This is a genomic window from Ruminococcus sp., from assembly GCF_016283395.1.
Map to the genome: position 1 here is coordinate 1 of NZ_JAEEMU010000037.1, position 57,671 is coordinate 57,671.

Here is a 57,671-nt window from a genome sequence, read left to right on the forward strand (position 1 = left end):
ACATTATTCGCAACAGTAAGCGGTAAGGTTAAGTTTGAGCGTTACGGCCGTGACCGTAAGAAGGTTTCTGTTTACGAGATTGAGCAGTAACAGCCATAACGTGACAATAAATCCCGAGCTTATGCTTGGGATTTTTCATTAGAAACGGAGGTCAGAAATGTTCGTTGATCAGGCGAGGATAAAAATCAAAGCAGGAGACGGCGGCGACGGTGCGGTATCATTCCACCGTGAAAAGTATGTAGCGGCAGGCGGACCCGACGGCGGCGACGGCGGACGAGGTGGAGATGTGGTCTTTCAGGTCGATGATAATTTCTCGACCCTTATTGACTTCAGATATAAAAGAAAATACGTGGCTCAGCGCGGCGAAAACGGCAGCGGAAGAAACTGTACAGGCAAGAGTGCTCCGCCGCTTGTAATCAAAGTGCCGAGAGGAACTGTTATCCGTGAAGCCAAAAGCGGCAGAATAATGGCAGATATGTCAAGCGATGAGCCAAAGGTCATCGCAAGAGGCGGTCAGGGCGGCAAGGGCAATGTTCACTTTGCTACTTCTACCCGTCAGATACCTAAATTTGCGAAGCCCGGATATCCCGGAGAAGAGTTTGAAGTAACTCTCGAACTGAAGCTTCTTGCAGATGTAGGACTTGTGGGCTATCCGAATGTGGGCAAATCAACACTTATCTCAGTAGTAAGTGCTGCCAAGCCGAAGATAGCAAATTACCATTTTACAACATTAACGCCCGTTCTGGGAGTTGTCAGAGTTGACGAGGAAAGATCATTCGTCATGGCTGATATCCCAGGACTTATCGAAGGTGCAGGAGACGGCGTAGGACTCGGTCACGAGTTCCTCAGACACGTTGAAAGATGCCGCCTTATCGTCCATGTAGTCGATGTTTCGGGGATTGAAGGGCGCGATCCCTGTGAGGACTTTGAGGTCATAAATGCCGAGCTCGCTAAATTCAATGAAGAGCTTGCAGAGCGTCCTCAGATAGTAGCTGCCAATAAATCGGATATGGCTACAGAGGAGCAGATCGAGAAGTTTCGCAAATATATCGAGGATAAGAATATACCATTTTTCTGTATTTCAGCTGCAACTACTCAGGGAACAGCTGCTCTTATGGACAAGGTTTCAGAGGTGCTCGATACACTTCCGCCTATAAGAGAATTTGAGGCAGAGCCTATCCCGCAGGCAGAGCTTGACGAGATGCTCGGCGTTGATAAGAAGTTTGAGGTAACAGTTGAGGACGGTATCTACTTTGTAGATGCTCCGTGGATACAGCCTATCATGCGTACTGTTGATCCTGACGACTATTCGTCTCTACAGTATTTCCAGCGCGTACTTATCAACAGCGGTATCATTGCTAAGCTTGAAGAGATGGGGATTCAGGAGGGCGACACAGTAAACCTTGAAGGTTTCGAGTTCGACTTTATCAACTGATATGAGTACAGAAAAATTAACTGAGCGTGAAGCTAATACATATAGTCCGCTGACACTTGCATTTTTAGGTGACAGCGTTTACGATACACTTGTGAGAGAGTATCTGCTCCGACAGGCGAATATGCCTGTTGCGAAGCTCCATTCGGCAAAGATAAAGCTTGTATGCGCAGAGTTCCAGTCAAAGGCGTATGACCTTGTGGCTGAGCAGCTCAGTGACCATGAGCTTGCGGTGCTGAAAAGGGGAAGGAATGCCACGGGAAATACCGTGCCCAAACACGCAGATGCTGCGGAATACCGCAGGGCAACTGCTCTGGAATGTCTTTTCGGATATCTTTACCTCACAGGCGGAAACCAGCGTATAAGGGAACTTTTTGAACTTATAATAAATTCTGATATCAATGAACAGATAGGAGTGTAAAAACAATGTCAGGTCATTCAAAATGGAATAACATCAAGCGTAAGAAGGAAGCGACCGATGCTGCAAAGGGTAAGATCTTTACAAAGATCGGACGTGAGATCACAGTTGTTGTAAAGGAAGGCGGTTCTGATCCTAATAACAATGCAAAGCTTCGTGATCTTATTGCTAAGGCAAAGGCAAACAACGTGCCTAACGACAATATCGACCGTATCATCAAGAAGGCAGCAGGCGACGGCGACAAGAACAACTATGAGAATATCACTTACGAGGGATATGGTCCTAACGGTGTAGCTGTTATCGTTGAGTGTCTTACAGACAACAGAAACAGAACAGCAGGTGAAGTTCGTCACTATTTCGATAAGTTCGGCGGCAATCTCGGTACTATCGGCTGTGTATCATTTATGTTCACTAACAAGGGTGTAGTTATCCTTGAGAATACAGGACTCGATGAGGACAAGGTAATGGAAGATGTATTCGAGTTCGGCGGTGAGGACTTTGATATCAACGATGAGACAGTTGAGATCGAGTGCGCTCCCGAGAGTGTTCACGCTCTTCGTGAAGGACTTACAGAAAAGGGCTACAATGTAATTTCTGCTGAGTCTGAGATGATCCCTTCAACTTATACAACTCTTACAGACGAGGATCACATCAAGAAGATGAATCTTCTCCTTGAGCATCTCGAAGAGAACGATGACGTTCAGAACGTTTATCATAACTGGGAAATGCCAGACGAAGAATAATGACATACAATGGAGAATAGAGAGGATATCTTTATTCTCCATTTTTTATAAGGAGAAGATATATGGCTGTAACAATAAACAAGGTGAGCAGCGATACAGAACTGAAAGAAGTAGCTGTACTGGCTGACAGCATATGGCATGAGTGCTTTGTTGATATAATAAGCACAGGACAGATAGATTATATGGTGGAAAAATTCCAGTCGTATGAGGCTATGACAAAGCAGATAAGCGAACAGGATTACAGGTATTATGCAGTTCGTGATGAGGGGGAGCTTTGCGGCTACATAGGCATGAAGCCCGAAAAAGATGAACGCTTTTTCCTTAGCAAGCTTTACCTCAGAAGTGATAAGCGCGGAAAGGGAATAGCTTCCCAAATGCTTGAAAAGGTATTTGAAGAGGCGAGAGCCTGTGGAAAAAAACAGGTCTATCTTACAGTAAACAAGCATAACGATCACGCCATAGCTGTGTATAAAAAAACAGGCTTCAAGGTCATAGATGAAGTCGTTACCGATATCGGAAACGGTTATGTTATGGACGATTATATCTTTGGATATGATTTTTGATGTTTTTATGTGCTAACATTCATATGTTGACTTAATGCTCGGTATAATGTATAATAAAGTTCGTTATATGAGGGAGTAGTTAACATACGACGTATGCGGCAAGCCGACATACTGACCGAAATCGGTCCGGTTTTGCCTTAAATAATGAGACTCATGTACGGCTTTATTGCTGTACCTGAGTATATGTTCGGGTACGCAGGTATCCGAATTTTTTTATGAGAGGACGTTTCTATGACATTAACTGAACTTTTATTGATATCCGTCGGACTTGCAATGGACGCATTTGCTGTATCGGTCTGTAAGGGGCTGAGCATGAAAAAAATAGACCTGAAAGGCGGAGTTATAACAGCTTTATTTTTTGGTGTATTTCAGGGAGTAATGCCTGCGATCGGTTATTTTCTCGGAAGTCGTTTTGCCAATGTGATAAGCTCCTTCAGCCACTGGGTATCATTCGGACTTCTCGCAATTATCGGCGGCAAAATGGTATTTGAAGCTATAAAAGGTGATGACGAGGACGAAGGCAGCAAGGAGTACAGACTTGATATAAAAGAGCTTCTGCTGCTTGCAATTGCTACAAGCATTGATGCTCTTGCTGTAGGAATAGTATTTGCTGCGGAAAAGACCGACTTGTTCTTCTCTGTGACAATGATAGGCGTTATAACATTTGCACTTTCACTGGCAGGAGTATTTATCGGACACAAGTTCGGAAGCAGATACGAAAAAGGTGCAGAGATAGCAGGCGGCTTTATACTTATAGGTATAGGCGTAAAGCTTCTGCTTGAAGGCTTTGGCGTTATATAAAGAAAAGGACTGCAAGGAGAGCCTCCCTCTGGCGAAATCGTTGCAAAAAATTACCGAGCCCATACTTTCAGGCTCGGTAATATTTTTTCGCTAAGGGAAGCTAACTTAAAGCAGTCCTTTTTATCATTATTCGGGTGAAGCAGTCACTTCAACTTTTGCTGTTATCTCACAAAGACCGAGGAGATACTTCTGTATATGGAGTGCGTCCTGTGTTGTAACACCATCGCCAGTATTCCATACATCTGCATTGGATCTTCCTATAGAAGTGATGTGATTTGCGTCAGTACCGTTTACATCATACTTGTTTGGATTAGCAAGAGCCTGCATAATGAGAACTACGTCTGACATATCAATAGTTCCGTCGCAGTTTGCGTCACCGTATGCGACTTTGGCAGGAGTTACCTTGATAGTGTATGAAGTGATCTCTGTTTCCTTGTCTTTTTCAGCAGTAACATCGTTTTCGGTAAAAGTATATCTGCCGTCCTTTGAAGTGAAATTGCCGAATGTATAAGACTTGGCACTCTTTGGTATCGTGGGGATATATACATAAGGATCGTATTTTGATGTATCAATATCCACATTTCCTGTGAATTCTCTTCCATCTTCGAGTATGATAGTTTCTTTTCCGACGATAGCGGCATCGTGTACAGCCTTGCCTGTTTCCTTGTCTACTACAGTTACGGTATATGAACCGTTAGGCATCTCGGGCTTAGCTCTTTTAGTAAGCTTTACAGTATAATAATGGATATTATTTGTGTCATCGTTTTCATAAGAAATATCATTTTCATCAAATGTATAGTATACATGCTGACTCATGCTTCTTACAGCGAGTGATACTACCTTAGCGTCTTTATACTTTTCAAAGCTTATTACAGCAGGGTTTGCATCTGCGGTGTTGAGTGCCTCTAAAGGACCTGAGGATATTTCCTCACCGTTTAGTTCGTATCTGATATCCCATGAAAGAATGAAGTTTGCATCGTTTACAAGATCGCCTGTTTCCTTATCGACAGCTTTTACAACGTATGAATAAGGCAGTATCACAGTTGTGGTTACAGAAGGGGAAGAAGTGGTAGTTGTTGATGTAGTAGTAGTAGTAGTAGTAGTAGTAGTAGTAGTAGTAGTTGTTGTTGTTGTTGTTGTGCTTGTGGTAGTAGTAGTGGTTTCTCCGCCAATATCCGTACTCCATACAGCAGTGAATGCGATACCCATACCAGGCTCTGCACCGAGGATGACGTACTCTTCACCCGGCTGTATAATAACATCACCGTACTGCCAGCCGCTGAACTTTGAATTTTCCTTTACTACAGTACACTCGGGAGCAACAATAGCAGTATCTGTATAACCAGGTACTTTGATATTATCGGAAGAATTTGAGTTCTGCTTGAATACAACCACATATCTGATAGGCTCCCATATAGGCATCATAATAACATCGTTTCCTGGCATTTCAAAATAAGAATTAGGATCGTAATCCTTGCCGTCAGTCTCACAGTGCCATTTTGACATTTTGAAACCGTTTCTTGAAAAACGTGTATTGCTCTGGATATTGGTTGAATCGCCCTCAGCGATCTCGAATTCGAGTTTTGTTACACCGTTTATTCTGTCAGCGTCACCGACAGTATAGATAAGATTATACATCTTTTTGTAGTTTGGATAAAGAGTTATATCCTTATCGTTGACAACGAGTTTGGTTTCGGGCAGAAACTCGTTAACACCGTCTGTCCAGCCTCTTTGTTTGTATCCCGGATTATTGAAAACGTCCAGCGGCACTTTGATTATACGGCCTGTGAGTAATTTTTTATCAGGAACTCTCAGTTTTGCGTCCTCATCTTCTACGCCGTTGATTATGACTTTATAAGAGATAGTGTGGAATTCCTTGTCGTTTTTATCTACCCATACAGGGTGTAGAGTTACGTCTTTATCACTTATGCGGAATACGTCCGATGATTCATAGCCTCGTATGAAGTCCTCGGTCCAGCCTGAGAAAGAATAACCTTCCTTTTCAGGGATGATATCCGTTAAGAAGACGCTTGAGTTAGGTGATACACTGATGTCTTTAAGTTCCTGAACATTTCCGTCCTCGTCTTCAGGAATAGTAACTCCTTCTTCACTAAGATCATAGTGGAGCGTGCAGGATGTTTTTTCTTCCGTTTCAGCTATGCAAGTCAGACCTGATGTCATCGAGCACACAGCTATTGATGCAGAAGCTGTAAATGCTGATAATGATTTCAATAATTGTTTCATATTGCCCTCCCAACTGATGCAGAAGCATCATTATGTATCCGATATCGACGGATACTACCTGAATGAATTGGTTTTCGGATCATAGACATAACCGATTCGGCTCAATTTTGAACGGATATCCTCCTCGGGTGTGCAGAGACTCTTGCAGAGTTCCTCAAATGTCGGGTACTCGTCACGAAGAAGAGTATTGATATAACTAAGTAAGATCACGGGGTCGTTAGGTAAACTCATAAATGCTCCTTTGCCGTAATGGCGGTGATATCGTTTGGAATGCAGTGCAGGACATTCCTTGAACTGTGCGGAAACAGCGTTGTTCCGCTGATTATGTATATGCTATAAAAATAATATACAATAATAAAGTCGGTTTGTCAATAAATATTCTAAAAAGTAAAGCGTGAATTTTACGTAAATATGTTTTATGAAATAATGTAAATTCGACTGCATATAATAGCGCAAAAATTGCACAGGCCATAACGGCAAAAGGGCAAAAATCACGTTTTGACAACAATAAATAATTAGAAAAGTATTAAACAAATTAAAAAATAATCAAAAACTTGACGAAGCGTAAGTTATTACCGCTGCATTACTATGCCTATGCGTATGGTCAGAGCGTTGACAGTTGTAAATGTTTGCAAAGTCTAAACACAGATGATTATGCAGTATTGTGCAAAATGTACAGTAAAAAAGAATTGAATTAGGCTAAAATGGAGATAGAAATTTGTCTTTATATATGATATAATATTAAGGATATGTGAGATGTGGTATGTCATCTCATATTATTTATGTGTGACATTGTTACATTTTTCACAGCTAAATTTAAGGAGGTCCATTTAATGAATTCAGCTAAATCAACTGTTCCCTTTAAGGGTACTCCCGAGCAGGAGGCTGAGCTCCTCAAGGTCATCGAAGAAAAGAAGAACGATAAGGGTTCTCTTATGCCGATCCTTCAGAAGGCTCAGGAGATTTACGGCTACCTTCCGATCGAGGTTCAGGCAATTATTTCCGACAATACAGGTATCCCTCTCGAGAAGATATACGGTGTTGTTACCTTCTACGCTCAGTTCTCTCTTTATCCAAAGGGCGAATACACAATTTCAGTCTGTCTTGGTACAGCTTGCTATGTAAAGGGTTCCGGAGATATTTACAATAAGCTCCAGGAAAAGCTTGGAATAGGCGGAGGCGAATGTACTCCCGATGGTAAGTTCTCACTTGACGCTTGCCGCTGCATCGGTGCTTGCGGACTTGCACCAGTACTTACTGTCAACGAGGACGTTTACGGAAGACTCACTGTTGATGACGTTGACAAGATCATCGAAAAATACGCTTAATTCCAAACATTACCATTTAGGAGGTTAACTTATGAAAACTCTTGAAGAACTCAAGGTTGTCAGAGACAGCATGAAGGGCGAGGTTGCTCTCAGAACTAAGGATGGCAATGCTTCTTCAAAATATGAAAGACACGTTCTTGTCTGCGGCGGTACAGGCTGTACATCTTCAGGCTCACCAAAGATCATTGAAGAGCTCGAAAAGGAGTTCGCAGCAAAAGGACTTACAGATAAAGTACAGATCGTTAAGACAGGCTGCTTCGGTCTTTGTGAGCGCGGTCCTATTATGATCGTATATCCCGAGGGTTCATTCTACTCACGCGTTAAGGTAGAAGAGATCCCACGTATCGTTGATGAGCACCTCATCGGCGGCAACCCTGTTAAGGAATTCCTATATGAGGAAACAGTTTCTGGCGACGAGATCAAGTCACTTGACGATACATCATTCTACAAAAAGCAGCAACGTGTAGCTCTCAGAAACTGCGGTGTTATCAATCCTGAGAATATCAACGAATACATAGGTCGTGACGGTTATGAGGCTCTCGGTAAGGTCCTCACAAGCATGACTCCTGAGGACGTTATACAGACTATCCTCGATTCAGGTCTCCGTGGACGTGGAGGCGGCGGATTCCCAACAGGTATGAAGTGGAAGCTCGCAAGAAACATCGTTCCTAACGCTGATCAGAAGTACGTTTGCTGTAACGCTGACGAGGGCGACCCGGGTGCATTCATGGACCGTTCAGTTCTCGAAGGTGACCCACACGTTGTACTCGAAGCTATGACTATCGCTGGTTATGCTATCGGTGCTTCACAGGGTTACATCTACGTTCGTGCAGAGTATCCTATCGCTGTTGAGAGACTTAACATTGCTATCAAGCAGGCTCGTGAAGCAGGTATGCTCGGTAAGAACATCTTCGGTACAGATTTCTGCTTCGACATCGACCTCCGTCTCGGCGCAGGTGCGTTCGTTTGCGGTGAGGAAACTGCTCTTATGACTTCTATCGAAGGTAACCGCGGTGAGCCTCGTCCAAGACCTCCTTTCCCTGCAGAAAAAGGTCTTTTCCAGAAGCCTACTATCCTCAACAATGTTGAGACATATGCTAATATCCCACAGATCATCCTCAATGGTGCACAGTGGTTCGCATCAATGGGTACTGAGAAGTCAAAGGGTACTAAGGTATTCGCTCTCGGCGGTAAGATCAAGAACACAGGTCTCGTTGAAGTTCCTATGGGAACAACTCTCCGTGAAGTTATCGAAGAGATCGGCGGCGGTATCCCGAACGGCAAGAAGTTCAAGGCTGCTCAGACAGGTGGTCCTTCAGGCGGATGTATCGATCCTTCAAACTTCGATATCCCGATCGACTATGATAACCTCATCGGTATCGGTTCAATGATGGGTTCAGGCGGACTTATCGTTATGGACGAAGATAACTGTATGGTTGATATTGCTAAGTTCTTCCTCGAATTCACTGTTGACGAGTCATGCGGTAAGTGTACACCATGCCGTATCGGTACAAAGAGAATGTGGGAGATCCTTGACAAGATCACAAAGGGTAAGGGAACTCTCGAGGACCTCGACAAGCTCGAAGAACTTGCTTACCACATCAAGGCTAACTCACTCTGCGGACTTGGACAGACAGCTCCTAACCCTGTTCTCTCTACACTCAGATGCTTCCGTGACGAGTATATCGCTCACGTTGTTGATAAGAAGTGTCCTGCAGGCGTATGTAAGGACCTCCTCAGCTTCGAGATTGAAAAGGATAAGTGTATCGGCTGCGGTATGTGTGCTAAGCAGTGTCCTGCTTCCGCTATCACAAGAACAGATTACATCGCTCCAGGCAAGAAGCTTGCTGCAATGGAGATCGACAAGACTAAGTGCGTGAAGTGCGGTGCTTGTATCGCTACATGTAAGTTCAAGGCAATCATCAAGAAGTAAGCGGAGGATTAGTAATGGAAAATATTACAGTAAAAATCAACGGTGTTGAATTAGAAGTCCCCAAGGGCACTACTGTTCTTGAAGCTGCTCACATGGCTGGATTTGAAATTCCTACACTTTGCTATATGAAGGAGATCAACGAGATCGGTGCCTGCCGTATCTGCGTTACAGAAGTCAACGAGGGCAGAGGCTTCCGTCTTGTAGCAGGCTGCGTATATCCATGTTCAAACAATATGGAGATACTCACAAGCTCACCAAAGGTTATCGCTGCAAGAAAGAAGACACTTGAGCTTATCCTTTCAACACATGACAGAAAGTGTCTCTCATGTGTAAGAAGCGGTAACTGTGAGCTTCAGAAGCTTGCTAAGGACTACGGCGTTGAAGACGCTACAGTATTTGACGGTGTTAAGAACGAGTATGAGGTAGACAATTCTGCTGCTCATATGTATCGTGACAACAATAAGTGTATCCTTTGCCGCCGTTGCGTAGCTGTATGTGCTAAGACACAGGGCATCGGCGTTATCGGCGCTAACGAGAGAGGCTTCAAGACATATATCGGTTCTGCATTTGACATGGGACTCGGCGAAACAAGCTGTGTATCTTGCGGTCAGTGTATCGCAGTATGTCCTGTTGGTGCACTTTCTGAAAAGGATTACACTAATGAAGTTCTTGCAGCTATCGCTGATCCTGAGAAGACAGTTCTCGTTCAGACAGCTCCTGCTGTACGTGCTGGTCTTGGTGAATGCTTCGGCAATCCGATCGGTACAAACGTAGAAGGTAAAATGGCTGCTGCTCTTCGCAGACTCGGATTCGATAAGGTATTTGATACAGACTTTGCTGCTGACCTTACAATCATGGAAGAAGCTACTGAGTTCCTTGATCGTTTCAAGAACGGCGGAACACTTCCTCTTATCACATCATGTTCACCAGGATGGATCAAGTTCTGTGAGCACTACTATCCTGATCTTCTTCCACATCTTTCAAGCTGTAAGTCACCACAGCAGATGTTCGGTGCAACTGCTAAGACATACTATGCTCAGAAGATGGGTATTGATCCTAAGAATATCGTTATGGTATCTATCATGCCATGTACAGCTAAGAAGTTCGAGATCGGCAGACCTGATCAGAGCGCTGCAGGCGTACCTGATGTTGATTATGCTCTCACAACTCGTGAGCTCGGCAGAATGATCGAGCGTGCAGGTATCCTCTTCAACTCACTTCCTGAGGAGAAGTTTGATGATCCGCTCGGACTTTCAACAGGTGCTGCTGTTATCTTTGGTGCTACAGGTGGTGTTATGGAAGCTGCTCTCAGAACAGCTGTATACACACTCACAGGCGAAAACGTAACAGATCTTCCTGAGGTTCGTGGTACAAAGGATATCAAGGAAGCTACATACAATGTTGCAGGCACAGATGTTAAGGTAATCGTTACAAGCGGTCTTGCTAACGCAAGAAAAGTTCTTGACGATATCAGAGCAGGCAAGTGTGATGCACAGTTCATCGAAGTTATGGCTTGTCCTGGCGGCTGTGTAAACGGTGGCGGTCAGCCACAGGTTCCAATGGGCGTTAGAAACTTTGTTGACATCAGAGAAGAGAGAGCTAAGGTTCTCTATAATCTTGACAAGTCAATGCCTCTCAGACAGTCTCATGAAAACCCTGCTGTTAAGAAGGTTTATGAAGAATTCTTCGAGAAGCCGGGCAGCCACAAGGCACATGAGGTTCTCCATACAACATATGTAAAGAGAAAAGTTAACGAAATATAATGAATAGCTGAATTCATTAAGAGCGGACTTTATGTCCGCTCTTTTTTATGACGGTTTATTGACATAAACAGAATAAAGTGTTATAATTAATATGAGCTTAATAATCGTTTTATGGCGGTTAGTGCCTCGAATGAAATTCGGGGAGCGCAAATTAATTAATATAAAATAAATTTGCGCATCACATTAATTAGGAATAATAAAAAATGGGGGGAAGTAAATGGATAAGGTGTGTGAATTCTGTGCCGCAAAAGTGGTAACAGGTATACTGACAACTCCATATGCTGTTCAGTTTTATCCTGAGGGCGAGGAAAAAAAATTAAAGCCCAAAAGAAGTCAGGTCATCTGTGATGCTTGTCCGCAGTGCGGACATATTCAGAATCTTCGTCTGAAGGATCCTGAAAACATTATGAAGTATCGTTATACTATTCTTGATGACTGATCAAGTTGGTTTTACGTTCAAAGCGGAAATAAAGTTTATGTGATGAATAAAATAAATCTGCATGAGCAATAATACTTCCAAAAGGAGGTAATCATCATGCAGACTAATTTTAACGACAGTCAGACAAAAGTAAATCTTATGAGAGCCTTTGCAGGTGAATGTCAGTCCCGTCAGCGTTACTATCAGGCAGCGTTGAAAGCGCAGCAGCAGAATCTTGTGGGACTTGAGAGAATGTTCCGCTTTACTGCTGAGCAGGAGGAACGTCATGCTTTGGTATTCTGGAAACTGATGAAGGAAGCAGCAGGGCAGAGCATTGATATAAGTGCAGGATTTCCTGCGGACGTATTCGATGAGGTTCAGCAGCTTCTTGATGCATCAGGAAAGGAAGAGGAGAAGGAGTATTCTGTGGTTTATCCTGATTTTGCACGTATTGCTGCAAATGAAGGATTTCAAGATACAGCCTCTAAATTCAGAATGATCGCAGAGATCGAAGACAGTCACCGTAAACGTTTTGCTTACTATGCAAAGCTTTACCGTGAGGACAAGCTTTTCCGCAGTGACGATACTGAGCAAAGATGGATATGTCTTAATTGCGGACATATCCACACAGGTACGGAACCTCCGAGGGATTGCCCTGTGTGCAATGCTCAGCAAGGATATTTTATACGTGAAACGGAAGCGGCTTTTACGTCATGTGATATCATAGGCAAATAGTTTATACCCTTAGTGTATAAGAATAAGCCCGAAAGCAGTTCAGAGACATTGCTTTCGGGCTGTTTATTTGTATTACAGTTTAAGACGCTGTTTTTTTATTTTTTTCATAATAACAAAGAATACGATTATTTCGACGGTGAATGTCATTGCCCATGATATAAGATATGAAAGATACAGGCTTTTGAGAGTGTGATACTGCGGTATCCTGAAAACTATATATATCCAGCCAAGTCTCATTCCCACAACACCTGCTACAGTGATAAGCATAGGCAGTACAGAGCGTCCCAGACCTCTTATAAGACCTGTTGCAACGTCCATAAGACCGCACAGGAAATATGGTATCATAATATATGTCATACGAACGATACCGTAATCAATAGCTTTTTCCGAGTCTGTTATATATATGGAAAGAAGAGGTCTGCCGAAGAAAAGTGCTGTTAGACCTAATACAAGTCCTGTACAGAATACGGATATGAGACACACCCATGTTATCTTGCGTATCCTGTCGATTTTTCCTGCACCGTAGTTCTGACCTGTGAAGTTAAGCGCAGTCTGACTGTAGGAGTTCATTGAAGTATAGACAAAGCCCTCTATATTCTGTGCAGCTGCATTTCCTGAATTTGCAATAGCTCCGAAGGAATTTATTGACGACTGTATTATTACGTTGGATATTGCAAACAGAGAGGACTGTATGCCTGCGGGGAAACCTATCTGTAGAATTCTTTTCAGCTGCCTACCGTATATGTGCATCTTTTTCAGTTCAAGCTTGCAGGCATCGTCTCTTCTCATCAGTGCTCGTATTATCAGTGCAGCCGAGAGAGCCTGAGATATAACTGTTGCAAGTGCAACTCCCGAAACATTCATTTTGAAACCGATAACAAATATCAGGTTCAATACAACGTTCAGTATTCCTGCGGCGGTAAGATAATAAAGCGGACTTTTTGTGTCTCCTGCGGCTCTTAAAATAGCTGAGCCGAAATTATAAAGCATACTTGCGATCGTTCCGCAGAAGTATATCCTCATATACGAAACAGCAAGGTCGAGCTGGTCGGGGTGAGTATGCATAAGGCGGAGAAAAGTCTCGGAAAAGACAACGCCCACGACGGTCAGTACAGAACCGCATATCAGAGCTGTAGGTATGGCTGTATGAACTGTCCTGCGGACATCTTCACTTCTTCCCGAGCCTATACCGTGCGCAACTGTTACGCCTGCACCGACAGAAAGACCTATAAAAAGGTTGACCATGAGATTAATGAGAGCACCTGTAGCTCCAACCGCTCCAACAGAATTGCTGCCGTTGCACTGTCCTACAACAACAAGGTCGGCGGCATTGAATAAGAGCTGGAGGATACCTGTCAGGATAATAGGTATGGTATAGAGTATGACTCTGCTTACCAGAGGTCCCTCGCACATATCATAGGATTTGCTTTGCATAAAAACTCCTAACTGCCGCACGAATGGCGGCGATATAAAAAACGGCGCAAAAAAGCCCCCGAAGGGACTTTTTTAATCATTGGTGTTTTTTCTTATTCTTGCGATCTCCTGATCTTTTTTCCACAGGAAGCTTATATGTGCTTCTGTACCGTTCTGGATACGTTTGAAGTTTTCAATGTGCTTGAATAGTATTACAAGTGATATTACTGAAAGGATAGAAGTACCTATTGGATCGCCCGTCATAAGAGCATAGGCAAGGGTGAATATGACCGAGCCGGTTATGGGGACTACACATACATAGTCCAGTGAGAAGCCGAGAAAGATCTCGAACATGAGCATAGTAATAAAGAGTATGGGATTAAAAGCAAGAATAGTACCGCCAAGTGAAGCAAGGCCTTTTCCGCCGTGGAACTTCATGAGCACAGGGAAAATGTGACCGAGTATGCAGCAGGCTCCCGACAGTATCTTTGCGAACTTTATCTGCGGAAACAGATAATAGGCGATAAGCGAAGCTGCCACAGCCTTTGCGATATCGAAAAGTGCCACAAAAAGACCTGCTTTTTTTCCTATTGTAATAACAGCATTTGAAGCACCCGCATTACCTGATCCTCTTTGCCTTATGTCAAAGCCTTTAAATTTCGAGAGAATGAATGCGGGATTGATGTTACCAAAGAAGTAACCGAGCAAGGCGCAGAGCATGATCTGCATAGATGATCCCCCCTATAAGTGCCGTAGTATATAAATCCCTTGTTAAAAAAATATCTAATGACCTTTATTCAATATTATATTACCATATTTTCACGAAAAAGTAAATACCCTGAAAGAAATCTGAGTTCTGCATAAAAAATATTTGAAAAAGTTGTTTCGGTTTGAAAGAAATATACGATTAGAGTATATGAAGGGACAAAAAACAATGCGCATTGAAAAGAAATATCCTGAAAAATCCGAGTTCAGCTAAAAATTTGAAAAAATTGTTTCGGTTTGAAGTAAATTTACGATTAGAGTATATGAAAGGGAAAAACGATGCGCATTGAAAAGTAATACCCTTAAAAAAATCCGAGTTCAGCAAAAAAATTGAAAAAGTTGTTTCGGTTTGAAGTAAATTTACGATTAGAGTATATGAAAGGGAAAAACAATGCGCATTGAAAAGTAATACCCTGAAAGAAATCCGAGTTCAGCAAAAATATTTGAAAAAGTTGTTTCGGTTTGAAGTGAATTTACGATTAGAGTATATGAAGGGTGGAAAAACGATGCGCATTGAAAAGTAATACCCTTAAAGAAATCCGAGTTCAGCAAAAAAATGAAAAAGTTGTTTCGGTTTGAAAGAAATATACGATTAGAATATATGAAAGGGAAACAATGTGCATTAAAAAGAAATAGGAGAATTAATTATGAATGATAATGAATTACGGCAGTTGATTAAGTCGTATCCCGAAAAGGGACAGAGAGCATTTTATGACAAATACTTCAACTATGTTTATACGATCGTCTTTTCGTATTTGAAAAACTGTGGAAGAACAGAGGACGTAGATGAATGTGTGGGAGATGTATTTGCACAGTGTTTTCTGTATTTTGACAAGCAGGAAACAATTGAAGGAGATATGAAAGCTCTTGCAGCATCAATAGCGCGTCGCAGGGCAGTGGACACATACAGAAAGCTTGTTAAGCACAGCGGAAATATTTCCATAGAAGAATGCGAAGAGGAGCTTCGTTCGTCCGAAGATGTTGTTGAAACATCGGAAACGTCTGAACTCAGACAGATATTATACAGCAAAGTCAAAGAGCTTGGTGAACCTGAAAGTACTATAATCATACATAAGTACTATTACGGCAGAACATCTACTGAAATAGGTGAGATAGTATCAATGTCGGGAGATGTTGTGCGTGTAAGGTGCAGCAGGGCAATAAAGAAATTACGCGAATTGCTTGTAAAAGTAGGCATAAATGGATAAGGAGGAAAATACTATGAAAGATGAGTTTGATATTATGTTCAGCAGAAAAGAAAGTGATATTGAGAAAATAGCCAATAACTATCCTGCGGCAGGACAGAGAGAAAAAGAAAAGATATATGAAATATGCAGAAGAAAGTATAATATACAGAAATCAGAGGAGAAAGCGTCAGATAGTGACGGTTTTATAAAGCAGGCAGAGGGCGTTGAGGTGTATAAGCGACCTAAGTTATACCGTTTCATCAGTGTGGCAGCAGCAGTTGCTATCGTTGCAGGCGGAGTCGGCGGTTATGCATTTTTGAAGAACAGAAATTGGAACAATTTCGGAGCAGGCTCTAATGACCCTGTGCAGACAGAGCCTGGAGTGCCGCAGGAGCTTATCGACGAGCTGAACGCTGTAACAGATGAAATGCTCAGCAAGCTTGAAAGGTATGAAGCTTTCCATTATGGCGTTGGAGTAGATACAGAGGATTGTTTTAGCGGTTCCGTTGCATTGACAGATGATCCTTCCGTTGATGCTGAAAAGTTACAGCTGAGATATTGCAAGGTCACAGATGAAGAACTGAACAGTATAGAGAAAATGGAAGCTTTCAGCAAGTCTTTCCTTACAGCAGATCTGCGTTCTAATGATTTTGTCTCAGTAAAAGATGATGGAAACGATGAAGAAAACATTTCTTTGATATATCCTGACACATTTTTAGAAAATCACACTTGTTTTGATTTCGTAAGCTATAATGATTCATTATACAGCCTTGACAAAACATCAGATGAGATCAGCGTTTGCCTTACAGAGTTCAGCAAGTATGAACTTGTAAGCTCTGAATTCTATGATGAGAACGATGCAGGCGAAAGAACGTCCTTGCTCGGTTACGGCTCTGATGTTATCAAGTGCGAGCGTGTATATAAAATGAGCGATGACAGGTTCGTTACAATCGTTCTGGATATTGTTAAGGAAGACGATGAGAACGGTGCAGCATGGAAAATAGATAAATGGGACATCTTCGAGAAAGACAGCGAAGGTGAAGTGCTGACACGTAAGAAATCAAAGAACAGCTTTAATCCCGAGAATATTGAGAATGTTACAAACGCTGATGCTGAAGGTGAGTTTGCAGAGTTACAGCTCCATGAAATGAAGATATATCATTCAAAAGATGAAGCAGAGCAGGCTTTTGTAGAGTATCAGGATGCATGGAAAAATCATACATACGAATTCAAGAAAGTCGATGTTGAAAAGTATGCAGACCAGTTGCTTTCAGCAGCAAATGCAGAGAAACTCAACACACTTGAAAACAAGAGCTATCTGTATCATATTTGTGCAAATGTGTTCCATTATTATGATACAGCAGAGGTGAAATTCGTCATTGACGGAGAACAGCTGGCACTTAATTACCACGAAGAGTATGAACGTGTTTTAGATAATAAACAGCTCTATTTTTACAATAAGATCACAAGCAGAAGTGATAACGAATACGAAAAAGTAAGCGTGTATGTTCGTGACGGAAATGAGGGTGTAAATTACTACCCGACAGATAAGACATATAGTAAACAAACATTTTCTGAAGATGATATAAAAATGGCAGGAGCATATATCCCTGATAATTACAGAGTAGCTTACTGTGATGATTATGAGAAGCCTGGAGTACAAGAAGCTTGGGAATTCGGCAATACATTCGGAGAATTTAGTAATTTGGATAGCTTTGTATTACTTAGTGATTTTGATCAGTGGCATATTGAGGGCGTAGAAAATATCCTCGGAAGAGACTGTGCTCATGTAAATCTCATTTATAATGACGGTTTTAATGAAAATACCGTCGATAGATGGATAGACATCAGGACAGGTCTGGTATTGAAGTCTTCAACGAAAAGTGATGTTTTATCACAAACTACTGAGGTCACTGAATTAAAGCTCAACGAACCTGTTGAGAAAGTAGATTATGATCTTACAGGATATACATTCGTAGAGAATGAAAGAGGAGGCTTCTGATACTCAAAAATATCCCCTTTGCGTTATGCAAAGGGGATTTCTTATTCTTTGAATAAAAGAGATAAACTCTCTGATCTTATTAATATATATGCCATATTTTGTATAAAGAAAAAAATAAATAGAAATTCTTTAAAAATAGTAGCTTTTTATTTTGAAGTGTGATATAATAAATCTGATTTGGGATTTTTTACAGAAAAGCATTTGACTATAAAAAATTCATATAAATCACTATGTATATTATATCTGCTTTGCAGATTTATTTTTGAGGAGGCTTGTACATGAAAAAAGTGCAACTGACAGAAACCGTTTTACGTGATGCTAATCAGTCACTGATGGCTACACGTCTTCCTTATTCAGATTATGAGGGTATTCTCTCAGATATGGATAAGGCTGGATACTATTCTATCGAGTGCTGGGGCGGAGCAACATTTGACTCATGTCTTCGTTATCTCGGCGAGGATCCGTGGGAGAGACTCAGAAATCTGAGAAAAAATCTTCCTAACAGCAGACTTCAGATGCTTCTGAGAGGTCAGAACCTTCTTGGATATAAGCATTACCATGATGACGTTGTTGAGAAGTTCATCGAACTCTCAATAAAGAATGGTATCGACGTAATTCGTATTTTTGACGCTCTTAACGATTTCAGAAATATCGGAACAGCTCTTGAAGCTACAAAGAAGTACGCAACAGAGAAAACTATCGCTTCAGGCTGTATCTCATATACACAGAGCCCTGTACATACAGTTGATAAGTACATCGAAATGTGTAAAGAGCTCAAGACTATGGGCTTTGATACTATCTGCCTCAAGGATATGGCAGGTACTATGTCTCCATATGAGGCTGAGCACCTTATCAAGGGCATCAAGGACGCTATCGGCGATATGACACTTATCCTCCATACACACTGCACAACAGGTATGGCTTATATGACTCTTACAAAGGCTATCGAGTCAGGCATTGACGTTATCGACACAGCTACATCATGCTTCTCTGGCGGTACATCACAGCCTGCAACCGAAACAATGTTCTATGCTCTACAGCAGTATGGCATTGAGTCAGGTCTTAATGAGGATATCATCAATAAGGTAAACGATTACTTCAAGCCGATCAAGCAGAAGTATATCGACAACGGTCAGCTCAATCCAAAGAGCCTTGGAACTGATGCTCAGGCACTTGTATATAAAGTTCCCGGCGGTATGCTTTCAAATATGATCGCTAACCTTACAGATATGCACGCTATGGACAGATTTGACGAGGCACTCGCTGAGATCCCGAAGGTAAGAGCTGATATGGGTTATCCTCCGCTTGTTACTCCTCTCTCTCAGATGGTAGGTAATCAGGCTGTAACAAATGTGCTCGTTGGTGAAAGATATAAGAACATTTCCAAGGAGATCAAGAACTATATCAAGGGCGAGTACGGTAATCCTCCTGCACCTATCGCACAGGAGCTGGTTGACAAGGTACTCGGTGACAGCGAAGCAGTAGATTGCCGTATCGAGGATCAGAAGCGCACAGGCGAAGAATTCGCAGCTGCAAGAGAAGCACTCGGCGATCTTTGCAGAAGTGAAGAAGACGCTATGAGCTATATCTGCTATCCTGATCAGACTATCAAGTTCCTCAATGACCGTAAAGCTAAGGAAGAGAACGAAGCTGTTTACACTATCGAGGAAATGTAAGGGGGCAGAGCTATGTTTGATAATATCTTAGTTTCTGCTGCTGTTGAAAAGGCTGATGATATGTCTATAGCTGAAGCAGGTATAACAGCTGTTTTTGGTTATGCTGTCGTATTTACAGGTCTTGTAATTCTTATGATCGTACTTTACTGTACAGGTGCATATTTCAAATCCAAGGACGCTAAGGCTAAGGCTGCTGCTGATGCAGAAGCTGCTAAAAAGAAAGCAGCTGCACCTGTTGTTGCTGAAACAAAGCCTGAACTCCCACTTGCACCCGGTTCAGCCGGTCATGTCAAGCTCTTTGACGTTCCTGACAAGGAAGCTGCTATGATAATGGCAATAGTTGCCGATAAAATGCAGAAGCCGCTCAATGAGCTGCACTTTATTTCCATTAAGGAGGTCAAATAATCATGAAGTATAAAGTTACACTTAACGGTAAGACTTATGAGGTCGAAGTAGAGCAGGGAAAAGCTGTTCTTCTTGATGAATATGAGGCACTTGCTCCTGCACCGGCAGCCGCTGCTGCACCTGTTGCTGTTGCTCCTGCCGCTGCTCCCGCAGCTGCACCTGCTGCTCCTGTAAACCTTGCAGCAGGCGAAACTGTTACAGCTCCTATGCCGGGTAATATCATCAGAGTTGATGTTGCTCAGGGCGATACAGTAAAGGCTGGACAGATACTTGTAATTCTCGAAGCTATGAAAATGGAAAATGAAATAGTAGCTCCTAAGGACGGTACAGTTGCTCAGGTAGTTACAAGCAAGGGTTCTGTAGTTGACACAGGTGCTCCTCTTGTTGTTATAGCATAAGGAGGGCACGTAAATGGATATTCTTGAGACCCTGAAAACTTTGTGGAACGATTCGGGTTTCCAAAGCTTTTTCGTAAACGGGGGCTGGAAGAATCTTATCATGATATTCGTATCGTGCGTTCTTCTCTACCTCGGAATCAAAAAGAAATTTGAACCGCTCCTCCTTGTTGGTATCGCATTCGGTTGTCTGCTTGTAAACCTTTCTTACTTTGGCAGCGGATCAACAGATGCTCTTTATCATCTTGATCTTTGGGATAACTTCCTTAATCCCGAACATGAAGATTATCACAGCTACGGAGCTATAATGGCTCATGGTGGACTTCTTGATATACTTTACATCGGTGTAAAGGCAGGTATCTATCCTTCACTCATCTTTATGGGTGTAGGTGCTATGACCGACTTCGGTCCGCTTATTTCCAACCCTAAGAGCCTCCTCCTCGGAGCTGCTGCTCAGATGGGTGTATTCCTTGCATTCTTCGGAGCTATTTGTCTTGGATTTAGTGGAACTGAAGCTGCTTCTATCGGTATCATCGGCGGTGCTGACGGCCCTACAGCTATCTTCCTTACAACAAGACTTGCTCCTCATCTCCTCGGACCTATTGCGATCGCAGCTTACTCATATATGGCTCTTATCCCTATGATACAGCCGCCTCTCATGAGACTCCTTACAACAAAGAAGGAGAGAGAGGTAAAAATGGAGCAGACTCGTGTAGTTTCAAAGACAGAGAAGATAATCTTCCCGATCATTGTTGCAATGTTCGTTATCCTTCTTCTTCCTTCAACAGCTCCACTCGTAGGTTGCCTTATGCTTGGTAACCTCTGGAGAGAGTGCGGAGTTACAGAGAGACTTTCAGATACAGTTCAGAATGCTCTTATGAACATCGTAACTGTATTCCTCGGTATTTCTGTTGGTGCTACAACAGTTGCTGAGCGTTTCCTTTCACTGGAGACTATCAAGATCATCGTTCTTGGTCTTACAGCATTCTGCTTCTCAACAGTCGGCGGACTCCTTGTAGGAAAGATCATGTATAAGCTCTCAGGCGGCAAGATCAATCCGCTTATTGGTTCAGCTGGTGTATCAGCTGTTCCTATGGCTGCCCGTGTATCTCAGATGGAAGGTCAGAAGGCTAATCCTTCAAACTTCCTGCTCATGCACGCTATGGGACCGAACGTTGCAGGCGTTATCGGTTCTGCTATCGCAGCAGGCTTCCTTCTTGCAGTATTCAAGTGATAAAAGTATGAAAATACCCGAAAGCTGTCATAACGACTTGCTTTCGGGTTTATTTTTATATGTATTTGCTTGCTTCCTTTATGCTCAGATCAGAAAGTTCATCTTTGTACTTGCTGATAAAGTTTCCGACCCATTCGGGAGCTGCTTTGGAATACTCTCTTAAAGCCCAGCCGATAGCCTTATTGATAAAGAATTCATCAGTTCCGAGACAGTTACAGATTATTTTTTTCAATAATTCCGTATCTGTTTTGCCTTTGTAAGCTAATTGGTGCAGGATAGCTGTTCGTTTGAGCCAGATACTATCACTTACTGACCATTTTATCATAAGCTCACTAACTCTTTCATCTCTCAAGCCTATATCACCGATGACCTTGCAGAGAAAATCTATAGTGTCCCACCATGACTTTGTAATTATAAACCGCTTTATTTTGTCAATATCTTCAAAAGAAAGATATTTCTTCATGGCGAGCAGATAATCGTAAACAAGATACTGCATTTCTCTGTGGTCATCTTCATGGCATTTATCAAGGAAGTCCCAGTCAATGTCTTTTGAAGCTTTTTCGCTTTTCAGCAAGTCTTTATACAGTTCTTTGCGTTCGGGCGAGGGAATACCGTAAAAATCAAACTTATTTTTCATATATTCGGACATTGCAGCAGCGTTTTCGGGATTTTGTGCATTTTCAAACACTTCTTTTACTAAATTGAATTTACTCATTTTTATTACCTCATATTCTCGTATTTAAGAATTTGATTTATAAAGATTATACTTGACAAAAACTGCTTTGTCAATAGAGAAATTGTTGCTTTTAAGATCGAAATACCAAACTGATATGGCATTTTTTCTATATAATAGCCTGTCACAAATATTTTTCATGTTTAACATGAAAAATATTACGGAAACGCTTGCAAAATTTCTCAGAATAGTGTAAAATAGAAATGTACGTTGTTAATATTATAACAACAGCTTAGAATGTATTTTATTACGAAAGGATGTCATACCCATGGCAGGATTAAACAAGGTTACTGTAGAAGACATTAACGTTAAGGGCAGAAAGGTACTCGTAAGAGTTGACTTCAACGTTCCTATGAAGGACGGCGTTATCACAAACGATAACAGAATCCAGGCTGCTCTTCCAACTATCAATAAGCTCGTTGAGAATGGTGCAAAGGTAGTTCTTTGCTCACACCTCGGCAAGCCGAAGAATGGTCCGGAGGCTAAGTTCTCACTTGCTCCTGCAGCAAAGAGACTCGGCGAACTCGTTAAGACAAACGTTATCTTTGCAGCTGATGATACTGTTGTAGGCGACAACGCAAAGAAGGCAGTTGCTGCAATGAAGGACGGCGAGATCGTAGTTCTTGAAAATACACGTTTCCGCGGCGACGAAGAGACAAAGAACGGCGAGCAGTTCTCTAAGGAGCTTGCTGATCTTATCGATGGCGAAGTATTCGTTATGGACGCTTTCGGTTCAGCACACAGAGCTCATGCTTCAACAGCAGGCGTTACAAAGTTCGTTAAGGAAACTGCTGTTGGTTACCTCATGCAGAAGGAGATCCAGTATCTCGGTAATGCAGTAGAGGTTCCTGAGAGACCTTTCGTTGCTATCCTTGGCGGTGCTAAGGTTGCTGACAAGCTCAACGTTATCTCTAACCTCCTTGAAAAGTGTGACACACTTATCATCGGCGGCGGTATGGCATATACATTTATAAAGGCACAGGGCGGTTCTATCGGAAAGTCACTGGTTGACGAAGAGAAGCTCGACTACTGTAAGGAAATGCTCGCTAAGGCTGAGAAGCTCGGCAAGAAGATCCTTCTCCCTGTAGATACAGCAGTTGCTGATTCATTCCCTGATCCAATCGACGCAGAGATCAGCGTAGATTATGTTGATGCTGACAAGATCCCTGCTGACAAAATGGGTCTTGATATCGGACCTAAGACAGCTGCTATCTTTGCTGAGGCTGCTAAGAACGCTAAGACAGTTGTTTGGAACGGACCTATGGGCGTATTCGAGAACCCAACTCTCAAGAAGGGTACTGTAGCTGTTTGTGAGGCTCTTGCACAGGCTGATGCTACAACAATCATCGGCGGCGGTGACTCTGCTACAGCTGCTATCCAGCTTGGCTTTGCTGACAAGATGAGCCACATCTCAACAGGCGGCGGTGCTTCACTTGAATACCTCGAGGGTAAGGTACTCCCTGGCGTTGCAGCTATCGCTGAAAAGTAATTGAACTTATAAACAGGGCGGGTAGAGATATTCGCCCTTGTTTCGGTATCAAGTAAAGGGGCTGACAGTAATGGATTCGATCGAACAGTTCAAAGAGGAAAAGGGCGAAAAGGCTTTCCTCTATATGCTTATAGGTTTCCTTGCAGGAATAGTTGTAGGATTTATAGCATCTCCTGTAAAAAACGGCATTGCCATTGGAAGCTATAATGGTGCGAACAATAAGTTCAAGAACTCAAATAATGGCGGAAACAGAGCTTAAACAGCTAAAAAATATATAAGGAGTAATCAGTAATGAATAAGTCTTTAAGAAAGGCAATTATTGCCGGAAACTGGAAAATGAATAAAACTCGCCCTGAGGCTAAGGCACTTCTCGAGGCTATCAAGCCTCTCGTAGCTAACGCTGAGGGCAAGATCGAGGTAATCGCTTGTGTTCCTTTCACAAACCTCGAAACAGCTATAAATACAACAGCAGGCAGCAATGTTAAGATCGGTGCTGAGAATGTACACTTTGAGAAGAGCGGTGCATTCACAGGTGAGATCTCAGCTGATATGCTCACAGAGCTTGGCGTTGAGTATGTTGTTATCGGTCACAGCGAAAGAAGACAGTACTTCGGTGAGACAGATGAGACAGTAAACAAGAGAACTATTGCTGCTCTTGAAGCTGGTCTCAAGCCTATCGTTTGCGTTGGTGAGCTCAAGTGGGAGCGTGAGTGCAACATCACTGAGGAAGTTATCGCTCGTCAGATCAAGCTTGATCTCTGGTCACTTACAGCTGAGCAGGTAAAGAACGTTGTTATCGCTTATGAGCCTGTATGGGCTATCGGTACAGGTCTTACAGCTACACCTGATCAGGCTGAGGAAGTTTGCGGATTTATCCGTGCTCAGCTTGCTAAGCTTTTCGACAAGGCAACAGCTGATGCTGTAACTATCCAGTACGGCGGTTCAATGAATGCAAAGAATGCTGCTGAGCTCCTTGCTAAGCCAAACATCGACGGTGGTCTTATCGGCGGTGCTTCACTCAAGGCTGAGGACTTCAACGTTATCGTTCAGGCAGCTGTAGAAGGCTAATAAAACTAAAGGGGCGGATATTATCCGCCCTTACCCATGAAAGGAAATAGATATGTCAAAGAAACCTGTAGCACTTATAATCATGGACGGCTTCGGTTATAACCCTGATACATACGGCAACGCTATCGCTGCTGCAAAGAAGCCTAATCTTGATAAATATATGGCTGAGTGCCCTAATACTATCATCGGCGCAAGCGGACTTGATGTAGGTCTGCCTGACGGACAAATGGGCAACTCAGAGGTAGGACATACAAATATCGGTGCAGGACGCATTGTTTATCAGATGCTTGTTAAGATATCAAAGGATATCAAGGACGGTACATTCGAGAGCAACAAGGCTATCCTCGGAGCTATGAACAACTGCAAGGAAAAAGGAAGTGCTCTTCACCTTATGGGACTTCTTTCTCCCGGCGGCGTTCACAGCCACATGGAGCATCTTTTCGGTATAGTTGAAATGGCTAAGAAGAACGGTCTCGACAAGGTATATATCCATGCATTCCTTGACGGAAGAGACGTTCCTCCTTCATCAGCTGCCGAGTATATGGAAGAAACTGTAGCCGAACTCAAAAAGATAGGTCTTGGCAAGATAGCTACTATCTCAGGACGTTTCTATGCAATGGACAGAGACAATGCTTGGGACAGAGTTGAAAAGGCTTATTCTGCACTTGTTTATGGTGAGGGCGTTAAGGAGACAGATCCTGTACAGGCTATAAAGAACTCTTATGCTAACGAAGTAACAGATGAGTTCATGCTTCCTACAGTAATTGAGGGCGGCGCACAGATAAAGGCTGATGACAGCGTTATCTTCTTTAACTTCCGTCCTGACAGAGCAAGACAGATCACACGCTCATTCGTTGATCCTGACTTTGCAGGATTTGAGAGAAAGAACGGATTTTTCCCTGTTAATTTCGTATGTATGGCTCAGTATGACGCAACTATGCCTAATGTATCTGTTGCATATCCGCCTGAGCAGCTTACAATGACAATGGGCGAATACCTTGCAAAGCTTGGAAAGACTCAGCTCCGTATCGCTGAAACACAGAAGTATGCACACGTTACATTCTTCTTCAACGGCGGTGAGGAGAAGCAGTTTGAGGGTGAGGACAGAATACTTATAAAGTCTCCTGATGTTCCAACATTTGACCTCAAGCCTGAAATGAGCGCGTATGAAGTATGTGATGCAGTATGTGAAGCGATCGACTCTGACAAGTATGATGTTATCATACTCAACTATGCTAACTGCGATATGGTTGGTCATACAGGCATATTTGATGCTGCTGTAAAGGCTGTTGAGGCTACAGATACCTGCGTTGGTCGTATGGTAGATAAGATACTTGCTAAAGGCGGTGCTGCTCTTATCACAGCAGATCACGGTAATGCTGACAAGATGATGGAACCTGACGGAAGTCCGTTTACTGCACATACAACAAATCCTGTTCCGCTTATTGCTGTTGGTGTTGAGGGTACACTTACAGAGGGCGGCGTACTTGCTGACCTTGCTCCTACAATGCTTGATATTATGGGAGTTCCACAGCCTGCTGAAATGACAGGAAAGAGCTTGCTTAAAAAGTAAAATAAAGCGGATCTTTGATCCGCTTTTCTCTTGAAATTATGTTTGCTTGTGATAACAACTTTGCGTTTACGTTCTGATACCTATATAAAAGGCTTTATATTGGCGATAGAGAAAAAACAGGACAGTTTTATCGGCAGGGTGTTGCTGTTTCCTTGAAAATATGTTATAATATTTTTAGTTTGTTTTAGGAGATTATATATGTCTGGTAAATTCAAAAGTCTGACATTGATACTTTTTTCGTGCTTCTTATTATATGGCTGTAGTGAAAACAGCAGCACAAAAATAAATGAAAATATAACAGAATCTGCTGTACGCGATGTATTTGCAATGGATACATTTATGAGTTTGAAAGCTTATGGAAATGATGCGGAAAAAGCGGTCGATGATGCTGAAGAACGCATTTATGAGCTGGAAAAAGAGCTGTCCGCAACGTTGGAAGACAGCGACATTTGGAAGCTTGATAACTCTGGCGGAAAAGCTGTTGAGGTATGTGATGATACGATCGCTCTTATAAAAAAAGCTAAGGAAATTGGCGATAAGACCGGCGGAGCACTTGATATTACGGTTTATCCCGTACTGAGAGAGTGGGGCTTTACAACAGGTGAGTATAAAATACCCGAACAAAGCAGGATAGATGAACTGCTTGCAAATGTGGATTACCGTAAGATATCCATTCAAGAAAACAGCGTGGCTCTTCCCGAAAATTCGCAGATAGACCTTGGAGCACTAGCAAAAGGCTATACAGGCGACGAAATAATGAAGATTATGGAGTCTCATGGTGTTACATCTGCTATAGTAAGCCTTGGCGGAAATGTTCAGTCACTCGGAAGCAAGACTGACGGCTCTCCGTGGAAAGTAGCAGTAAGAGACCCGTTTTTAGAAGATAAAGATATGTGCGTAGTTGATATAATCGACAAGGCAGTTATAACATCGGGAAACTATGAGCGCTTTTTTTATGGTGAGGACGGTAATAAATACTGGCACATAATTGACCCAAGTGACGGATATCCTGCTGATAACGGACTTGTATCCGTAACGGTGATAGGTGATAACGGTCTTGAATGTGATTCGCTGTCTACAGCTTTATTTGTACTCGGATATGACAAAACAGTTGAGTACTTACGTTCAAATCCTCAGTATGACGTTATAATGGTGACTGATGATAAGAAGATATACTATACAAGCGGTATTGGAGACTCTTTTCAGAATATAAGTGATATGCCTGCGGAGGTGATATCCGTTGACTAAAGGCGTAAAAATACTTATTATTATTGTAGCAGCTTTGTTTATCGGTTCTGTAATATGGGTAATACTGAGCTACAGGACGCCTGATAGCACATATGTGGAGATAGTACAGAACAATAAAGTATTATATACTATTGATCTTTCAAAGGAAAAGGACAGAACTTTTCGTATAGAGAGCAATGACGGCGGCTGGAACGAAATAAAAATAGAAAATGGAAAGATAAGTATTTCCGATGCGGATTGCCCCGACCATACCTGCGTTAAGACAGGTGTTTTAAGATCAGAGACTATGCCCATAGTTTGTCTGCCTCACAAGCTTGTTATACGATATGCAGAGAAGGAGCAGAGTTGATATGAAAACAAAAAGACTCACCGAACTTGCTCTGCTGACTGCTATTGCGCTTATTATATTTATAATAGAACTGCGTATACCTAACCTTGTTGCTATTCCCGGAGTCAAGCTCGGACTCGCAAATATCGTAACAGTTTATGCTGTGTATAAATACAGCGCGAAAGAAGTAGCAATGGTAGTATTTGCGCGTGTTATGCTTGGTTCGATATTCGGAGGAAATGTTTCAGCTATAATTTACAGTATGGCAGGTGCTGTATTCTGTCTTATAGGTATGCTTGGTGTAAAGAGGAGAGTACCTGTAAACTTCATATGGCTGAGCAGTATTATTGGCGCAATATTGCATAATACAGGACAAATTACTGTAGCGATCATCATTATGAGATCATTTGCGGTGCTTTATCATTATCCCTATCTTATAATATCAGGCTGTATAGCAGGTGCATTTACAGGAATATGCGCACAGTTACTGATCAAAAGAGGGTTTATGGGCAAAAAAGTTGAGAAAAATAAGTAAATATGGTATAATACTTATTGAGGTGAAAAAAATGAATCCAATGAATGTATTTAAGCTGAAATCGCTTTTTGAAAGATTTAAAGGAAATCATCCTAAAGTACCACTTTTTTTCAAAGCGGCAGTTGGCAGTGTTCAGGAGGGGAGTATAATTGAAATAAAAGTCATAACTCCTGAAAACAAGTCGATCGTTACCAATATGAAGATAAATCAGGAAGATCTTGCTTTGATAGAGGAATTAAAGAATATGCTGTAAAAAAGGCTGCCGTATTATATGCGGCAGCCTAATATTCTATCCCCTTGCGGGCATTGATACCTTTTTCATATGGGTGCTTAACAGCTGTCATCTCAGTAAGATAGTCAGCTTGTTTTTTCAGCCATTCACTGGGCAATCTTCCTGTAATAATGATCTCGCATTTATCGGAACAGTTTTTAATAAAGTCGTCAGCAAGCTCTGTATCAAGGAGCTTTTTATTATATGCATCGAGAAATTCATCAAGCACTATGAGCTGCACAGCTCCGTTATTCAGCATAGAATAAGCTTTTTTCAGCATTTCGTTATGGCAGTATTCCACATTTTGCTTTTCAGTATCGTTCATCTGAAATGTGAATTTATTACATTCTTCGCAGCATATAACATTTATATTCTCCAGTGTTCTAAGAACATTTATCTCTGATGAGCTTCCGTTTTTCAGAAACTGTAAAAAAGCAACTTTCATTCCTGCGCCGCAGGCTCTTACAGCAAGTCCGACTGCTGCTGTAGTTTTTCCTTTTCCATTTCCATAATAAATATGTAACATTCTGATACGCCTCCCAAAATATTATAACATCTTAAACTTGTTTAATCAAGACTTGACACTTTTTTGTCAAGGGATTATAATATAAAAGATGTAAAATTCAAGGAGTGTTTTAATGAGTTCAATAATATTTTTTGACATTGACGGTACTCTTGTTACAGAGGACGAGAGAGCCATAATCCCTGACAGTACACGAGAAGCTGTCAAAAGAACAAGAGAGAAGGGAAATCTTACTTTTATAAACTCAGGCAGAACAGCTTTCAATATCAGTCCGAGAGTAAAGGAACTGGGATTTGACGGATATATATGCGGCTGTGGAACTTATATAGAGTATAACGGCGATGTTATTCTTTCGCGTACTATTGAAAAAAACAAATGCAGAGAGATAGCTGAACTTATGCGTGAGTGTAATGTAACTCCTGTTTATGAACATTCGGCAGGCTATTTTTTCGATGATAAAGCTCCTATGACTGACGGATTAAAGTACTTCATGGAAGTATTTGTTGATTCGGGAATTGACGTAAGCGGCAGGGTAGAGGACGATAATTTCGGATTTGATAAGTTTGTTATCTGGGAAAACCCAAAAAGTGATATGGAAAAATTCAGGAACGAAATAGGTAAGAAGTTTTCGATAATCGACAGAGGAGGCGGATTTTTTGAGAATGTACCGCTGGGATTTTCTAAAGCTACAGGTATTCAGCATATACTCAAAAAGCTTGATATCCCAATGGAAAAAGCTTATGCAATAGGTGACAGCATGAATGATCTTCCTATGCTTGAGGCTGTTCCGAACAGTATAGCAATGGGCGGAGCGGAAGTAATATACCCCTATGTTTCCTACATAACTACGCCTATTGAAGAGAACGGAATAGCAAATGCACTTGCTCATTTCGGGCTTATTTGATTTTCAATATGTCATCATATTGGGCGTTTATTGCTATTCTGGTCAAATATTGCGATTTTTTGATAGTTTTTTTTGGATTTTATTTGAATTGAAAAGTGTAAAGTGCTATGTTATAATAATATTAAAGCCGAATGGCAAATATTATGAGAGGGTATGACTGAGTTCGGGATATACTCAGTCGAAAAAGTATTATGAATATAGCAGTTGCACAGTCAGGAGGACCGACTTGCGCTATAAACGCTTCATTGGCAGGTGTTTACAGTGCTGCACAGCGTAACGATGAGATCGACAAGGTCTTTGGAGTTCTTAACGGTATAGAGGGTATCATCAATGAGGAACTTGTTGACCTTTCGGAAAAGATCACAAGCGATGTAAGCTATCAGCTGTTGCTTAGAACTCCGTCAGCTGTACTTGGTTCATGCAGAAAAAAGCTTCCTGATCACAGGGAAAAAAGTGATATATATGAACGTATAACAGAAGTTCTGAGGAAGTATGAGATCGGTATGTTCTTTTATATCGGCGGAAATGATTCAATGGATACGGTTGCTAAGTATTCAGCATATCTTAAAGATATGGGAATTGACGATATAAAGATAATAGGTATCCCTAAAACTATAGATAATGACCTCTGCGAGACAGATCATTCTCCGGGATTTGGTTCTGCTGCAAAATATGTTGCAGCGACTGTGCAGGAAATAACAAGAGACAGTAACGTTTACAGTATCCCGTCAGTTACTATCATCGAGACTATGGGACGTCATGCAGGCTGGCTTGCAGCAGCTTCATGCTGTATAAGAGCAAACGGAGAGTCTGCACCGCATCTGATATATCTGCCTGAGACTACATTCAGCATTGAAGGATTTCTTTCAGATGTTAAGGCTGAGATGAAGAAGTACAGGGCGGTTATAGTCGTTGTATCGGAAGGTGTAAAAACAGCCGAGGGTAAGTTTGCTGCCGAAGAATATCAGTCTGGACAGAAAGACGTGTTCGGACACAGTTATCTTTCGGGAATAGGCAAATTCCTTGAAAAGCTTGTTGCTGCTGAGATAGGTTGTAAAGTTCGTTCCATCGAGCTTAACGTAATGCAGAGATGCAGCTCTCATATAGCTTCTCTTGAGGATATAAGATCATCAGAAGCTATTGGTATGGCAGCAGTTAAAGCAGGTCTTGACGGACAAACAGGCTGTATGATGACATTCATCAGAGAATCGAATATGCCTTATAGCTACAGGATCGGCACTGTTGAAGCTTCAAAGGCTGCAAATTCGGAGAAATTCTTCCCACGAGAATGGATAAACGAAAAGGGAAATAACGTTTTATCGCCTGCGTATGATTATCTTATGCCACTTATACAGGGTGAGCTTCATGCGATTATGAAAAACGGAATGCCTTTGAATTTTGTAATATAACATTTATCAAAAACGCCCTATGTGATACATAGGGCGTTTTCATACAAAAAAGCGGCTCAATTGAGCCGCTTTTTAACTATTAAAGTGATTTTACATTGCCTAGCAGGAATTCCTGAATTCTGAGTGCGTCGTTTGAAGTAACGCCCTTGCTTGCTGTATCAACGTCAGCATTCTTTTCACCCTGCGCTGTAATGTGGTTCTTATCTGAACCCTTTAAGCCGTACTTGTCAGGATTTGCAAGTGACTGCATGATAAGAACGATATCGGACATATCTACCTGACCATCGCAGTTTGCGTCACCTGCTGAAGGATTAGGTGCAACCTCATCTGTTTTAGAAGGATTAGCCTTTGTAGTAGTTGTGGTTGTTCCTGCTGGAGCAGATGAATTACCTGTTGTAGTAGTTGAAGCTACTGGAGCTACATCTTCAGCAGTTGTACCGTCAGGCTCTACACCCCAGATAAGCTTATCATCAGCATAAAGTGTTACCTTATTTGTAATAGCTGAAGCAGCGTTATCATCTTCAAAGCTTACGAGATCATCGTAGCTGTAGTCGTTTGAAGAATCCCACTCAGGGTAGATGTTTGTCTCAGGATCCATCTTTGTTGTAAGAGCGAACTGATATACACGGCTGCCGTAGAACTTACAATCCTTCCATGTTACATCAACGTAATATGTACCCTTATCGTCGTACTTGACAGGTTCTGAGAGAACAGCGTGTGACTTGTTGTTTGTATATCCTGCCTCCTGATCGTAGTCGATACGAGGAACGATATAATCAATGCCGTAGCCTTCGTCAAGGAGCTCCTTGATATTGAAGTAGTATCTTGCCTTAACGTCACACTCAAATCTTGGAGGATTTGTTGTTCTGTTGTGGAGAACGAGCTTGAGCTGGATACCGTCTTCCTTTTCCTGAGCCTTACCTGCTGATACAAAGTATCCTACAGGAAGCGGATTGCCGTCCTCGTCTACCTGATCGTAGCCGATAGCGTTTTCAGACATATTGAAGTCTTCGATTATGTGGTTTTCCTTTTCGTCTACCTTGCCCTTAGTACCGTAGTAGTGGTAAAGACCTGCAAGGTCTCCGCAGAAGCCTGCGTTATAGTCGTCGGTAACTTCGTTGTAGATATAGTCCTTTGTCTCATCAACGTGGTTATCCTTGAGGTCAGGACCGCCAACGAGAGCACCCCAGAGGGTATGTACCTGAACTATCGGATCGTCCATGCTCTGTGTAGCTGAGCAGTGTGATGAACGGTGATGCGGATGTGAAGCGAAGTTGTATTCATAACCTACTTCGTAAGCATAACCCATTGGGTTGTTGCCGAGGATGTATTCCATCTGAGCTCTTGCCCATGGGAGGAATGTTTCATCGCCTGTAGTCTTTGCATATACGCAAGCACAGAGACCGGCAGCTGTATTGTAACGAGCTGAACCGTAACCTGAAACGACTGCCCAGCCCTTAGGTGATTTAGCTATAAAGTCGCCGCTTGTCTCACTGTCAGGGAGATCAGCGATCTTATCGCAAGTCATAGGCATATTCCAGAGATAATCGTCTCTGCCGAAATACTTATGACCGTGAACAGGCTCATAGCCCCATTCAGAGCAATCAGTTGTCTTGGAGCAGCCTGACCAGAATTCAAGGTTGTAACGGAAGATGTACCAGTCACGTGCAGTATTTGTAATAGGAGCAAGCTTTGCGAAAACTCCGCCCCAAACTGTATCCCAGCAGTGAACCCAGATGTTCTGCCAGCAGTTACCTGTATCAGTAATGATACGCTTCATATAGCCTGTGTAAGCGTAAGAAGGCTGCTGACCTGTCTGAGCCTCTGCATCAAATGAACCACTGTCAGAAATTGGCTTAGAATCATCAACTGCGATAATATCATCGATATAATCGTAGTTTTCAGTACAGTAGTAAAGCCATACAGCAGCCCATGCAAGTTCATCGTAGTCATAGCTTGATGTATAGAAGCCACCATCGTAGCCAAGGCTTGAGTTACTTGGTACCATACCCGGCTTCCATTCCTCAATGTGTGTCTTTACAGCGAAATCGTAAAGAGCCTTTGCATATTTGAGGTTTTTCTCAGCGTACTCGGGATCTGTATCCTTGAAGTTGAGGTAGTTTATAGCCAGTGAAGCGGCAGCACCTGCGCACTGGTCAGAAGCTGGCATTTCTTCTGTAGCGAAATAAGCAGGACGCTTAACAGCACAAGATGATGAAGCAACCATTGTGTTATCCTGCTGAAGCTCAGGAGGACACCAGTAGTTATGGTCGTTATTACCCTCTCCGACCTGATAACAGTAAGCGATTACGTTACCGTCATCGTCCATAAATGTTGCTTTCATGAAGTAGTCATTGATCCAGCGAAGTTCGTCTTCAACGTGCTTCTGGAGTCCGAGTTCTTCATAAGAATCACGGAATTCATAATAACCCCAGCCCACTGTAGAAGCTGAATAGCTTCCCGGGAGACCGAACTTTACGTGGTCACCGGCATCGTGCCAGCCGCCTGTAAGATCAAGAGTGCCGTTTCCGTCTGGATCAAGGTACTTCTTGTTCTTTTCGATGAATGACTCACTCATATTTACGCCGACATAAAGAGTAGGATCATCGTCGCCAAGATTTGGCTTTGTTTTACCGTCATCGCCTGCGCCAAGTCCCTGATCTGTCTTGAGCTGATCATCAGTCTTGCCCTTGCCGACTGTAGGCATAGGACTCATTGGCTTGAGCGGGATCTCTGCATCGATAACGTGACAGTTTGAACGCCATGAGTAGTAACCGTCATCAGCTACCTCATCACCGCACTTGTTGGCATCATAGAAACAAAGCGCGAGCTGCAATGCCTCTGCGTAGTTGTGATAGTTGTTTGTCTTGCCCTCAGTGATAACTGCGGCATTTGCGCTTGTGATGATACCGCTTGTAAGAATAGTAGCGGTAGCAGACAAGCAGGCTAATGATTTTTTGAGTATCTTCGCCTTTTTCATGTCAAATCTTCCTTTCGAGAGTAATTATTTCATGGGATTTTTCTCGTGCCTCGGAGAAAAAACCATTATAACCACATATTACTTGAGCAGATTTTTCTTTTTAAGCCTGTCAAAAACAATATTATATCCATCGTTTCCGTCTTTCAAAGAACGGTTCACTCTGCTTATCGTAGCAGTACTTGCACCTGTTTCTGTCACGATGCTGTTATAGACTCTGTGTTCATCAAGGAGCTTAGCAACGTGAAGACGCTGAGCAAATGCTTTCAGTTCGATGCTTGTGCAGAGATCATCAAAAAATTTATAACAGTCATCTACTGAGTCAAGTGTAAGAATAGCTTCAAAGAGCAGATCCATGCTTTCTGATTTTATTTTATCGATCATAATAATTCTCCAATCTGCCAAAAGGCGTATCAAACGATTTCTTACTTTACATTTTAACACATTATTCCGTAAAAGTAAAGCTTTTTTGCGTAAAAAATACGGCATTAAAATGCTAATATATTAAATAAGAAACTACACCTTCATGTATATGATAGCACATTCTCAACAAAAAGTAAAGAATATTTCTCAAAATTCGCAAAAATTGGGCAAACACGATAATATTCCGCAAATAATCATATGCAATATAAATACTGCTGGATTAAAATATGACTTAAATGATTTATAAGTATAATTAATTTAATTACGGCGAGTATGATTTGGATTATATATTTTTCCTTAGTGATATCAAAATAAAACAAGGGGTTGAATTTTTTATGAAGATATAGTATAATGATAAAGTAATGAAATATTCGTTATTTGAGGATAAATATGATACCTACAGAAATGCGGTGATTTTATGGAACAGACCATTAAGAGTGATAAAAATATAGAAGAAGCGAATATCCTTTATACTGTTGCAATGAGAGGACTTGTTGCTTTTCCGAAAATGGTAATGCATTTTGACGTTTCGCGCAGCAAATCAGTGGCTGCTGTTGAACGTTCACTGAAAGAGGGCGGCAAGCTTTTTCTTGTTACACAGCATGAAGCATATGTTGAAAATCCAAAGGCATCTGACCTTTATAAAGTCGGAGTTGTTGCGGAAGTAAAGCAGGTACTCAAGCTTCCGGACAATATCATGAAAGTCCTTGTAGAAGGCGTATACAAGGCAAATCTTGTAAGGCTTATCGACGACGGAGAAGTACTTAAAGCCGAGGTCAAGCGCACTCCCACATATTCAAGAGCGAAGCTTGACGAAGTTGAGGCAGAAGCACTGATGCGTTCAGTCAAGGACGTTTTTGAGCGTTATGCTTCATTCTTCCCGAGAATGCCAAAGGAACTGCTCACTTCAATAGTTACACAGGATTCACCTGTAAAGCTTTTTGAGACAGTTACTTTCAACTGCAATCTTAATTATCGTGACAAGCAGACTCTTCTCGAAGAGACTAATGTTATAAACAAGCTTTCGGTTCTTTTTGCCTGCCTTACATCGGAGGTAGAGATATTAGAGCTTGAAAACCTTATAAACGAGCAGACGAAAAACAGTATCGACAAGGGACAGCGTGAGTTTTATCTCCGTGAACAGCTCAGAGTTATACAGGAGCAGCTCGGTGAAGACGAGGGCGATGAAGCTTTCGGCTATATCAATGACATAATGGATCTGAAGATAGACGAGAAGAGCAAGGAGAAGCTTCTTAAAGAGGCTGACAAGCTTACAAAGCTCCCTCCGTCATCTCAGGAAGCCTTTGTTATCAAGAATTATCTTGATACTGTACTTGATCTGCCGTGGGGAAAATATACCAAGGCTAAGCTTTCTATGGACAAAGCACAGGCAGTTCTCGAAAAGGATCATTACGGACTGAAAAAAGTAAAGGAACGTATCCTCGAATTCCTTGCAGTTCATATGCTCAATCCTGAGATAAAGGGACAGATAATCTGTCTTGCAGGCCCTCCAGGTATCGGTAAGACTTCTATAGCAAAGTCTATCGCAAAGGCTATGGGAAGAAAGTATGCCCGTGTTTCACTGGGCGGCGTTCGTGATGAAGCTGATATAAGAGGTCACAGAAAGACCTATGTTGGAGCTATGCCAGGACGTATCATAACAGCAATATCTCAGGCAGGCTCTGCAAATCCGCTTATCCTGTTCGACGAGATAGACAAGCTTTGCAGCGATATCAAGGGCGATCCTTCGTCAGCTATGCTCGAAGTACTTGATGCTGAGCAGAACAATGCTTTCCGTGACCACTTCATAGAAGTACCTTTTGATCTGAGCAAAGCAGTATTTATTACAACAGCAAATAATGTAAGTGCTATACCTGCTCCGCTTCTTGACAGAATGGAAGTTATCGAGCTCCCAAGCTATACTGCTGAGGAGAAATTCCACATAGCCAAGGAACACCTTATCCCGAAGCAGCTCAAAGAACAGGGATTAAAGGCAACTCAGCTCAAGATAAGTGATGATGCTATTGATGAGCTTATACAGTACTACACCAAAGAAGCAGGTGTGCGTTCACTTGAAAGAAGTATAGCTTCACTTTGCAGAAAAACTGCAAAGAAAGTTGCATCAGGTGAAGCTAAACGTGTCAGCATAAAGGCTAAGGATATAAACGATTATCTCGGCATACGCAAATACCTCGGAGACCTTTCGTCCAAGGAGGATCAGGTCGGCGTTGTAAACGGTCTCGCATGGACATCTGTGGGCGGAGTTCTCATGCCTATCGAAGTTCTTATAATGAAAGGAACAGGCAAGATCGAGGTAACGGGTTCTCTTGGCGATGTTATGAAGGAGAGCTCAAAGATAGCTGTCAGCTATGTTCGCAGTATCGCAGATAAATACGGCATCAATCCTGAGTTTTACAAAGAGAACGATATTCATATCCATGCTCCCGAAGGAGCTGTTCCAAAGGACGGTCCTTCCGCAGGTGTTACTATGACTACTGCACTTGTTTCCGCACTTTCGGGAACAAGGGTGAGATCAGATGTTGCTATGACAGGTGAAGTTACACTTCACGGAAAAGTCCTTCCTATAGGCGGACTTCGCGAAAAGACAATGGCTGCATATAAATCAGGCATAAAGACTGTTATCATACCTGTAGCCAACAAGCCTGATCTTGAAGAAGTAGACAAGGTAGTAAAGGACGCTATAGAATTTGTATACGCAGAAGAACTCAAAGATGTTCTTGATACAGCACTTATAAAATAAATTCAGACAAGGAGGAAACGCCGTGAAGCTGAATTACAACAAAGCGGAGTTTACCGCCGCATATGGAAAGTTTTCTCAGATCCCTGCACCTGAGAGGATAGAGATAGCATTTGCAGGACATTCAAATGTGGGAAAATCAACACTCATAAATAAGCTTTTCAACAGGAAAAATCTTGCGAGAGTAAGCTCTGTTCCCGGAAAAACAGCTACCATAAATTTTTACGGTCTTGAAAATATATATTTTGTAGACCTTCCCGGATACGGTTATGCTAAAGTTGCAAAGTCGGAAAAGGAGCGTTGGTCGGGGCTTATTGAGGGATATCTCAGCTCTGACAGAGATATCAGACTTGTATTCATGCTGGTGGATATGCGTCACGCTCCCACAAAAGACGATGTTCAGATGATAAATTACCTTATAGACACGGAAATGCCGTTCGTTCTTGTGCTAACAAAAGCAGATAAGCTGAACAAGACTGAGAGAGCAAAGCGGCTTGAAGCCTTCAAGGACGAAATACCGTGCTTTGAGGATATTCATGTTATACCTTTTTCTTCTCAGACATTTGAAGGTGTTGAGGAGTTAAGGCAGATCGTTGAGGATATCGCAGATGACAATGACGTCTCTGACGAATAAATTATACCTGAAAGGATGTTAAAAATGTTTGTATCCGAAAATCTCGGTGTCAACAGCGCAGGTAACTTTACTATCGGCGGAGTTGACACGGTGGAGCTTGCAAAAGAATACGGCACTCCGCTTTATGTTATGGACGAACAGCTTATAAGAAAAACTCTTCGCCGTTTCCATGACAGTATGAAAAAGTATTATGACGGAAAAGGTGAAGTTCACTATGCAAGCAAGGCTTTTTCCTGCATGGAGATGTGCAGAGTAGTTGCAAGTGAAGGCGATGGTCTTGATGCAGTTTCGATAGGTGAGCTTTATACAGCTTATAAAGCAGGCTTCCCTATGGGTAAAGTCGGCTTCCACGGCAACAATAAGACCGATGAAGAACTGAGTTTCGCATTGAAGGTCGGCGTTGGACATATCATAGTCGATAATATAAGCGAACTTCACAGACTTGAAGCTATTGCAGCAGAAATGAACGTGAAGCCTGATATTATGTTCCGTATAAAACCTGGCATAGACGCTCATACTCATGACTTTGTAAAAACAGGTCAGATCGACAGTAAATTCGGCTTCGCTCTTGAAACAGGAGAAGCATTTGAAGCTGTCAAAGAGGCTGTAAACTGTAAAAGTGTAAATTTAAGCGGACTTCACTGCCACATAGGATCGCAGATATTTGATATTGCGCCTTTTGAAGAAGCTGCAAAGGTAATGCTCGGATTTATCGCAAAGATAAAGAATGAACTCGGTTTTGAGATCAAGGGACTCAACCTGGGCGGCGGTTTCGGTATAAAGTATCTTGAAGAACATGATCCTGCACCTTTTGAAGTATACCTCGAAAGAGTATCTTCCGTTGTTAAGGCTGAATGTGCAAGGCTCAACATAGAGCTCCCGAAAATGTTCATCGAACCTGGTCGTTCTATAGCGGCTCCCGCAGGTATAACACTTTATACAGTCGGTGCTCGCAAGGAGATACCTAATATAAGAACTTATATCTCTGTAGACGGCGGTATGGCTGACAGTCCGAGATATATCCTTTATGGTTCTGAATATGAAGCTATCGTTGCAAATAAAGCAAATGATGATCGTACAGAAAAGGTTACAATTGCAGGTAAATGCTGCGAAAGCGGTGACCTTATCGGCGAGAATATGCCGCTCCAGCACGCAGAATCAGGAGATATAATAGCTGTATGTGCAACAGGTGCATATAATTATTCAATGTCATCGAACTATAACAGACTTCAGAAGCCTGCAGTTGTATTTGTAAACGAAGGCAAATCGAGAATAGCTGTTAAGAGAGAGACACTTGATGATATCATAAGAAACGATATATAAAAAATAAGGCAGGGAATATCCCTGCCTTATTTTTCGGTATATAGCCTGCCTTGCCATGTGTCAAGTTCTGCAAGCTTTTTGTCTATTCCTCCGAGAACTGCTATCTTGTCCGCACTCCACATAGGTGCTATAAGCTTTGATTTGTCACCGTCACCTGTTATTCGTTCAATAACTGTCTCAGGCGGTAATGTTTCCAGCTGTTTCACGATGATATCAATGTATTCATCACGATCCAAAAGCTTGAATTCGTTATTTTGATACATTTTTTCCAGCCGTGTGCCTTTTATCACATGAAGCATTTGCAGCTTTACTGCGTCAGGCTTCATTTTTGCAACTTCATGAGCTGTTTTGAGCATCATTTCGGGTGTTTCAAAAGGGAGTCCGTTAATGATATGCAGACAGACTCTTATGCCTTTGCTTTTGAGTTTGTGATAACCTTCAAGGAATTCCTTGTGTGTGCAGCAGCGGTTTATAAGTTTCAGAGTTTCTTCGTGACAGCTCTGCATTCCAAGCTCTACGGTAAGAGCAGTTTTTTCATTTATATCGCATAAAAGTCCGATGATATCATCTGACAGGCAGTCTGCACGAGTTCCTATGGATAAACCACATACGTTAGGGAATTCCAAAGCTGAATAAAATAGCTCTTTAAGAACGCTGCAAGGGGCATATGTATTCGTATTTGCCTGAAAATATGCAACGAATTCAGCGTCAGGACCGTATTTTTGAGATATGCGTTCATATTCTCTTTCAAGCTGACTTTTTACCGTGAGACCGCTGTGTGTGAAATAGCCGCTTCCTCCGTCACAGAATATACAGCCGCCTACGCCTTTTGTACCGTCTATATTCGGACAAGTCAGACCGCAGTCTATAACGGCTTTGTATATTTTTTTTCCGTATTTGTTTTTGTTATAATAATTCAGCGTATAATAACGCTTGTTATCATTAGAATATATAAAAGGACTTTTGTTCATTTTTTGCCTCCTTGTGTAAATATGTTACCATATCGCTTTAGATTTGTCAATATTTAGTATATAAAAAATAAATATCGCAATATCTGGGCTGATTGTCTATTGACATTTTGCACAAAGTGCGCTAAAATATAAGAGTAATATTTTTTGAGGACCTGATGCTTTTATGGTGAAAAAGAATATTGTTTTAATAGGTATGCCGGGAGTAGGCAAAAGCACAGTCGGAGTTATTCTTGCAAAACTCTTAGGCTGCAAATTTATGGACACTGATCTGATAATACAGGAGCAGGAAAAGAAGCTTCTGAAAGATATCATTGCTGAAAAAGGTATTGACGGTTTTGTTGAGACCGAAAACAGTATCCTCAGCAGGTTTGATGCGGAAAATTCAGTCATCGCTACGGGCGGAAGTGTTGTTTACGGCAAAGAAGCAATGAAAAATCTTGCTGATAATGGTGTTGTTGTTTATCTGAAGCTTGATTACAAAAAGCTCAGATATCGCCTTGGCAACATAAAAAACAGGGGCGTAGTGATCCGTGAAGGACAGTCACTGAGCGGGCTCTATAAAGAGCGTGTGCCTCTGTATGAAAAGTATGCAGATATCATCATTGATGAAAACGGCTGCAACGTAGAGAAAACCGTAAGTAAAATAATGGCTGAAATATACGATCATTTGTAAGAAATAGACAATTATAAACCTACAAAAGCACTGAATTGCACAATTTTCCTTTTCTATTCAAAAAGTTCTTTGACATTTAGGTAATTATGTGTTACAATGTATAGTAGGATTATTATTATTAATAATTATCAGAATTCGGTGCCGTTTATGCAGCAAAACTGCTTTGGCTTGCGGATATCGGAAAGGAATCGAAATGTCTAAAATTATTGCTATTACCTCAGGAAAAGGCGGAACAGGTAAATCAACAGTCTGTGCAGGACTTGGTTATACTCTCGCTAAACAGGGACACAGAACTCTTATAATCGAGCTTGATTTTGGTCTCAGATGTCTTGACATTATTTTCGGTGTAGAAGATAATATCAAGTATGATCTCGGTGATGTCCTCAGTGGAAAAAAGACTGCTCTCGAAGCTGTCGCTCAGATCCCTATGGCATCAAATCTTAATATTCTGTGTGCTCCCAAAACACTTACTTCTGTAAGTGCAGAGCAGATAGTAGAGATATGCCGTTCCGTAAAGAAGTATTTTGAGTACATCATTATCGACACAGGTGCCGGAATCAATTCTCATGTATTTGATATTGTTGAACAGGCAAATCTTATACTTGTGATATCTACTCCTGATCCTGTCTGCATCAGAGACGCAAGCCTTATGTCAGATGAATTCTATAACAGAGGAAATAAGAGTCAGAGACTCATCATCAATAAGATCAGTAAACGTATCATCGGCAGTGAGCTCATCACAAACCTTGATGAAATTATAGACAAGGTCGGTGTTCAGCTTATCGGAGTTATCCCAGATGATTTCAAGATGACAGTTGCTACAGGTAAGGGCAATCCTATCCCTACTGACAGTGAGGCACTCAAAGCATTTGACGCTATATCAAAGCGTCTCGGCGGAGAATTTGTGCCGCTTACAGTAAAGACTGTATAAAAAAGATAATTAATCCGCTAAGCGGGGAAAGGAAAGATATATGAAGATCGCAATTATAGCACACGACGCTAAAAAAGAGCTCATGGTGCAATTCTGCAGCGCATACTGCGGCATTCTGTCAAAGCATACTCTTATAGCTACAAATACAACAGGAAAACAGGTAAGCGAAGCTACAGGGCTTCCTATCAAAAGATATCTTAGCGGACAGGGCGGAGCTGAGCAGATACTGGCACTTCTTTCATGTAATGAAGTCGATGTTCTTCTCTTCTTCAGAGACCCTATAAACCCAAAGGCAGCAGATGTTCACGGAATGAACCTTCTCAGACTCTGTGACGTTCATAACGTACCTGTTGCAACAAATATCGCTACCGCAGAAGCATTGATCCTTGCACTCGAAAGAGGCGATCTGGATTGGCGTGAGGTCGGTAATCCGAGCATCTAAATGTTCAATTGTCCCTTCTAAAGGGACAATTTTCATGTAAAAAACAAACAGGAAAGGCTTGAAATATATGGCTATGAATATAAAACGTCCAAACGGTACAGAAGATGTTCTGCCAAAGGATGTTCACAAATGGAACACAGTCGAAAAGATAGCAAGAGAAACTGCTGAAAGCTTCGGCTTCTCTGAAATACGTATACCGACTTTTGAGAATACAGACCTTTTCCTTCGTTCTGTAGGCGAGACCACTGATGTTGTTCAGAAGGAAATGTATACCGTAAAGGCTAAGGAAACAGAGTTTACTCTTCGTCCTGAGGGTACAGCAGGTACTATCCGCGCAATGCTCCAGAACGGACTTCTCAATGAAGCACTGCCGCAGAAGGTATTTTATATGCTTTCGTGTTTCAGACATGAGCGTCCGCAGGCAGGCAGACTTCGTGAGTTCCACCAGTTCGGACTGGAAATGGCAGGAAGTGCAGCTCCTACAGCAGATGCAGAGGTTATCTCACTTGCCAAGACACTTCTCACAAGACTTGGTCTGAAAAATATCGAGCTGTATATCAATTCTATCGGCTGCCCTTCATGCCGTGCTAAATACCATGAAGCACTCAAAGCTTATTTTGAGCCTCATAAGGAAGAACTTTGCGATACCTGCAAGGAAAGACTTGTAAAAAATCCTATGAGACTTCTTGACTGTAAGAGCCCGATATGTCAGGAGATCGCTAAAGATGCTCCGCTTATCACAGATTATCTCTGTGAGGAATGTGACGATCACTTCAAGAAGCTTCAGGCATATCTTACAAATCTTGGTATCGAGTATAAGGTAAATCCAAAGATCGTAAGAGGTCTTGATTATTATACAAAGACTGTTTTTGAATTCGTTACTACCGAAATAGGAGCACAGGGTACTGTCTGTGGCGGCGGAAGATATGACGGACTCATTGAACAGCTGGGCGGTCAGCATATCCCTGCACTTGGTTTTGCAATGGGAATTGAAAGACTTCTTCTTGTTATGGACAAGCAGGGCTGCGATTATCTTACACCTAAGAAGTGCGATATTTACTTTGCTACTATGGGTGATGCTGCACTTGAAAAGGCAATGGAGCTTACAAAGGGACTGCGTGAGTTCGGTTACTGCGCAGAGTATGACCTTATGGGCAGAGGTATCAAGGCTCAGATGAAGTATGCAAATAAGATAGGTGCAGCTTATACAGTTGTTCTCGGAGATAATGAGCTTGCAGAAGGTAAAGCAAGACTCAAGGAAATGGAATCAGGAAACGAGACCGAGATACTTCTTAACGATAAATTTACTACAAATTTTGAGAATGAATACTTCAATAAAGTTCTCGACATAATGGACGATGAGAACGGCTCAATGTTCGCATTCACAGGGGAGGATAAGTAAAATGGCAGACAGTATGAAAGGTTTAAAGCGTACACATTACTGTGGCGAAGTGACCGAAGTAGGCAAGGAAGTCGTTGTAGGCGGCTTTGTTGACAGAATAAGAGACAAGGGTGGCGTTATCTTCATTGTATTAAGAGACAGAACAGGCGTTGTTCAGCTCCTTTTCAATGACGAGACTGACCGTGAGATATTTGATAAGGCAGCTTCATGCAAGAGCGAATATGTTCTTATGGCTAAGGGTGAAGTACGTGAGCGTGAAAGCAAGAATGATAAGCTTAAAACAGGTAATGTTGAGATATTTGTAAACGACCTCAGAGTACTTGCAAAGGCTCAGACTCCGCCTTTTGAGATCGTAAATGAGACAAAGGTAAATGACGAGCTCCGTCTTAAATACCGTTACCTCGACCTCAGACGCGCACCTCTCCAGGAGAATATTATCAAGCGTCACGAGATCGCAAAAGTTACTCGTGAGTACTTCTATGAGAATGGTTTCCTTGAAATAGAGACTCCTATGATGATGAAGTCCACTCCTGAGGGCGCAAGAGACTATCTTATCCCGTCAAGAGTACATCAGGGCAAATTCTATGCACTTCCGCAGTCTCCACAGATATATAAGCAGCTTCTTATGGTATCAGGCTATGACAGATACATACAGCTTGCTCGCTGCTTCCGCGATGAGGATCTTCGTGCAGACCGTCAGCCTGAGTTCACACAGATAGACCTTGAGATGTCCTTTGTTGACGCAGAGGATATACAGGAGTGCGTTGAAGGCTTTATCCAGCGCGTATTCAAGGAAGTTATGGGAGTAGACGTTCCAACTCCTCTCCCAAGACTTACATTTGCTGATGCTATGAACCGTTACGGCTCAGACAAGCCTGATACACGTTTCGGATTTGAGATACAGGATATCACTGATACTGTAAAGGACATAGATTTTGTTGTATTCAAAGGTGCTATCGAGGACGGCGGCAGCGTACGTGCTATCAACGTAAAGAACGGTGCGGCAACATATACTCGTAAGGAGATCGACAAGCTTGTTGACCATGCTAAGGGTATAGGCGCAAAGGGACTTGCCTACATTCGCTGGGCAGATGAGCCTAACTGTTCATTCAAGAAGTTCCTTAAAGACGGCGAGCTTGAAAAGATATGCGCAGCAGTAGATGCACACGAGGGAGACCTCGTTCTCATTTGTGCTGACAAGACAAAGACTGTTCTTTCAACACTGGGAGCTATCAGACTTATCTGCGGCAAGAAGCTTGACGTTATACCTGATGATGTTTATAACTTCCTCTGGATAACAGAAATGCCTTTCTTTGAGTATGATGATGAAAATAATACATGGGTAGCAGCACACCACCCATTTACAATGCCTATGGAAGAATGTCTCGGCTATCTTGACACTGATCCTGCTAATGTTCGCGCTAAGGCTTGGGATCTGGTACTCAACGGTACTGAGCTTTCAAGCGGTTCTATGCGTATAACTGATTTTGAGCTTCAGCAGAGAATGTTTGAGGCACTTGGCATGACAGATGAAGAGATACAGGCTAAATTCGGATTCCTTGTTGATGCTTATCGCTACGGCGCACCACCTCACGGCGGTATGGGTATCGGTCTTGACAGACTTGCTATGATAATGTGCAAGGCTGACAGTCTCCGTGATGTAACAGCGTTTCCGAAGGTACAGAATGCAAGCGAGCTCATGTCCGAATGTCCGTCAGCTGTTGACGATGAGAGCCTTGAAGTTCTCGGTATAAGCGTAGTGAAAAAAGAAGATGAGTAATCGTTTTTATGCGGTATGCGGTATTCTCGATATTGACGGCAAGATACTTTTTGTAAGGCATACATATGGACCTGCAAAGGAACGTATACTTATCCCGGGCGGTTATGTCAAGGAGGGCGAGCTTCCGTCTGATGCGGTAAAGCGCGAGTTCTTTGAAGAAACAGGCGTTAACGCAGAAGCTGAGTCAGTTTTTGCAGTTCAGTTCAGAGCCGAACAGTGGATAATAGTATTTCGTCTTAAATATATATCGGGAGAGCCTGTGTCGGACGGCTATGAAAACAGTGAAGTATTGCTTCTTACACCTGAGGAGGCTGTAAGGAGGAGCGATATCACTAATATGAGCCGTGCGATCCTTAACGCATACATCAAAGATCGTGAAAATACCCTTGAAAAAGGAGATTATAAGTCGATTTCCTTAAAAGCAGGGGAGTATGAGATATTTGGTGTATAAAAATAATTTAAAATCTAAAAATTTTTATTGACATTTTTATCGGTTTGAGGTATAATATTTATTGTCAATGGATATTTGCAAGGGAGCTGTCTGTAGGGAAGGCTCCCTTTCTGTTTATTTTCAGAACTTATTAACATAATATCTATTGACTGCTGATATCTGTTGTGATATACTAAGAGAAATAAATGACCAACAGTCATTTTAAAAGGAGGCGTTTAAATGGCATCAGAGGCTGTAAAAAAGATACTTGAAGCTGAGGCGATATCCGATAAGAAAAATGCCGAAGCACGCAGACAGCGTGATGATATAATCAGTTCTGCTTCGGGCAGTTCTTCACTTGCTATTCAGAAAAAGATCGCAGAAGCTACTTCGGAGGCTGTAAAGATCAGAGAAGGATATAATGAAAAGCTGAAAGAATACGAGAAAAATGCGGAGAGCGAATGTACGAAAAAGATCGGCAGTATAAAGCAGCTTGCTGAGAAAAATATGGATTCAGCTGTTAATGAAATAATAAGCAGATTTTTCTGAAATCAGCTTTGTGAAAAGGAGAGTGATGTAAAATATGGCGAAGCTCAAAATGAAAAAGATCGAGCTTATTGCTATGCTTACAGACAGTAAAAAGATAATAGAGCTTCTTCAGCGGCGCGGAGTTGTTGAAATATCAAGAAATGATGATGAAGAGCTTGAAAATACGAATGTTACGGCAGTTGTGGGAGAGTTTGATAAATTCCGCAACACTGCTTCTCAGGCACTTGAGATCATAGATAATTACGCTCCCGAAAAAACAAGCATAACCGATATGTTCAGCGGTAAGACCGAGGTCGAAAAGCACGAGTTCGGTCGTGAAGCCATGCAAATGGAAAAGGTAATGACTGCTGCAAATGAGATTATCAAAAATCAGCGTTTAATTACCGATTCTGCAAACTCGATATCACAGCTTGAGATAAAGTGTGATATGCTGCAAAGATGGCTTCCGCTTGATGTTCCGCTGAATTTTAAGGGAACCGCGACAACTTTGGCGTATATCGGCACTCTTCCGTATCAGATAACGGCAGAGTCACTGGAAGAACAGCTTCCCGATAATTGCAGTGTTGAAGTTGTAAGCGGCTCTAAGGAGCAGACAAATCTTTTTATCCTGTGCAGTAAAAGCTCGTATGATGAAGCAGGAGATGTTCTGAGAAGGCTTGCTTTCGTTTCAGCTTCAGAGCCTGAAAGTCATACTCCAAAAGAATTGATATCTATGTATGAGCAGGAGATATCAGATCTTGAAAAGGGCACTGATGAAGCAAAGAAAAATATTGAAAAGCTTGCAGAAAATCGTAAGGAATTGCGTTTTGTCATCGACTATCTCCAGATGCGAAAAGAAAAATACGATGCACTCAGTGGACTTGGATTTACGGAAAGTACATTTGTACTTACCGGATATATTCCCGAAAAGTACTGTGAACAGCTTCGTAAAGAAATAGAAGCGAAATACACAGCGTCCATAACATTCACTGATCCCACAGACGATGATGATGTACCTGTTTTGCTTGAAAACAGCAGTTTTTCATCACCTGTTGAAGGAATCACAAAAATGTATGCACTTCCTGGAAAAGGCGATGTAGACCCCACACCTGTAATGTCATTCTTCTACTATCTGTTCTTCGGAATGATGCTCTCAGACGCAGGCTACGGACTTTTAATGCTTATCGGAACTACAATAGCATTAAAGAAATTCAAGCTTGAAACAAGTATGAGAAAAACTCTGACAATGTTCCGAAACTGTGGTATATCTACCATTTTCTGGGGCGCACTTTTCGGAAGCTGGTTCGGAGATATAGCGCAGGTCGTTGCGAGAAACTTCTTTGATAAAGAGATAGGCAGTCTTGCTTTATGGTTTGAACCTCTTACGGATCCTGTAAAGCTGCTGCTGGTATCATTCGGACTGGGAATACTTCATCTTTTGCTTGGTGTTGCGGTCTCGTTCAAGATGACATGGGACACAGGCAAAAAGCTTGATGCCATATTTGATGCATTGCCAATATATCTCATAGTTATTGGAGTTGCTCCTATAGGCGCAGGAATGTTTATTACAGTTCCGTCTGCACTTACCAGTGCAGGACTGTATATGCTTATAGCAGGTGTTGTAATACTTGTCCTCACAGCAGGAAGAACTTCAAAATCCGTATTCGGAAAATTCTTCGGCGGTCTGTACGCACTTTACAATACAGCTACGGGATATCTCGGAGATATTCTTTCATATTCGAGACTTCTTGCTCTCGGACTTGCAACAGGAAGTATCGCAAGCGTTATAAACCTTATCGGTACTATGCCTGAAAACAAGGTATTTAAGCTCATACTTCTTATTATAGTATTTGTTGTGGGACATACTGCAAATCTGGCTATAAATCTGCTCGGTGCGTATGTTCATACTGACAGATTACAGTTCGTTGAGCTTTTCAGTAAATTCTACACAGGCGGCGGCAGAGAATTTACACCGCTTACTGTAAATACAAAGTATATAAAATTCAAGGAGGAAAATACAAATGACTAATGGATTAGTTTTAGCTTTAATCGGAGCTGCTCTTGCAGCACTTCTCGCAGGCATCGGTTCTGCAAAGGGTGTAAGCCTTGTAGGTGAGGCTGCATCGGGTGTCGTATCAGTTGACCCTTCAAAATTCAGCAAGGTGCTTCTTCTTGAGCTCCTTCCCGGTACACAGGGACTTTACGGACTTATCGCAGCAATGTTCATTCTTATCAAAACCAACGTTTTAAGCGGTAATGCTGCAGATCTTACTGTTCAGCAGGGACTTGCATTCCTTGCAGCTTCTCTCCCAATCGCTGTTGTAGGTCTTATCTCAGGTATCATGCAGGGCAGAACTGCTGCTGCAGGTGTAAGCATCACAGCTAAGAAGCCCGATCACAACGGCAAGGCTATCATTATGGCTGCAATGGTAGAAACATATGCTATCCTTGCTCTTCTTATTTCAGTTCTTATGATACTTAACATAGCTGTATAATGGAGGTGGAGATATGTCAGGACTTGACGATATCCTGAACCTCATCGAAGCTCAGCAGAAACAGGCAGAAGACAGTATTATGAAGGCTGCGGCAGACAAGGCGCGCAGAATACAGAACGAGGGCAACGAAAAAGCTCAGAAGGCTTATGAGGAGCACCTCGCTAAATCCAAAGCTCAGGCTGAAAAGGATTTTGAGAATTCATGTGCCTCAGCAGATGCTGCAATGAAGAGAAAAATACTGGCTTGTAAAGTTGAACTTATTGATGAAACTATTGAAAAGACTATAGATAAGCTGAAAAAGCTTCCTGATAAGGAATATTTTGATCTTATCCTTAAAATTGCCAAGGGTCATATACAGTCCGATAAGGGCGTAATAGCACTTGGAAAGGCTGATCTTGCAAGAGTCCCAAAGGACTTTGAAAGTGATCTCAGTACTTTTGCTGCTGAAAAGGGCGGAAGCATACAGCTTTCAAAAGAACCTGCCGACATAGATGACGGCTTCATACTCAGTTATGGGCTTATATCGGAAAATTGCAGCTTCAGAGCTATTGTTGAATCAGAAAAAGATGAGATCAGAGATACAGCTGCACGAGTGCTGTTCAGGTAGGTGATAGCATGAATGGAACAAAATACGCAAATGCTGTCGGTGCTGTAAGAGCGATGGAGAATACTCTGCTTGGAAAGAGCGATATAGAGCAGCTTATCAATGCAAGAAGCAAGGCAGAGGTCAATTCTATAATTGCTTCTAAAAACGGTGGAGGAGCAAATTCGGAAAATCTTGAAGATGTATGGGGTATGCTCAGGGAATATGCTCCTGATTGCAAGGAACTTGAGATACTGCTTTACAGAAATGATTTTCATAATTTGAAAGCTGTACTAAAGGCGATCATTTCAAACAGAGATCCTCAGCAGTACTATATATCACCTTCAAACGTTGAGCTATCTGTTCTTAAAGAAGCCATAAATTCAAAGGTTTATGACGCTCTTCCCGAGTATATGCGTGATGCAGCTGCTGATGCTTATGAGCTGGTAACACGAACACTTGACGGACAGCTTTCCGATTCACTTATTGACACAGCAGCTTTGAAGGCTATGCAGAAAAGTGCGGAAAAGTTCGGCGGTGAGTTTATGCAGAAATATGCTAAGCTTACAACTGTATGTTCAGATATAAAAACTGCTTACAGATGCTGCCTGCTGAATAAATCCTCACAATTCATGGAAACTGCTGTATGCGGAAGTGAAGAGCTTGAAAAGAGCGAGCTTATAAAAGCTGCACTCAGCGGTACAGAAGGATTTTTCGGATTTCTTGAGACTACTGATTATGCAAATGCAGCTGCACTTCTTAAAGACTCGGCTGCACAGTATGAAAAGTGGTGCGATGATGTGATAATGGAGCTTGCTGACGGAGCACGTTCGCAGGCTTTCGGCTCAGATCCTCTTGCAGCATATTATATTGCCAAGGAGTCAGAGATAAAAAATCTCAGGATCTTATCAGTATGTAAGGAGTTCGGTGCTGATAAGGAAACTATCACGGAAAGGATGAGAAAGCTATATGTATAAAGCAGCAGTTATCGGTGACAGCGCAAGTGTGTCAGGATTTGCAGCTCTTGGGCTTTCGGTATTCCGTGAGACCGAACCTGAAAAAATTACTAAACTTATTTCAAGGCTTGCAGCCAATGACTTTGCGGTGATTTACATCACAGAGCCTGCCGCTGCACTTGTAAGCGATACAATAAATAAATATCGGAGCAGCAAGCTGCCCTCAATAGTCCTTATACCTGCAATTGAAGGCAATACAGGCGACGGCATGAGAGCTTTGCACGATGCAGTTGAAAAGGCTGTAGGCTCAGATATACTTAATTAGAAAAGAGGCGGATAAGCAGAAATGAACAGCAAAGGTACAGTAGTAAAGATATCAGGACCGCTTGTAGTTGCCGAAGGTATGAGAGATGCTAATATGTTCGACGTTGTGCGAGTTAGTGAAAAGCGTCTTATCGGTGAGATAATAGAAATGCACGGTGATCGTGCTTCCATACAGGTTTATGAGGAAACATCGGGTCTCGGAACAGGTGAGACAGTTGAATCAACAGGCGAACCTATGAGCGTTGAGCTTGGTCCGGGACTTATCGGAAGTATTTTTGACGGTATCCAGCGTCCACTTGATGATATACGAAAGGTATGCGGCAATAACCTTGCAAGAGGTGTAGAAGTGCCCTCACTTAAACGTGAACCTCTCTGGAAATTCACACCTTCTGTAAAAGCAGGGGATAAGGTCGTTGGAGGAGATATTATCGGTACAGTTCCTGAGACTGATATTGTTCTCCATAAAATAATGGTGCCAAACGGCATTGAAGGTACTGTAAAAAAGATATCCGAGGGAGAGTTCCATGCAGATGATACTGTTTGTATCATAGAAACGGAAAAAGGTGAAAAGGAGCTTTCACTTATTCAGAAATGGCCTGTAAGACGAGGCAGACCCTATAAGAAGAAGCTTTCTCCCGATATGCCTCTTGTAACAGGTCAGCGAGTTGTTGATTGCCTTTTCCCTATAGCTAAGGGCGGTGTTGCAGCTATCCCGGGACCTTTCGGAAGCGGTAAAACAGTTACTCAGCATCAGCTTGCTAAATGGGCAGAGGCTGATATCATAGTTTATATCGGCTGCGGCGAGCGCGGTAACGAAATGACGGACGTTCTTAACGAATTCCCAGAGCTTATCGACCCGCATACGGGACAATCACTCATGGAAAGAACCGTTCTTATAGCCAATACTTCGGATATGCCTGTTGCAGCCCGTGAGGCTTCTGTATATACAGGTATCACGATCGCAGAATACTACCGTGATATGGGCTACTCCGTAGCTCTTATGGCAGATTCCACATCACGTTGGGCTGAGGCTCTCCGTGAAATGTCAGGACGACTTGAAGAAATGCCGGGCGATGAAGGTTACCCTGCTTACCTCGGAAGCCGTCTCGCTCAGTTCTACGAGCGTGCAGGACGAGTTATCTCAAACGGTACTGAGGGCAGAGAAGGAGCACTTTCGGTTATCGGAGCTGTTTCTCCTCCCGGCGGTGATATCTCAGAACCTGTTTCACAGGCTACACTTCGTATAGTAAAGGTTTTCTGGGGACTCGATGCAAACCTTGCATATCAGAGACACTTCCCTGCAATAAACTGGCTCACAAGCTATTCGCTCTATGCAGATTCACTGGCTGACTGGTATAATAACAACGTATCAAAGGACTGGATGAAGTCAAGAGCAAGATTTATGTCTATACTCCATGATGAAGCTGAACTCAAAGAAATAGTAAAGCTTATCGGTATGGACGCTCTTTCGTCAAAGGACAGACTTAAAATGGAGACTGCACGTTCTATACGTGAGGACTTCCTGCATCAGCTTGCATTCCATGAAGTTGATACCTATACAAGTCTGAAAAAACAGCTTTATATGATGAAGCTCATACTCAATTTCAACGATGAAGCAGCCAATGCTGTAGAAAAAGGTGCAGACATTGAAAGTGTTGCAAACCTTGCGGTAAGAGAAAAGATAGGTCGTTTCAAATACGTTGAAGAAGAAAAAACAGATGCAGAATTTGAAAAGCTCAGTGTGGAGATCTCCTCAGAGCTGAATGACCTGCTCACTAAGGAGGAAGACTGATGCCAAGAGAATACAGAACAATTGAAGAAGCAGTAGGTCCTCTGCTGCTTGTCAAGGATGTTGAGAACGTTACCTATGGTGAGCTTGCTGAAATAAGACTTAAGAACGGCGAAAAAAGACGCTGCCGTGTCCTTGAGATAGATGGTACGAATGCTCTTGTACAGCTGTTTGAAAATGCTGCAGGTATAAACCTTCAGGACAGCAGTGTTGTTTTCTCAGGCCATCAGATGGAGCTTGGTGTATCCGAGGATATGCTGGGACGAGTTTTTGACGGACTTGGCAGACCTATAGATGATGGTCCTGAGATAATCCCCGAAATGCGCCTCGATGTTAACGGACTTCCTATGAATCCTGTTGCACGACAGTATCCTCAGGAGTTTATCCAGACAGGTGTATCGGCTATTGACGGACTGAACACTCTTGTAAGAGGTCAGAAACTGCCTATTTTCTCAGCCAGCGGACTTCCGCACGCACAGCTTGCTGCTCAGATAGCAAGACAGGCAAAGGTACGCGGAAAAGACGAGCAATTTGCCGTTGTTTTCGCAGCAATGGGTATTACCTTTGAAGAGTCGGAATACTTTGTACAGAGCTTCAAGAGCACAGGCGCACTTGACAGAACAGTGCTATTCATAAATCTTGCAAACGACTCAGCTATCGAGCGACTTGCTACACCTAAAATGGCACTTACAGCTGCCGAATATCTTGCATTTGAGAAAGGTATGCACGTACTTGTTATCCTTACGGATATCACTAACTATGCCGATGCTCTTCGTGAGGTATCAGCCGCACGTAAGGAAGTTCCGGGAAGACGTGGATATCCTGGTTATATGTATACCGATCTTGCAACTATATATGAACGTGCAGGCCGTCAGAACGGCAAAGAGGGAAGTATCACAATGATACCGATACTCACTATGCCTGAGGACGATAAAACTCACCCTATCCCCGACCTTACAGGATATATCACTGAAGGACAGATAATTCTTTCTCGTGAGCTTTACAGAAAAGGTATAAATCCTCCTGTAGATGTTCTTCCGTCACTTTCACGACTCAAGGATAAGGGTATAGGTGAAGGAAAGACCCGTGCAGACCATTCCGATACCATGAACCAGCTTTTCTCAGCATACGCACGTGGAAAAGATGCTAAAGAACTTATGGTAGTTCTTGGTGAAGCTGCTCTTACACCTACAGATCTGCTTTACGCAAAATTTGCAGATGAATTTGAGAAGAGATATGTTTCTCAGGGCTTTGAAAACAACAGAAGCATTGAGGAGACTCTTTCTATCGGCTGGGAACTGCTTAAACTTCTTCCAAGAAGTGAGCTGCGCAGAATCAGAGAGGAATATCTTGTTAAATATTATGATACTCAGAAATGAGGTGAGCTGATTGGCAAGACTAAATGTTAATCCCACCCGAATGGAGCTTAGCAAGCTTAAAAAGAAGCTCACTTCCGCACGAAGAGGTCATAAACTGCTGAAGGATAAGAGAGATGAGCTTATGAGGCAGTTTATGAATCTCATAAGAGAGAATCGACAGCTCAGAACAGAGGTAGAAGCTGCAATTTCGGAAGCAAACAGATATATGGCTGTTGCAGGCTCGGTAATGCAGAGAGAAGTGCTTGAAACCGCACTTATGCTTCCGAAGCAGGAAGTTGAGCTTGAAGTGACTGAAAAAAACGTAATGAGCGTTTATATACCCGAATTTAAAACAAAATTTCGTTCAGGCGATACAAATGATATTTACTCATACGGTATGGCTTTCACATCTATCGACCTTGATGGTGCGGTCAGTGCTCTGAACTCTGTTTTGCCTAAGATGATAAGGCTTGCGGAAGTTGAAAAAGCTTGTCAGCTTATGGCTGATGAGATAGAAAAGACTCGTCGCCGTGTTAATGCACTTGAGCATATCATGATACCTGATTATGAGGAAACGATAAAGTACATCACCATGAAGCTTTCGGAGAATGAGAGAAGTACTACTACATCGCTTATGAAAGTTAAAGACATGGTGCTTAAAGACAGTCATAAATATCATTAAACAGGAGCGGTCAAACCGCTCCTTTCTTTATAATTAGTGTTGCTATTATCAGGAAAATATGATATAATATAATTTGAACTTTGAAAAAAGGGGGCGTGAAAATGTCTGATACAAAAGAGATACTTAACATCGTTCTGAATGACGAAAAGCTTTTAAAAAGCCGTGCATTCCGTGACAGAGTATATTCTGATGAACCGATAATACGTCCCGCTTCACAGCTCATAAAGCCGCAGACTCCCCCACAGATAAAGGAAATGAAAGGCATTGCCTTTACTCCCGAAGCTTATTGGAAAACATCTGCTTGGCTGTTTTATACACAGGGAAAGTTTATGGAAAATTATGAAGATGATTTTTCGTATAATGAGGACTTTACCAAGTACTATCCCTGTTACCGCGATATGTCTACAGAGCAGCTGAGGGGCTATTTCTCGTGGAGAACCAATGTCAGAAAAGGTGATATACATAAAGCACCTTTACCCTATGTTTTTATTTATCTCTATGAGCTTTTAAACTGTATCGGAGCTGAAACGCCTGCTGAATGTTTTGATAAACTAAGCTTCTTTTGCAGGGAATACGTTAAAATTGATGATACTATAGAAAAGTATACGGATACATGGCGCATTGATTTTATTGTGTATTATGACCTTGATCCGTCACTTGCAGATGATATTGATGATATAAAGCATGACAAAGCTGTTTTGACACTTATCCACTGGGAGGAACGTTCAGAAGCCGAGATTTTTGATGCAATAGATGCGCTTTCGGCTTATCAGCTGAAAAAATCGCTTTATTATATATCGGAGTCCGAGAATTTCAGAGAAGTACTTGTAAGATGCTTCATAAAGTTGTCGGAGTTTTTCAGAGATAAAAGAAAAAAATCCCTGTGTGAAAAGCTCTTTGGCAATACTGTAGAGTGTATGTATCATATGTTTTCGTCTGCGATCTTCTACGATAAACAGTCATTCAGAAACTGTGAATACAAGCTTAATGAAATTCATTCGTTTTCATGCAGTAACGGTAAGTGGTCGTGCAGAAAGTATTACGGAAACCGAGGAAGAAACGGACATCTCGGAGATATCGTAAAAGCTGTGGACAGCCTTATGCGTGATGAGACTGATTTTAAATATAAGATAAGTTTTGACGGTATCTCAAAAAATACCGAAAAAATACTAAGATCAGAGATAGAACAGTTTTTTGAAGAAAAAAGACGCAAAGAGTCTATGAAGATTGAGATAGACATTTCAAAGCTGAGCAGTATAAGAATGTCCGCGGACAAAATAAGAGAAAAGCTTATTGTGGAAGAAGAAACAGATATGGAGTTTGAAGAAGTTTCGGTACAGGATAATGTATCGGAAACTGCAATTGATATGGTCCTGGACAAAGATGAATATGCATTTATATGTGCTCTGCTTTATGACGGAGATCATAAAAAAGCTGCTGCCGAAAGCGGGAAAATGGTCTCTATCCTTGCTGACTCCATAAACGAGAAGCTTTTTGACGATTTTGGTGATACTGTAATTGAGTTTTCGGAAGATAAACCTATAATAATTGATGATTATACAGAAGAGTTGAAAAATATGTTTCCCATGCCGTAAAGGAGAAAAAATATGAAAATACCCAAACGAATCGCATCGGCGGTGATAAATACCCTTAAAGGCGGCGTTGTGCCGCGTACAGGACTGCCGTATATAACAGTCGGCAGAGAAACAGAGATAAATGCTCTTCTGCACGATGTTGATATCATATCAGACGGAGGCGCGTCCTTTCGGTTTATCGTTGGAAAATACGGAAGCGGTAAAAGCTTTCTTTTGCAGACCATAAGAAGTCATGTCATGGACAGGAACTTTGTTGTAGTTGATGCCGATCTTTCTCCCGAGCGAAGGTTGCAGGGAACAAAAGGACAGGGACTTGCAACGTATAAAGAGCTTATCAGAAATATGTCCACCAAGACAAGACCTGACGGCGGTGCGCTTACTCTGATACTTGATCGCTGGATAAGCAGTGTGCAGTCACAGGTGATATCGGAGAGCGATATACCTGATAATTCGCCTGAGTTTGATAAAGCTGTAGAAAAGAAAATATACGAAGTAATAAACACGCTAAGCGAAATGGTACATGGTTTTGACTTTTCAAAGCTTCTTACCCTATATTATCATGCGTCCAAAGAGGGAAATGACGAACAAAAAGCCAAGGTCGTAAAATGGTTCAGAGGAGAATACGTCAATAAGACCGAAGCGAGATCTGAGCTTGGCATCAATATAATCATAACTGATGATGACTGGTACGAGTACATAAAGCTTTTTGCGATGTTCCTGAAAATGGCAGGATATAACGGACTTCTTGTGCTTGTTGACGAGCTTGTAAATATATACAAGATACCAAATTCCATAACGCGTCAGTATAATTATGAGAAGATACTTACGATGTATAATGATACATTGCAGGGAAAAGCTAAGTATATCGGCATAATTATGGGCGGAACTCCTCAGTGTATCGAGGATGCCCGACGCGGAGTATACAGCTATGAAGCACTGCGCTCAAGACTTGCAGACGGACGTTTCGGACGGGAAGGTATAAAGGATATGCTTGCTCCCGTTATACATCTTACTCCTCTGACTTATGAGGAAATGCTTGTTCTGACCGAAAAACTTGCTGATATCCATGCTCAGCTCTTTG

The 57,671-nt window shown here is 42.1% G+C and carries 56 protein-coding genes (1 of these 56 running past the window's edge); 47 read left to right on the top strand and 9 right to left on the bottom strand.

The annotated features are described in order from the left end of the window. The 6 genes from QZZ41_RS05785 to QZZ41_RS05810 form a co-directional block, all read left to right on the top strand. The coding region (locus tag QZZ41_RS05785; protein ID WP_295069666.1) for a 50S ribosomal protein L27 at positions 1-90 on the top strand (90 nt) is incomplete at its 5' end. Positions 91-157: 67 nt separating this feature from the next. Further along, positions 158-1,435, top strand: coding sequence for a GTPase ObgE (gene obgE / locus QZZ41_RS05790; protein ID WP_074714026.1), 1,278 nt, complete (start codon positions 158-160; stop codon positions 1,433-1,435). A 1-nt stretch (position 1,436) separates the two neighbouring features. Then, positions 1,437-1,853 carry a ribonuclease III domain-containing protein gene (locus QZZ41_RS05795; protein ID WP_295069413.1) on the top strand — a complete coding sequence of 139 codons (417 nt, stop codon included), beginning with the start codon at positions 1,437-1,439 and terminating at the stop codon, positions 1,851-1,853. Positions 1,854-1,858: 5 nt separating this feature from the next. After that, positions 1,859-2,593, top strand: a complete 735-nt coding sequence (locus QZZ41_RS05800; protein ID WP_295069415.1) for a YebC/PmpR family DNA-binding transcriptional regulator — start codon at positions 1,859-1,861, stop codon at positions 2,591-2,593. 62 nt (positions 2,594-2,655) lie between these two features. Continuing rightward, entirely contained in the window at positions 2,656-3,156 is a 501-nt protein-coding gene (locus QZZ41_RS05805) for a GNAT family N-acetyltransferase (protein ID WP_295069417.1), read from the top strand. 231 nt (positions 3,157-3,387) lie between these two features. Next, entirely contained in the window at positions 3,388-3,957 is a 570-nt protein-coding gene (locus QZZ41_RS05810; protein WP_295069419.1) for a manganese efflux pump MntP family protein, read from the top strand. A gap of 126 nt (positions 3,958-4,083) precedes the next feature. On the opposite strand, the gene QZZ41_RS05815 is transcribed toward QZZ41_RS05810, so the two are convergent. Both QZZ41_RS05815 and QZZ41_RS05820 read right to left on the bottom strand, forming a co-directional pair. After that, a complete protein-coding gene (locus tag QZZ41_RS05815) occupies positions 4,084-6,201 on the bottom strand; it encodes a dockerin type I repeat-containing protein (RefSeq protein ID WP_295069421.1) in 2,118 nt (705 codons plus the stop codon). A gap of 54 nt (positions 6,202-6,255) precedes the next feature. Then, positions 6,256-6,432, bottom strand: a complete 177-nt coding sequence (locus tag QZZ41_RS05820) for a DUF4250 domain-containing protein (protein WP_074714022.1) — start codon at positions 6,430-6,432, stop codon at positions 6,256-6,258. 602 nt (positions 6,433-7,034) lie between these two features. Between QZZ41_RS05820 and QZZ41_RS05825 the strand changes: the two genes are divergently transcribed. The 5 genes from QZZ41_RS05825 (at position 7,035) to QZZ41_RS05845 (ending at position 12,378) form a co-directional block, all read left to right on the top strand. Next, complete coding sequence (locus QZZ41_RS05825) at positions 7,035-7,529, top strand: NAD(P)H-dependent oxidoreductase subunit E (RefSeq protein ID WP_019678580.1); 495 nt, start codon at positions 7,035-7,037, stop codon at positions 7,527-7,529. Positions 7,530-7,599: 70 nt separating this feature from the next. Beyond that, positions 7,600-9,462 carry an NADH-quinone oxidoreductase subunit NuoF gene (locus tag QZZ41_RS05830; RefSeq protein WP_295069668.1) on the top strand — a complete coding sequence of 621 codons (1,863 nt, stop codon included), beginning with the start codon at positions 7,600-7,602 and terminating at the stop codon, positions 9,460-9,462. A gap of 14 nt (positions 9,463-9,476) precedes the next feature. Beyond that, positions 9,477-11,225 (top strand): NADH-dependent [FeFe] hydrogenase, group A6, encoded by a 1,749-nt coding sequence (locus QZZ41_RS05835; RefSeq protein ID WP_295069425.1) that lies wholly within the window; start codon positions 9,477-9,479, stop codon positions 11,223-11,225. A gap of 217 nt (positions 11,226-11,442) precedes the next feature. Beyond that, positions 11,443-11,664 carry a hypothetical protein gene (locus QZZ41_RS05840; RefSeq protein ID WP_074714020.1) on the top strand — a complete coding sequence of 74 codons (222 nt, stop codon included), beginning with the start codon at positions 11,443-11,445 and terminating at the stop codon, positions 11,662-11,664. Between the two features lie 96 nt (positions 11,665-11,760). After that, on the top strand, positions 11,761-12,378 hold the full coding sequence (locus QZZ41_RS05845; protein ID WP_295069427.1) for a rubrerythrin family protein: 618 nt from the start codon (positions 11,761-11,763) through the stop codon (positions 12,376-12,378). A 72-nt stretch (positions 12,379-12,450) separates the two neighbouring features. Here QZZ41_RS05845 and QZZ41_RS05850 read toward each other — a convergent pair whose 3' ends face one another. After that, entirely contained in the window at positions 12,451-13,812 is a 1,362-nt protein-coding gene (locus QZZ41_RS05850; protein WP_295069429.1) for an MATE family efflux transporter, read from the bottom strand. Between the two features lie 72 nt (positions 13,813-13,884). After that, a complete protein-coding gene (locus QZZ41_RS05855) occupies positions 13,885-14,520 on the bottom strand; it encodes a glycerol-3-phosphate acyltransferase (RefSeq protein WP_074714017.1) in 636 nt (211 codons plus the stop codon). Between the two features lie 683 nt (positions 14,521-15,203). Between QZZ41_RS05855 and QZZ41_RS05860 the strand changes: the two genes are divergently transcribed. The 6 genes from QZZ41_RS05860 (at position 15,204) to QZZ41_RS05885 (ending at position 21,455) form a co-directional block, all read left to right on the top strand. Then, a complete protein-coding gene (locus QZZ41_RS05860; protein ID WP_295069432.1) occupies positions 15,204-15,764 on the top strand; it encodes a sigma-70 family RNA polymerase sigma factor in 561 nt (186 codons plus the stop codon). A gap of 13 nt (positions 15,765-15,777) precedes the next feature. Then, complete coding sequence (locus QZZ41_RS05865) at positions 15,778-17,745, top strand: hypothetical protein (protein WP_295069434.1); 1,968 nt, start codon at positions 15,778-15,780, stop codon at positions 17,743-17,745. A 278-nt stretch (positions 17,746-18,023) separates the two neighbouring features. After that, positions 18,024-19,421, top strand: a complete 1,398-nt coding sequence (locus QZZ41_RS05870) for a pyruvate carboxylase subunit B (protein ID WP_074714014.1) — start codon at positions 18,024-18,026, stop codon at positions 19,419-19,421. Positions 19,422-19,433: 12 nt separating this feature from the next. After that, positions 19,434-19,826, top strand: coding sequence for an OadG family transporter subunit (locus QZZ41_RS05875; RefSeq protein ID WP_295069436.1), 393 nt, complete (start codon positions 19,434-19,436; stop codon positions 19,824-19,826). A gap of 2 nt (positions 19,827-19,828) precedes the next feature. Then, entirely contained in the window at positions 19,829-20,224 is a 396-nt protein-coding gene (locus QZZ41_RS05880; protein ID WP_295069438.1) for a biotin/lipoyl-containing protein, read from the top strand. Positions 20,225-20,237: 13 nt separating this feature from the next. Further along, on the top strand, positions 20,238-21,455 hold the full coding sequence (locus QZZ41_RS05885; RefSeq protein ID WP_295069440.1) for a sodium ion-translocating decarboxylase subunit beta: 1,218 nt from the start codon (positions 20,238-20,240) through the stop codon (positions 21,453-21,455). A 55-nt stretch (positions 21,456-21,510) separates the two neighbouring features. Here QZZ41_RS05885 and QZZ41_RS05890 read toward each other — a convergent pair whose 3' ends face one another. Further along, on the bottom strand, positions 21,511-22,170 hold the full coding sequence (locus QZZ41_RS05890) for a DNA alkylation repair protein (RefSeq protein ID WP_295069442.1): 660 nt from the start codon (positions 22,168-22,170) through the stop codon (positions 21,511-21,513). 286 nt (positions 22,171-22,456) lie between these two features. Between QZZ41_RS05890 and pgk the strand changes: the two genes are divergently transcribed. The 8 genes from pgk to QZZ41_RS05930 all read left to right on the top strand — a co-directional run bounded on the left by pgk (position 22,457) and on the right by QZZ41_RS05930 (position 28,682). Continuing rightward, entirely contained in the window at positions 22,457-23,677 is a 1,221-nt protein-coding gene (gene pgk, locus QZZ41_RS05895; protein ID WP_074714009.1) for a phosphoglycerate kinase, read from the top strand. A 70-nt stretch (positions 23,678-23,747) separates the two neighbouring features. After that, the gene (locus tag QZZ41_RS05900) at positions 23,748-23,936 is read left to right on the top strand and encodes a hypothetical protein (protein WP_295069445.1); all 189 of its coding nucleotides are present in this window, start codon (positions 23,748-23,750) and stop codon (positions 23,934-23,936) included. A 32-nt stretch (positions 23,937-23,968) separates the two neighbouring features. Next, entirely contained in the window at positions 23,969-24,745 is a 777-nt protein-coding gene (tpiA, locus tag QZZ41_RS05905) for a triose-phosphate isomerase (protein ID WP_074714007.1), read from the top strand. 52 nt (positions 24,746-24,797) lie between these two features. After that, positions 24,798-26,318 (top strand): 2,3-bisphosphoglycerate-independent phosphoglycerate mutase, encoded by a 1,521-nt coding sequence (gene gpmI / locus QZZ41_RS05910; protein ID WP_295069447.1) that lies wholly within the window; start codon positions 24,798-24,800, stop codon positions 26,316-26,318. Between the two features lie 198 nt (positions 26,319-26,516). Further along, positions 26,517-27,566 (top strand): FAD:protein FMN transferase, encoded by a 1,050-nt coding sequence (locus QZZ41_RS05915; protein WP_295069449.1) that lies wholly within the window; start codon positions 26,517-26,519, stop codon positions 27,564-27,566. Beyond that, on the top strand, positions 27,559-27,915 hold the full coding sequence (locus QZZ41_RS05920) for a NusG domain II-containing protein (protein ID WP_295069451.1): 357 nt from the start codon (positions 27,559-27,561) through the stop codon (positions 27,913-27,915). The genes QZZ41_RS05915 and QZZ41_RS05920 overlap by 8 nt, the downstream gene beginning before the upstream one ends. 1 nt (position 27,916) lies before the next feature. Beyond that, positions 27,917-28,429, top strand: a complete 513-nt coding sequence (locus QZZ41_RS05925; protein ID WP_295069453.1) for a Gx transporter family protein — start codon at positions 27,917-27,919, stop codon at positions 28,427-28,429. 31 nt (positions 28,430-28,460) lie between these two features. Continuing rightward, positions 28,461-28,682, top strand: coding sequence for a hypothetical protein (locus QZZ41_RS05930; RefSeq protein WP_295069455.1), 222 nt, complete (start codon positions 28,461-28,463; stop codon positions 28,680-28,682). Between the two features lie 28 nt (positions 28,683-28,710). Here the strand turns inward: QZZ41_RS05930 and QZZ41_RS05935 are convergent, their stop codons facing one another. After that, entirely contained in the window at positions 28,711-29,226 is a 516-nt protein-coding gene (locus QZZ41_RS05935; protein ID WP_295069457.1) for a cob(I)yrinic acid a,c-diamide adenosyltransferase, read from the bottom strand. A gap of 112 nt (positions 29,227-29,338) precedes the next feature. Here QZZ41_RS05935 and QZZ41_RS05940 point away from each other — a divergent pair, with 112 nt between their 5' ends. After that, entirely contained in the window at positions 29,339-30,127 is a 789-nt protein-coding gene (locus QZZ41_RS05940; RefSeq protein ID WP_295069459.1) for an HAD family hydrolase, read from the top strand. A 191-nt stretch (positions 30,128-30,318) separates the two neighbouring features. Then, entirely contained in the window at positions 30,319-31,536 is a 1,218-nt protein-coding gene (locus QZZ41_RS05945) for a 6-phosphofructokinase (RefSeq protein WP_295069461.1), read from the top strand. Positions 31,537-31,615: 79 nt separating this feature from the next. On the opposite strand, the gene QZZ41_RS05950 is transcribed toward QZZ41_RS05945, so the two are convergent. Next, positions 31,616-34,516 (bottom strand): glycoside hydrolase family 9 protein, encoded by a 2,901-nt coding sequence (locus QZZ41_RS05950; protein WP_295069463.1) that lies wholly within the window; start codon positions 34,514-34,516, stop codon positions 31,616-31,618. Positions 34,517-34,594: 78 nt separating this feature from the next. Beyond that, a complete protein-coding gene (locus tag QZZ41_RS05955) occupies positions 34,595-34,897 on the bottom strand; it encodes a YerC/YecD family TrpR-related protein (RefSeq protein ID WP_019678660.1) in 303 nt (100 codons plus the stop codon). A 457-nt stretch (positions 34,898-35,354) separates the two neighbouring features. On the opposite strand from QZZ41_RS05955, the gene lon reads away from it, so the two are divergent. From lon to lysA, 3 genes are read left to right on the top strand one after another with little or no spacing between them, the layout of a single operon-like run. Then, a complete protein-coding gene (lon, locus tag QZZ41_RS05960) occupies positions 35,355-37,697 on the top strand; it encodes an endopeptidase La (protein WP_295069465.1) in 2,343 nt (780 codons plus the stop codon). 28 nt (positions 37,698-37,725) lie between these two features. Then, positions 37,726-38,328, top strand: coding sequence for a ribosome biogenesis GTP-binding protein YihA/YsxC (yihA, locus tag QZZ41_RS05965; RefSeq protein WP_074714439.1), 603 nt, complete (start codon positions 37,726-37,728; stop codon positions 38,326-38,328). Positions 38,329-38,352: 24 nt separating this feature from the next. After that, the gene (gene lysA, locus QZZ41_RS05970) at positions 38,353-39,651 is read left to right on the top strand and encodes a diaminopimelate decarboxylase (protein WP_295069467.1); all 1,299 of its coding nucleotides are present in this window, start codon (positions 38,353-38,355) and stop codon (positions 39,649-39,651) included. Between the two features lie 26 nt (positions 39,652-39,677). Here the strand turns inward: lysA and QZZ41_RS05975 are convergent, their stop codons facing one another. Continuing rightward, positions 39,678-40,622 (bottom strand): TIGR01212 family radical SAM protein, encoded by a 945-nt coding sequence (locus QZZ41_RS05975; RefSeq protein ID WP_295069469.1) that lies wholly within the window; start codon positions 40,620-40,622, stop codon positions 39,678-39,680. Positions 40,623-40,785: 163 nt separating this feature from the next. Here QZZ41_RS05975 and QZZ41_RS05980 point away from each other — a divergent pair, with 163 nt between their 5' ends. From QZZ41_RS05980 to QZZ41_RS06060, 17 genes are all read left to right on the top strand, one after another. After that, positions 40,786-41,295 carry a shikimate kinase gene (locus QZZ41_RS05980; RefSeq protein ID WP_295069471.1) on the top strand — a complete coding sequence of 170 codons (510 nt, stop codon included), beginning with the start codon at positions 40,786-40,788 and terminating at the stop codon, positions 41,293-41,295. 193 nt (positions 41,296-41,488) lie between these two features. Beyond that, on the top strand, positions 41,489-42,226 hold the full coding sequence (locus QZZ41_RS05985; protein ID WP_074713993.1) for an AAA family ATPase: 738 nt from the start codon (positions 41,489-41,491) through the stop codon (positions 42,224-42,226). A gap of 40 nt (positions 42,227-42,266) precedes the next feature. Further along, entirely contained in the window at positions 42,267-42,668 is a 402-nt protein-coding gene (locus QZZ41_RS05990; protein ID WP_009984662.1) for a methylglyoxal synthase, read from the top strand. Between the two features lie 67 nt (positions 42,669-42,735). Further along, complete coding sequence (gene hisS, locus QZZ41_RS05995) at positions 42,736-44,070, top strand: histidine--tRNA ligase (protein ID WP_295069474.1); 1,335 nt, start codon at positions 42,736-42,738, stop codon at positions 44,068-44,070. A 1-nt stretch (position 44,071) separates the two neighbouring features. After that, on the top strand, positions 44,072-45,850 hold the full coding sequence (gene aspS / locus QZZ41_RS06000) for an aspartate--tRNA ligase (RefSeq protein WP_295069476.1): 1,779 nt from the start codon (positions 44,072-44,074) through the stop codon (positions 45,848-45,850). Then, positions 45,843-46,301, top strand: a complete 459-nt coding sequence (locus QZZ41_RS06005) for an NUDIX domain-containing protein (protein WP_295069477.1) — start codon at positions 45,843-45,845, stop codon at positions 46,299-46,301. Before aspS ends, QZZ41_RS06005 begins: the two co-directional genes overlap by 8 nt. Before the next feature lie 219 nt (positions 46,302-46,520). Further along, positions 46,521-46,829 carry a hypothetical protein gene (locus QZZ41_RS06010; protein ID WP_295069479.1) on the top strand — a complete coding sequence of 103 codons (309 nt, stop codon included), beginning with the start codon at positions 46,521-46,523 and terminating at the stop codon, positions 46,827-46,829. A 34-nt stretch (positions 46,830-46,863) separates the two neighbouring features. Continuing rightward, entirely contained in the window at positions 46,864-48,837 is a 1,974-nt protein-coding gene (locus QZZ41_RS06015; RefSeq protein WP_295069481.1) for a V-type ATP synthase subunit I, read from the top strand. Next, on the top strand, positions 48,830-49,303 hold the full coding sequence (locus QZZ41_RS06020) for a V-type ATP synthase subunit K (protein ID WP_028516623.1): 474 nt from the start codon (positions 48,830-48,832) through the stop codon (positions 49,301-49,303). Before QZZ41_RS06015 ends, QZZ41_RS06020 begins: the two co-directional genes overlap by 8 nt. A 13-nt stretch (positions 49,304-49,316) precedes the next feature. Beyond that, the gene (locus QZZ41_RS06025; protein ID WP_295069482.1) at positions 49,317-49,910 is read left to right on the top strand and encodes a V-type ATP synthase subunit E; all 594 of its coding nucleotides are present in this window, start codon (positions 49,317-49,319) and stop codon (positions 49,908-49,910) included. Between the two features lie 8 nt (positions 49,911-49,918). Beyond that, the gene (locus tag QZZ41_RS06030) at positions 49,919-50,863 is read left to right on the top strand and encodes a V-type ATPase subunit (RefSeq protein ID WP_295069484.1); all 945 of its coding nucleotides are present in this window, start codon (positions 49,919-49,921) and stop codon (positions 50,861-50,863) included. Then, positions 50,856-51,167, top strand: a complete 312-nt coding sequence (locus QZZ41_RS06035) for a V-type ATP synthase subunit F (RefSeq protein ID WP_074713985.1) — start codon at positions 50,856-50,858, stop codon at positions 51,165-51,167. The genes QZZ41_RS06030 and QZZ41_RS06035 overlap by 8 nt, the downstream gene beginning before the upstream one ends. 21 nt (positions 51,168-51,188) lie before the next feature. Next, positions 51,189-52,958, top strand: a complete 1,770-nt coding sequence (locus QZZ41_RS06040; protein ID WP_295069487.1) for a V-type ATP synthase subunit A — start codon at positions 51,189-51,191, stop codon at positions 52,956-52,958. Then, on the top strand, positions 52,958-54,334 hold the full coding sequence (locus tag QZZ41_RS06045; RefSeq protein ID WP_295069488.1) for a V-type ATP synthase subunit B: 1,377 nt from the start codon (positions 52,958-52,960) through the stop codon (positions 54,332-54,334). Before QZZ41_RS06040 ends, QZZ41_RS06045 begins: the two co-directional genes overlap by 1 nt. Before the next feature lie 10 nt (positions 54,335-54,344). Beyond that, entirely contained in the window at positions 54,345-54,995 is a 651-nt protein-coding gene (locus tag QZZ41_RS06050; RefSeq protein ID WP_295069490.1) for a V-type ATP synthase subunit D, read from the top strand. A gap of 101 nt (positions 54,996-55,096) precedes the next feature. Next, on the top strand, positions 55,097-56,590 hold the full coding sequence (locus QZZ41_RS06055) for a TerB N-terminal domain-containing protein (protein ID WP_295069492.1): 1,494 nt from the start codon (positions 55,097-55,099) through the stop codon (positions 56,588-56,590). Positions 56,591-56,602: 12 nt separating this feature from the next. After that, positions 56,603-57,671: the 5' portion of an ATP-binding protein gene (locus QZZ41_RS06060; RefSeq protein WP_295069494.1), read on the top strand. Its footprint extends 251 nt past the window's final position; only the first 1,069 of its 1,320 coding nucleotides appear in the window; it begins with the start codon at positions 56,603-56,605; its stop codon lies beyond the right edge, outside the window.

What these genes read in the sequence shown, in the direction of transcription:
- obgE (WP_074714026.1), top strand. Translation starts at nt 158, where the DNA reads ATGTTCGTTGATCAGGCGAGGATAAAAATCAAAGCAGGAGACGGCGGC.
- QZZ41_RS05795 (WP_295069413.1), top strand. Translation starts at nt 1,437, where the DNA reads ATGAGTACAGAAAAATTAACTGAGCGTGAAGCTAATACATATAGTCCG.
- QZZ41_RS05800 (WP_295069415.1), top strand. Translation starts at nt 1,859, where the DNA reads ATGTCAGGTCATTCAAAATGGAATAACATCAAGCGTAAGAAGGAAGCG.
- QZZ41_RS05805 (WP_295069417.1), top strand. Translation starts at nt 2,656, where the DNA reads ATGGCTGTAACAATAAACAAGGTGAGCAGCGATACAGAACTGAAAGAA.
- QZZ41_RS05810 (WP_295069419.1), top strand. Translation starts at nt 3,388, where the DNA reads ATGACATTAACTGAACTTTTATTGATATCCGTCGGACTTGCAATGGAC.
- QZZ41_RS05815 (WP_295069421.1), bottom strand. Translation starts at nt 6,201, where the DNA reads ATGAAACAATTATTGAAATCATTATCAGCATTTACAGCTTCTGCATCA.
- QZZ41_RS05820 (WP_074714022.1), bottom strand. Translation starts at nt 6,432, where the DNA reads ATGAGTTTACCTAACGACCCCGTGATCTTACTTAGTTATATCAATACT.
- QZZ41_RS05825 (WP_019678580.1), top strand. Translation starts at nt 7,035, where the DNA reads ATGAATTCAGCTAAATCAACTGTTCCCTTTAAGGGTACTCCCGAGCAG.
- QZZ41_RS05830 (WP_295069668.1), top strand. Translation starts at nt 7,600, where the DNA reads ATGAAGGGCGAGGTTGCTCTCAGAACTAAGGATGGCAATGCTTCTTCA.
- QZZ41_RS05835 (WP_295069425.1), top strand. Translation starts at nt 9,477, where the DNA reads ATGGAAAATATTACAGTAAAAATCAACGGTGTTGAATTAGAAGTCCCC.
- QZZ41_RS05840 (WP_074714020.1), top strand. Translation starts at nt 11,443, where the DNA reads ATGGATAAGGTGTGTGAATTCTGTGCCGCAAAAGTGGTAACAGGTATA.
- QZZ41_RS05845 (WP_295069427.1), top strand. Translation starts at nt 11,761, where the DNA reads ATGCAGACTAATTTTAACGACAGTCAGACAAAAGTAAATCTTATGAGA.
- QZZ41_RS05850 (WP_295069429.1), bottom strand. Translation starts at nt 13,812, where the DNA reads ATGCAAAGCAAATCCTATGATATGTGCGAGGGACCTCTGGTAAGCAGA.
- QZZ41_RS05855 (WP_074714017.1), bottom strand. Translation starts at nt 14,520, where the DNA reads ATGCAGATCATGCTCTGCGCCTTGCTCGGTTACTTCTTTGGTAACATC.
- QZZ41_RS05860 (WP_295069432.1), top strand. Translation starts at nt 15,204, where the DNA reads ATGAATGATAATGAATTACGGCAGTTGATTAAGTCGTATCCCGAAAAG.
- QZZ41_RS05865 (WP_295069434.1), top strand. Translation starts at nt 15,778, where the DNA reads ATGAAAGATGAGTTTGATATTATGTTCAGCAGAAAAGAAAGTGATATT.
- QZZ41_RS05870 (WP_074714014.1), top strand. Translation starts at nt 18,024, where the DNA reads ATGAAAAAAGTGCAACTGACAGAAACCGTTTTACGTGATGCTAATCAG.
- QZZ41_RS05875 (WP_295069436.1), top strand. Translation starts at nt 19,434, where the DNA reads ATGTTTGATAATATCTTAGTTTCTGCTGCTGTTGAAAAGGCTGATGAT.
- QZZ41_RS05880 (WP_295069438.1), top strand. Translation starts at nt 19,829, where the DNA reads ATGAAGTATAAAGTTACACTTAACGGTAAGACTTATGAGGTCGAAGTA.
- QZZ41_RS05885 (WP_295069440.1), top strand. Translation starts at nt 20,238, where the DNA reads ATGGATATTCTTGAGACCCTGAAAACTTTGTGGAACGATTCGGGTTTC.
- QZZ41_RS05890 (WP_295069442.1), bottom strand. Translation starts at nt 22,170, where the DNA reads ATGAGTAAATTCAATTTAGTAAAAGAAGTGTTTGAAAATGCACAAAAT.
- pgk (WP_074714009.1), top strand. Translation starts at nt 22,457, where the DNA reads ATGGCAGGATTAAACAAGGTTACTGTAGAAGACATTAACGTTAAGGGC.
- QZZ41_RS05900 (WP_295069445.1), top strand. Translation starts at nt 23,748, where the DNA reads ATGGATTCGATCGAACAGTTCAAAGAGGAAAAGGGCGAAAAGGCTTTC.
- tpiA (WP_074714007.1), top strand. Translation starts at nt 23,969, where the DNA reads ATGAATAAGTCTTTAAGAAAGGCAATTATTGCCGGAAACTGGAAAATG.
- gpmI (WP_295069447.1), top strand. Translation starts at nt 24,798, where the DNA reads ATGTCAAAGAAACCTGTAGCACTTATAATCATGGACGGCTTCGGTTAT.
- QZZ41_RS05915 (WP_295069449.1), top strand. Translation starts at nt 26,517, where the DNA reads ATGTCTGGTAAATTCAAAAGTCTGACATTGATACTTTTTTCGTGCTTC.
- QZZ41_RS05925 (WP_295069453.1), top strand. Translation starts at nt 27,917, where the DNA reads ATGAAAACAAAAAGACTCACCGAACTTGCTCTGCTGACTGCTATTGCG.
- QZZ41_RS05930 (WP_295069455.1), top strand. Translation starts at nt 28,461, where the DNA reads ATGAATCCAATGAATGTATTTAAGCTGAAATCGCTTTTTGAAAGATTT.
- QZZ41_RS05935 (WP_295069457.1), bottom strand. Translation starts at nt 29,226, where the DNA reads ATGTTACATATTTATTATGGAAATGGAAAAGGAAAAACTACAGCAGCA.
- QZZ41_RS05940 (WP_295069459.1), top strand. Translation starts at nt 29,339, where the DNA reads ATGAGTTCAATAATATTTTTTGACATTGACGGTACTCTTGTTACAGAG.
- QZZ41_RS05945 (WP_295069461.1), top strand. Translation starts at nt 30,319, where the DNA reads ATGAATATAGCAGTTGCACAGTCAGGAGGACCGACTTGCGCTATAAAC.
- QZZ41_RS05950 (WP_295069463.1), bottom strand. Translation starts at nt 34,516, where the DNA reads ATGAAAAAGGCGAAGATACTCAAAAAATCATTAGCCTGCTTGTCTGCT.
- QZZ41_RS05955 (WP_019678660.1), bottom strand. Translation starts at nt 34,897, where the DNA reads ATGATCGATAAAATAAAATCAGAAAGCATGGATCTGCTCTTTGAAGCT.
- lon (WP_295069465.1), top strand. Translation starts at nt 35,355, where the DNA reads ATGGAACAGACCATTAAGAGTGATAAAAATATAGAAGAAGCGAATATC.
- lysA (WP_295069467.1), top strand. Translation starts at nt 38,353, where the DNA reads ATGTTTGTATCCGAAAATCTCGGTGTCAACAGCGCAGGTAACTTTACT.
- QZZ41_RS05975 (WP_295069469.1), bottom strand. Translation starts at nt 40,622, where the DNA reads ATGAACAAAAGTCCTTTTATATATTCTAATGATAACAAGCGTTATTAT.
- QZZ41_RS05980 (WP_295069471.1), top strand. Translation starts at nt 40,786, where the DNA reads ATGGTGAAAAAGAATATTGTTTTAATAGGTATGCCGGGAGTAGGCAAA.
- QZZ41_RS05985 (WP_074713993.1), top strand. Translation starts at nt 41,489, where the DNA reads ATGTCTAAAATTATTGCTATTACCTCAGGAAAAGGCGGAACAGGTAAA.
- QZZ41_RS05990 (WP_009984662.1), top strand. Translation starts at nt 42,267, where the DNA reads ATGAAGATCGCAATTATAGCACACGACGCTAAAAAAGAGCTCATGGTG.
- hisS (WP_295069474.1), top strand. Translation starts at nt 42,736, where the DNA reads ATGGCTATGAATATAAAACGTCCAAACGGTACAGAAGATGTTCTGCCA.
- aspS (WP_295069476.1), top strand. Translation starts at nt 44,072, where the DNA reads ATGGCAGACAGTATGAAAGGTTTAAAGCGTACACATTACTGTGGCGAA.
- QZZ41_RS06005 (WP_295069477.1), top strand. Translation starts at nt 45,843, where the DNA reads ATGAGTAATCGTTTTTATGCGGTATGCGGTATTCTCGATATTGACGGC.
- QZZ41_RS06010 (WP_295069479.1), top strand. Translation starts at nt 46,521, where the DNA reads ATGGCATCAGAGGCTGTAAAAAAGATACTTGAAGCTGAGGCGATATCC.
- QZZ41_RS06015 (WP_295069481.1), top strand. Translation starts at nt 46,864, where the DNA reads ATGGCGAAGCTCAAAATGAAAAAGATCGAGCTTATTGCTATGCTTACA.
- QZZ41_RS06020 (WP_028516623.1), top strand. Translation starts at nt 48,830, where the DNA reads ATGACTAATGGATTAGTTTTAGCTTTAATCGGAGCTGCTCTTGCAGCA.
- QZZ41_RS06025 (WP_295069482.1), top strand. Translation starts at nt 49,317, where the DNA reads ATGTCAGGACTTGACGATATCCTGAACCTCATCGAAGCTCAGCAGAAA.
- QZZ41_RS06030 (WP_295069484.1), top strand. Translation starts at nt 49,919, where the DNA reads ATGAATGGAACAAAATACGCAAATGCTGTCGGTGCTGTAAGAGCGATG.
- QZZ41_RS06035 (WP_074713985.1), top strand. Translation starts at nt 50,856, where the DNA reads ATGTATAAAGCAGCAGTTATCGGTGACAGCGCAAGTGTGTCAGGATTT.
- QZZ41_RS06040 (WP_295069487.1), top strand. Translation starts at nt 51,189, where the DNA reads ATGAACAGCAAAGGTACAGTAGTAAAGATATCAGGACCGCTTGTAGTT.
- QZZ41_RS06045 (WP_295069488.1), top strand. Translation starts at nt 52,958, where the DNA reads ATGCCAAGAGAATACAGAACAATTGAAGAAGCAGTAGGTCCTCTGCTG.
- QZZ41_RS06055 (WP_295069492.1), top strand. Translation starts at nt 55,097, where the DNA reads ATGTCTGATACAAAAGAGATACTTAACATCGTTCTGAATGACGAAAAG.